This window comes from Paraburkholderia sp. MM5496-R1 (assembly GCF_050436205.1).
Lineage (GTDB): Bacteria > Pseudomonadota > Gammaproteobacteria > Burkholderiales > Burkholderiaceae > Paraburkholderia > Paraburkholderia tuberum.
Window position 1 is genome coordinate 1,355,001 of sequence record NZ_JBNDLT010000003.1, and the last position, 57,671, is coordinate 1,412,671.

A 57,671-nucleotide genomic window follows, 5' to 3' on the forward strand; every position below is an offset into this window, starting at 1 on the left:
TCGGAGCCTCTGCGAAGGGGTGACGGCGTACCTTTTGTATAATGGGTCAGCGACTTACATTCAGTGGCGAGCTTAACCGATTAGGGCAGGCGTAGCGAAAGCGAGTCCGAACAGGGCGTCCAGTCGCTGGGTGTAGACCCGAAACCAGGTGATCTATCCATGGCCAGGTTGAAGGCACGGTAACACGTGCTGGAGGACCGAACCCACTAACGTTGAAAAGTTAGGGGATGAGCTGTGGATAGGGGTGAAAGGCTAAACAAACCTGGAAATAGCTGGTTCTCTCCGAAAACTATTTAGGTAGTGCCTCGTGTATCACCTTCGGGGGTAGAGCACTGTCATGGTTGTGGGGTCCATTGCGGATTACTACGCCATAGCAAACTCCGAATACCGAAGAGTGCAATCACGGGAGACAGACATCGGGTGCTAACGTCCGGTGTCAAGAGGGAAACAACCCAGACCGCCAGCTAAGGTCCCCAAATATGGCTAAGTGGGAAACGAAGTGGGAAGGCTAAAACAGTCAGGAGGTTGGCTTAGAAGCAGCCACCCTTTAAAGAAAGCGTAATAGCTCACTGATCGAGTCGTCCTGCGCGGAAGATGTAACGGGGCTAAGCCATATACCGAAGCTGCGGATGCACAGTAATGTGCATGGTAGGAGAGCGTTCCGTAAGCCTGCGAAGGTGCACTGGAAAGTGTGCTGGAGGTATCGGAAGTGCGAATGCTGACATGAGTAGCGATAAAGGGGGTGAAAGGCCCCCTCGCCGTAAGCCCAAGGTTTCCTACGCAACGTTCATCGGCGTAGGGTGAGTCGGCCCCTAAGGCGAGGCAGAAATGCGTAGCTGATGGGAAGCAGATTAATATTTCTGCACCATTGTGAAATGCGATGGGGGGACGGATCGCGGAAGGTTGTCCGGGTGTTGGAAGTCCCGGTCCTTGCATTGGAGAAGGCGCTTTGGCAAATCCGGGCGCAGAATTCAAGGGTGCGAGGCGAGCCACTTCGGTGGCGAAGCAACTGGAAGGGGTTCCAGGAAAAGCCTCTAAGCTTCAGTTTCACAGTGACCGTACCGCAAACCGACACAGGTGGGCGAGATGAGTATTCTAAGGCGCTTGAGAGAACTCGGGAGAAGGAACTCGGCAAATTGGTACCGTAACTTCGGGATAAGGTACGCCCTCATAGCCTGACTGGCCTGCGCCAGAAGGGTGAAAGGGTTGCAATAAACTGGTGGCTGCGACTGTTTAATAAAAACACAGCACTCTGCAAACACGAAAGTGGACGTATAGGGTGTGACGCCTGCCCGGTGCCGGAAGATTAAATGATGGGGTGCAAGCTCCTGATTGAAGTCCCGGTAAACGGCGGCCGTAACTATAACGGTCCTAAGGTAGCGAAATTCCTTGTCGGGTAAGTTCCGACCTGCACGAATGGCGTAACGATGGCCACACTGTCTCCTCCCGAGACTCAGCGAAGTTGAAGTGTTTGTGATGATGCAATCTCCCCGCGGCTAGACGGAAAGACCCCATGAACCTTTACTGCAGCTTTGCATTGGACTTTGAACCGGTCTGTGTAGGATAGGTGGGAGGCTATGAAGTTGGGACGCCAGTCTCAATGGAGCCGTCCTTGAAATACCACCCTGATCTGTTTGAGGTTCTAACCTTGGCCCGTGATCCGGGTCGGGGACAGTGCATGGTAGGCAGTTTGACTGGGGCGGTCTCCTCCCAAAGTGTAACGGAGGAGTACGAAGGTACGCTAGGTACGGTCGGAAATCGTGCTGATAGTGCAATGGCATAAGCGTGCTTGACTGTGAGACTGACAAGTCGAACAGGTGCGAAAGCAGGTCATAGTGATCCGGTGGTTCTGTATGGAAGGGCCATCGCTCAACGGATAAAAGGTACTCTGGGGATAACAGGCTGATACCGCCCAAGAGTTCATATCGACGGCGGTGTTTGGCACCTCGATGTCGGCTCATCTCATCCTGGGGCTGTAGCCGGTCCCAAGGGTATGGCTGTTCGCCATTTAAAGAGGTACGTGAGCTGGGTTTAAAACGTCGTGAGACAGTTTGGTCCCTATCTGCCGTGGGCGCTGGATATTTGAAGGGGGCTGCTCCTAGTACGAGAGGACCGGAGTGGACGAACCTCTGGTGTACCGGTTGTCACGCCAGTGGCATCGCCGGGTAGCTATGTTCGGAAGAGATAACCGCTGAAAGCATCTAAGCGGGAAACTCGCCTTAAGATGAGATATCCCCGGGGCTTCGAGCCCCTTGAAGGGTCGTTCAAGACCAGGACGTTGATAGGTCAGGTGTGCACGTACAGTAATGTACTGAGCTAACTGATACTAATTGCCCGTAAGGCTTGATCCTATAACAGGTGTGTCTCGACCCGCGTGAGTGCTTCAGCACTTACGCGGGTCCGATCCCCGAAGGGGATTTGTGTGACCTCCCGCGGGAGCTCACAGAAACGCACGGTTGGGATTCAGTGTTGTGCCAGAAACAACACAACCCCCCACACTCGAATCCTTTACGCTTCTTCCCGATTGGCTGTGGCGCAACCGGTTGACTTCAACCCTGCGACGCAGCAACCCGTCATGCCTGATGACCATAGCGAGTCGGTCCCACCCCTTCCCATCCCGAACAGGACCGTGAAACGACTCCACGCCGATGATAGTGCGGATTGCCCGTGTGAAAGTAGGTAATCGTCAGGCTCCCCCCCAGTCAGAAACCCCACCCGCCGCGGTGGGGTTTTTGCGTTTACGCGGCCGTCATCGGCAGAGATGACGTTTCGGAGACAATCCAGCCGCCACAATTCGACAATACGACGCCGGAAAGTGCGCGCGTCAACTCTCTTTCAATTGTTCGCGCTATGCTCACGTATTCCTTTCGGAAGCGCTGGCATCGAACGACCTATGAAATCAGATCTGGCAATGCAAACCTACGGCGCGGATTCGTCGGGTATGGTCTGCGGTTTCCGGTTTTCGCCGACGCTCGCCGGGCGGCCGATCGACGCGGACGAAGTCATCGACTGGTACCGCGAGCGCGAGGATGCCGGCACTAGCGCGACGGACGCTGGCGAGTTTCTATGGCTTCACTTCAATCTCGCGCATAGCGCGAGCGAGCGCTGGATGCGCACGCAACTCGATCTGCCCGAAACCTTTTTCGACGCCTTGCGCGAAGGCTCGCATTCGACGCGGATCGAGCATGCGGACGGCGCACTGCGCGCGGTCGTCAACGACGTCATGTTCAACCTCGAATTCCTCCCGTCAGAAATCGCGACGCTGTGGATCTACGCACATAAGCGGCTCATCGTGACGGCGCGGCTGAAGCCGCTGCGCTCGGTCGACCGTTTGCGCGCGTCGGTGCGCGAAGGTGAAATATTCAGGTCACCTGCCGAACTGCTAGTTCATCTGATGCGCGACCAGGCCGACCTGCTCGTGCAGATCGTCCGCCGAACCAGTGCCGACGTCGATCGAATCGAGGATCGCTTTCTGTCGCAACGGCCGACGCAAAACCGCCTGGACCTCGGCGCGATGCGTCGCACGCTGACACGCCTGCAACGCATGCTGGCACCCGAACCGGGCGCGATTTTCCGCTTGCTGGCGAGGCCGCCTCGCTGGCTTCATGCGGAAGACGTGCAAGATCTGCGTGAATCGACGGAGGAGTTCTCGGTCGTGCTTTCGGACGTAGCGGGATTGATCGAGCGGGTCAGATTGCTGCAGGAAGAAATCACCTCGCGCCTCGAGGAGCAGAACAACCGGACGCTATTTACGCTGACGCTAGTCACGGTACTGGTGATGCCGATCAATATCGTCGCCGGTTTCTTCGGCATGAACGTCGGTGGCATTCCGCTCGCCGAGAACAAGCATGGCTTCTGGCTGATGGTGGTGCTGGTCGCCGGCTTTACCGGGCTGACGGGCTGGTGGGCGTTTCGCCGCAGGAGGGAGCGCTAGAAGGCGCGGCAAATTTGGCCCGCATTTTACGAGGCCAAACCCGCCGGCGTGATCGAAGCCCGAACATGCCCGTCTTCGAATACGCTTCGCAGCGGTTCAAAGAGGGCAAGTACTCGTCGATTAATCGAGTGCGTTATTCGAGCGCGGCAGCCGGCCCAAAGAACTCGTAACGGCTCTGCGATTCCGGCACGCCGATCGCCTTCAGCCCTTTCTTGATCGCCTTCATGAACGCGACGGGCCCGAGGAAATACACGTCGACATCGCGCGTTTCCGGCAACCACTTCTTCAGATTCGCTTCGTCGACGTAACCGAGCGCGTGCGCTTCGGCATCGCCATCACGGCGCTCCTCGTAGCAATAGAAGCGCTTCAATTGCGGATGGCGTGCGGCCAATGCATCGATTGCGCCGCGGAATGCATGCACGCCACCATGACGGGCCGCGTGAATGAAATGCACCGTACGATTGGTCTTCAGCGCGGACTCCAGCATCGCCATCGTCGGCGTAATGCCAACACCGCCGCTGATCAGCACCAACGGCTTGTCGCCAGGTTGCAGCGTAAATTCGCCGGACGGCGCGAACAGATCGAGCGAGTCGTTTTCCTTGATCTGCTCGTGCAGATACTTCGACACGGTGCCATTCGGTTCACGCTTCACGCTGATGCGATATTCGCGGCCATCGCTCATTGCGGACAGCGAATAGTTGCGACGCACTTCTTCGCCGTCGATCACCAGACGCACGCCAATGTACTGACCCGGCTGAAACGCGAGCAATTCGCCGCCGTCATCGGGACGCAGATAGAACGACGTGATCTCGTCGCTTTCACGCATTTTGCGCGCGACGCGGAACAACCGCGTGCCGCGCCAGCCGCCGGGCGCTGCTGCGCTTTCGGCGTAGATCTTCTCTTCGAGGCCGATCAGCAGATCGGCGAGTTGTTGATACGCGGCGGCCCACGCTTCGATCACGGCGTCGGTTGCGACGTCCGCGCCGAGTACTTCGCGAATCGCGCGCAGCAGACACTTGCCGACGATCGGATAGTGCTCAGGCTGCACGTTCAGCGACACGTGCTTGTTGATGATCTGCGCGACGAGCCCGCCCAACTGCTCGAGCTGATCGATATAGCGCGCATACATCAGCACGCCGTTGGCCAACGCGCGCGGTTGCGCGCCGCTTGCCTGATTGGCTTGATTGAACATCGGGCGCACTTCCGGATGCTCGCTGAGCATCAGATTGTAGAAGTGCGTGGTGAGCGCCTCGCCGCCGCTTTCCAGGAGCGGCACGGTTGCTTTGATGATGGCGCGGTGTTCGGCGGATAGCATGTTTTTAAGTCCTGGTGAGAGTCTGAGTGAGCGTCTGCCTATCAGCGAATGTCACAGCCGGTTTCGGCAGACTGCGTCTACTACCCACGATTCGTGCCAGGTATAAAATGCATTTAGATCAACGATCTGGCAATTAAGATGGTTCATTCGACCCTAGTCGAAAAGACTCAATCCGCAGTCGATCTGACTACAGGGGCGGTCCTCGATGTTCTTACCCCGCTGATTCTCGACCTGTCGCGCGAGCTGTCCGAGCGCGAGCGTTATCGGCGGCTGCTCAGCGCGCTGCGCTCGCTATTTCCGGGCGACGCGGCGGCTCTGCTACGCCTCGAAGGCGATACGCTGGTGCCGCTCGCCATCGACGGCTTGAGCAGCGATACGCTCGGGCGGCGTTTTCGCGTCGCCGAGCATCCGCGCTTTCAGGAGCTGCTGGCCCAGCCAGGGCCGACGCGCTTCGCCGCCGACTCCGATCTGCCCGATCCCTACGATGGCCTCGTGCAAGGCATGGCGCCCGGGCACCTCGAAGTGCACGACTGTCTGGGGTGCCCGCTGTTCATCCGCGGCGAGCCTTGGGGCTTGCTCACGCTCGACGCACTCGACCCGGCGCGCTTCGACACACTCGACATGGCCTCGCTGCAGGCGTTTCTCGGCCTCGCGGCCGCGACCGTGAGCGTCGTCGAACGCATCGACGCGTTGGCGCGCAATGGCGAGGAGGCGCAGCGCCGCGCGGAAGCGTATCGGCTGGCGAGCAGCGAGAGCCGGCACGAGCTGATCGGCAGCAGCGACGCGCATCGCCGCATGATCAAGGAGATCGAGGTAGTGGCCGCCAGCGATCTGACCGTGCTCGTCACCGGCGAGACCGGCGTCGGCAAGGAACTTGTCGCCAATGCGATCCACGCGCTGTCGCCGCGAGCGAACAAGCCGCTGATCAGCCTGAACTGCGCGGCGTTGCCCGATACGCTCGTCGAGAGCGAACTGTTTGGGCACGTGCGCGGCGCGTTTTCGGGAGCCTCGGCGGATCGACGCGGCAAGTTCGAACTCGCGGACGGCGGCACCATTTTCCTCGACGAAGTCGGTGAGTTGCCCCTCGCGGTGCAGGCAAAGCTGTTGCGCGTGCTGCAGAACGGCCAGTTGCAGCGCATCGGCTCGGACCACGAACACAGAGTCGACGTGCGGCTCATCGCCGCAACCAATCGCGACCTCGCCGAAGAAGTGCGCGCGGGCCGCTTTCGCGCCGACCTCTATCATCGCCTCAGCGTGTATCCGCTGCGCGTGCCGTCGTTGCGCGAGCGTGGCCGCGACGTGCTACTGCTGGCGGGCTTCTTCCTCGAAGACAATCGCTCCCGGCTCGGTTTGCTGAGCCTGCGTCTTGCGGCTGACGCGCAGGCCGCATTGCTGCACTACACATGGCCCGGCAATGTGCGCGAACTGGAGCATCTGATCGGACGCAGTGCGCTGAAGGCGTTGGCGGCCAATCGTGAGCGCCGCCGTATTCTGACGTTGACGGCCGCGGACTTCGCGTTGTCGGACGCACAAGATCATGAAGCCAACCAAATCGCCACGCAGAGCGAGGAAAGCGAGACGAAAGACTTTCGCAGCGCGGTCACCGAGTTCGAACGCAATCTCGTTCTCGAAGCGCTGATCCGCAACAGGCAGAACTGGGCAGCGGTCGCGCGCGAGCTGGGGCTGGACCGGGCGAATCTGAATCGGCTGGCTAAACGGCTCGGGCTCAAATGAGCGAACAGGCGCAGCGGTGCCGTCGCGGCCCGGCACTAAGGTCAAGCCACATCGAATCGCCCATCGAGCCGACAACAGATCGTCAGCGCCCCTCGCTGGGCTCAACGTCTTAACGAAAAACAAAGGCCCGCTTCGGAAAATCGAACTTCGCGGAACGCAGCGCGTCGGTCATAGTGGGTCCTAACGAGGACCAACACACTGAATCTGGAGACTTTGTCATGTCCGCTGCCCCAGAGAAACTCGACGATTGGCTCAACAAGCAGGCGGTGGCCGAAGACGACATCACCGCGTTTCCATTGAAGGCGCTTGCCGCCACGCTCGATCGCGAGGAAAGCGGTAACACCGTGCCGCCGTTGTGGCACTGGCTGTACTTTCTGCCGATCACGCCGCTCTCCGAAGTCGGCCCCGACGGACATCCGAAGCGTGGCGGTTTTCTGCCGCCCGTGCCACTGCCGCGCCGCATGTGGGCTGGCGGCCGGCTCACGTTTCATGCGCCGCTGAAGATCGGCGAGCATGCGCGGCGCACGTCGACGATCGCCAATATCGAGGACAAGACCGGCCGCTCGGGCCGCCTCGTGTTCGTCACCGTGCAACATACGATCGAAGTCGATGGCGAGTTGAAGCTCGAAGAGGAGCACGACATCGTCTATCGCGACGCGCCCCAGGAGGGCGCGCGGCCGCAACAGCCGGCGCCCGCGCCCGAAGACGAAACATGGCGCCGCACGATCGACGCCGATGCCGTGATGCTGTTGCGCTACTCGGCGCTGACTTTCAACGGCCATCGCATTCACTACGACCATCCTTATGTCACGCAGGTCGAAGGCTATCCGGGCCTCGTCGTGCATGGCCCGCTGATCGCGACGCTGCTGGTCGATCTCGTGCGCCGAGAACTGCCGCAAGCGACGCTGCAAAGCTTCGCGTTTCGCGCGCTTCGCCCCACGTTCGCGGACCAGCCGTTCACGGTATGCGGCAAGCCCGCCGCCGACGGCAAGACCATCGACCTGTGGGCGAAGGACCACGAAGGTTATCTGACCATGCGCGCGACCGCCGCGCTCGCCTGAATTCCGCGAGACCCGACTATGCAAACCACGCAACACGATTCGTTCCAGGACATTCGCGAGGCCGTGCGCGATCTGTGTCAGCAGTTTTCCGGCGAGTACTTTCGCAAGATCGACGAGGCGCGCGGCTATCCGGAACAGTTCGTCGACGCGCTGACGAAGGCCGGCTGGCTCGCCGCGCTGATTCCGCAGGACTTCGGCGGCTCGGGGCTCGGGCTCACGGAAGCGTCGGTGATCATGGAGGAGATCAATCGCGCGGGCGGCAACTCGGGCGCGTGCCACGGGCAGATGTACAACATGGGCACGCTGCTGCGGCACGGTTCGGAAGAACAGAAGCGCAGGTATCTGCCGAAGATCGCGAACGGCGACCTGCGTTTGCAATCGATGGGCGTGACCGAGCCGACCACCGGCACCGATACGACGAAGATCAAGACGACCGCAGAGCGGCGCGGTGACCGTTACGTGATCAACGGTCAGAAGGTGTGGATCTCGCGCGTGCAACACTCGGACCTGATGATTCTGCTCGCACGCACCACTTCGCTCGCGGACGTGAAGAGGAAATCAGAGGGCATGTCGATCTTCATCGTCGATCTGCGCGAGGCGATCGGTCATGGCCTGACCGTGCAGCCGATTCTGAACATGGTCAATCACGAGACCAACGAGCTCTTTTTCGACAACCTCGAAATTCCCGCCGAGAATCTGATCGGCGAGGAAGGGCAAGGCTTCAAATACATTCTCGATGGCCTGAACGCGGAGCGCACGCTGATCGCCGCGGAATGCATCGGCGACGGTTACTGGTTTGTCGATAAAGTCACCGAATACGCGAAGGAGCGCGTCGTGTTCGGCCGGCCGATCGGACAGAACCAGGGCGTGCAGTTTCCGATCGCGCGCTCGTTCATCAACGTCGAGGCAGCGAGCCTGATGCGCTTCGAAGCGGCACGTCGTTTCGACGCACATCAACCGTGCGGTGCGCAGGCGAATATGGCGAAGCTGCTCGCGGCGGATGCGTCGTGGGAGGCGGCCAATGCGTGCCTGCAATTTCACGGCGGCTTCGGCTTCGCGTGCGAGTACGACGTCGAGCGCAAGTTTCGTGAAACGCGTCTGTATCAAGTCGCGCCGATATCGACCAATCTGATTCTCTCGTACGTGGCCGAGCATATCCTCGGGCTGCCGCGTTCGTTCTGACCCGCTGGCGGACATCATGAGACCACTCGACGGTATCAAGGTCATCACGCTCGAACACGCGATTGCCGCGCCGTTCTGCACGCGTCAACTGGCCGATCTCGGGGCGCGCGTGATCAAGATCGAACGGCCCGGCGTCGGCGATTTCGCGCGCGGCTATGACGAACGTGTGCATGGGCTGTCGTCGCACTTCGTGTGGACCAATCGCTCGAAGGAGAGTCTTTCGCTCGACCTGAAGCAGCCCGCGGCGGCCGGGATTCTCGATGCGTTGGTTGCCGATGCCGACGTGCTCGTGCAGAACGTCGCGCCAGGCGCGGCCGAACGGCTTGGCCTCGGCTACGACACATTGAGCCACAAGTATCCGAAGTTGATCGTCTGCGATATTTCCGGCTACGGCGCGGACGGTCCGTATCGCGACAAGAAGGCGTACGACCTGCTGATTCAAAGCGAGTCCGGCTTCCTGTCGATCACCGGTTCGCCCGGCGCGCCAGCGAAAGCGGGCTGTTCGATCGCCGATATCGCGGCGGGCATGTACGCGTATTCGAACATCCTGAGCGCGCTGTTGCAGCGTGGGCGCACAGGGCGCGGTTGCCGCATCGATGTATCGATGCTCGAGAGCATGGTCGAGTGGATGGGTTATCCGCTCTACTACGCGATCGACGGTCAGTCGCAGCCCGCGCTTGCGGGCGCAGCGCATGCAACGATCTATCCTTATGGCCCGTTTCCCGCTGGCGACGGCAAGACGGTCATGCTTGGCCTGCAGAACGAACGCGAATGGAAGCTGTTCTGCGAGCGCGTGCTCGAACAGCCTGAACTGGCAACCGACGAACGCTTCGCATCGAACTCGAAACGCACTGCGGCGCGCGACGCCCTGCGCGAGGTGATCGTCGCGGCGTTCGCGAAGCAGAGCGCGGCGCACGTGATCGATCGACTCGATGAGGCAGGCATCGCGAACGCGCAGATGAATACGCTCGCCGACGTGTGGGCGCATCCGCAACTGAAGGCGCGGGAGCGCTGGCAGGAAGTCGGCACGGCAACGGGGACGATACCCGCATTGCGGCCGCCCGGTCTGCCTTCCGACCTCGAGCCGCGAATGGACCCTGTGCCCACGCTTGGTCAACATACGGAAGCAATTCTGCGTGAGCTTGGCTACGACAATGGGCGTATCGACGCGCTGCGCGCGGCGGGCACGATCTGATTCGGTAACGACCCCATGAACGACCATCCCAGTCTCACGCTTGCCACTTTCGCCGCGCAACTCGACTTCGACCACATTCCGCACGAGGTCGTCGAGCGTACCGTCAACCTGTACGTCGATTGGCTCGGCTCGGCGCTGGCCGGCAAAGGCGCGCGCCCGGTCGAGACGATCGCGCGGTTCGCACGCGCGGCAGCCGGGGCGACGAACGAGGGCCTCTGCGAGGTGCTGATCGACCGCGGTCGAACCACGCCGTATTTCGCCGCGATGATCAACGGCGCCGCATCGCATTTCGCCGAACAGGACGATGTGCACAATGGCTCGGTGTTTCATCCGGCGACCGTGGTGTTTCCCGTTGCGCTTGCGTTGGCACAGGCAAAGCGAGCGTCGGGGCGCGACTTCATCGCGGCGGCGGTGGCGGGATACGAGGTCGGCATTCGCATCGGCGAATTTCTCGGGCGCTCGCACTACAAGGTGTTTCACACCACGGGCACGGTCGGCACGGTCGCGGCCGCGGCAACGGCAGGACGCTTGCTGGGTTTGTTGCCGTCCCAAATGCTCGATGCGTTCGGCTCGGCGGGCACGCAGGCGAGCGGCCTATGGGAATTTCTGCGCGACGCCGCCGACTCGAAGCAACTGCACACCGCGATGGCCGCCGCGAACGGCCTGATGGCCGCGCAACTCGCCGCCGACGGCTTCAAGGGCGCGACGCACATTCTCGAAGGCGCCCAGGGCATGGCCGCGGGCATGTCGAGCGACGCCGATCCGGCGCGCCTCGTCGATCGGCTTGGCAGCCGCTGGGCGACCGCGGAGACGTCGTTCAAGTATCACGCGGCGTGCCGCCATACGCATCCGGCCGCCGATGCGCTGCTCGCCGTCGTGCAGACGCATCGTTTCGCGCCGCGCGACATCGCGAAGGTCGTCGCGCACGTGCATCAAGGCGCGATCGATGTGCTCGGTCCCGTGGTCGCGCCGCGCACCGTACATCAGGCGAAGTTCAACATGGGCACAGTGCTCGGGCTGGTCGCGCATCACGGCTATGCCGGCGTGACCGAATTCGAGCAGGGTTTCGACGCGAGCGAGATCGCCGCGTTTCGCGACAAGGTCACAATGGCGCTCGACGCTGAAGTCGACGCCGCCTATCCCGCACGCTGGATCGGCAAGGTCACGGTGACGACGACCGACGGCCGCGTGTTCGATGGGCGTGTCGATGAGCCGAAGGGCGATCCAGGCAATACCTTGTCGCGCGACGAGATTGCGACGAAGCTGCATCGGCTGGCGGCGTTTTCGGGTGCGGCTAGCGAAGAGGAGGCGGCGCAACTGCTTCGCCGCGCATGGCATATTGCCGAAGAGAAGCAGATTGGCTCGGTATTCGATGCAACTTCGCGCACGATGGTGGCGGCATGAGCGCGTTGCCCCGGTCGTATCTGTTCGTGCCTGGGAATCGGCCTGAGCGGTTTGACAAGGCCTATGCGGCCGGCGCGGATGCGGTGATTCTCGATCTGGAAGACGCGGTGCAGCCGGATCAGAAGGTGCCGGCGCGTGCGGCGGTTGTGGCCGCGGTGTCGGCTAACGCATCGCGGGCCGCCTGGGTGCGCATCAATGGCTCGGATACGCCATGGTTTCCAGATGACGTTGCGGCGCTCGTTGGGCAGACCGGCGTGGCCGGAATCGTGCTGCCGAAGGCTGAGACGCGCGAACAGATCAACGCGGTGCTGGCGAACGCGCATCCGGCGTTGAGCGTGCTGCCGATTGTCGAGACTGCGCGCGGGTTCGCGAATCTTGCGGAGCTATGCAGCGCGCCGCGCGTGCTGCGTATCGTCTTCGGTACGCTGGATTTTCAGATCGATCTCGGCATCGATGGGGATGGCGAGGAGTTGCATCTGTTTCGCTCGCAGATCGTGCTTGCGTCGAGGCTGGCTGGCATTGGTGCGCCGGTGGATGGCGTGTCGACGACCATTACCGATGCTGATGCGGTGCAAGCTGATGCGCGGCGCGGCCGGCGGTTCGGTTTCGGCGGCAAGCTTTGCATTCATCCGAAGCAGATCGAGCCGGTGCATCGCGCGTATGCATGGAGTGACGCCGAGGTGGAGTGGGCGCAACGGGTGCTTGCGGCTGTCGAGGCGAGCCATGGCGCCGCGGTTGCCGTGGATGGAAGGATGGTCGATATGCCGGTGATTCTGCGGGCGCGGAGGGTTGTGGGCGATTCCGAAAGCTTCTGACAATGCCGTTTTCCGTCGCCCCTTGTCGAGGGAGCGAGCGCGCTCAGGGCATCCGGTTGAGCATCTGCCGGTCTTCTCGCAGCGTTGTCGATAAAGAAGATCTGTTCCTCTCAGCACGTCAAAAAATACCCTCCCGATGAGTACTATTCAAAATCCAGTTCTGCGCGGCTTCAACCCGGATCCTTGTGTGTGCCGTGGCACGGATGCGTGGTATATCGCGGTTTCAACGTTTGAATGGTATCCGGGCGTTCTCATTTACGAATCAAAAGATTTCGTCAACTGGGAACTCAAGGCCACGCCTCTCGACAGACTATCGCAATTGAACCTGATCGGAGAGCAGCCGTCCGCAGGCATATGGGCGCCAGCCCTCTCCTATCACGACGGTCTTTATTGGCTCGTCTATACCGACACCAAGGCATGGAAAGGCGAGCAGAAGATCTCCCCGCTTCGTGACATGCACAACTATCTCGTAACCGCTCCGGACATCACCGGACCCTGGTCGGAGCCCGTGCATCTCGTGTCCGGTGGATACGATCCATCCCTGTTCCACGACGAATCTGGCAAAAAGTGGCTCGCCTATATCCGGCGCGATTTCAGAGGTATCTACGAAGACCTGTTCGTCGGAATCGTTCTGCGGGAATACTCGGTGCAGGAGGAAAAGCTGATCGGCGAAGAGCACGTCATCTATAAAGGCGCCAACCTCAAGACCGATTACTTCATGAAATGTCAGATCTACGAGGCTCCGCATTTGCTGAAGAAGGGAGACTGGTACTACCTGATCACAGCGGAGGGAGGCACAGGCTATACACATGCAACGTGTGTATCCAGGTCCCGCGACATTTTCGGTCCATACGAGCTTCATCCTGATACGCCGATGCTCACGTCGCGCGACGCGAATGGACGGATTCAGCGGACCGGCCACGGCAATCTGGTCGAGGGTCCGAACGGCCAGTGGTACATGACGTACCTCGGATCGAGACCAATCGATGCGCACACGAAGCGCTCGCCGCTAGGCCGTGAAACCTGTGTCGCACCTATCGAATGGCATGCCGACTGGCCCCGCCTCGCCAGTGGCGGAGTGGTTCCCGCCGAATCTTTTGCGATCGGCTCGGATATCGAGCAAAGGCTCGACAGCAGTTGGACGATCGATTTCGGACAACGTGCCGCGCTGCCCCTGGAACTGCAGAGTCTGCGCATCCCCATCGGCGACGACTGGTGCAATCTTCACGAACGTCCGGGCTATCTGCGGATAAGGGGGCAAGAGTCGCCGACTTCGCGGTTCCATCAAAGCTTGTTGGCCTGTCGCATCCGTGACTGGCAGTTCGAAGTCGAAACCGCGCTGGAATTTTCACCCAGGTCATATCTGCACATGGCTGGGCTCATGGCGCGTTACGACGAGAACACCTTCTTCTATCTGTTCGTCACGCGCGACGACGACGGCACAAAAATCCTGTCCTACATGGAAATGGATGCCGGCAGCTTCGCCTACAGCAATCGACTGGCGACGCTGCCCGAGGCCACCGGGATCGAACTGCGGATTCGCGTCGTGGACGCGAAACTGCGCTTCTTCTATCGCTTGACGCACGGTGACTGGAAGGACCTTGAACTGGAAAAGGATTTCACGAAACTCAGCGATGAATATGCAACCCCCATCGGCTTCACGGGGGCATTCGCGGGTATCACCGTCAACGACATGCTTGGCTTTCGCGAGCCTGCCGATTTCAAGTCGTTCTCGTACCGCCAATTGATCGGCTAAAGCTCGGATTTCGTGTCATCGCTGTCATTTAATAATAAGGAAGATCTCATGCGCTTTCGTTGGAGACATCGCTACCTCGTGCTGTTTATTTTGTTCGCAATCTATCTGCTCTGTTACATGGACAGAATGATCATGGCAGCGGCTATTCCATTCATTGCGTCCGAGTTTCATCTGTCCGCGATGGAAATGGGTGGAATCCTGAGCGCGTTCTTCTTTAGCTACGCGCTATGTCAGATCCCGGCTGGCCTGCTTGCAGACAGATTCGGTCCGCGGCTGATGACGACGATCGGCATCACATGGTGGACGATTTTCACCGCGCTTACCGGACTGTGCAATTCGCTCGGCTTGATGCTGGTGGTGCGGGTCGCGTTTGGCATCGGCGAAGCGCTTTTTCCTCCCGCCGCGTTCAAGGCACTGTCGGCGTGGTTCCCAAAGCGCGAAGTGGGACGGGCAACCGGGCTGATGATGACCACTAATGCGCTGGGACCCGCATTGGCGCCGCTGTTCGTGGCGGCCGTGATGGCCGCGTGGGGATGGCGCGCGATTTTCACGAGTCTGTTCATACCCGGTGTCGCGATGGCCGTATTCGGCTGGATCTATATCAGAAACAGCCCGAAAGACAGCAAGCACGTTTCGAAGATCGAATTGGAGGAAATCGGTACCAGCGAAAAGTCTTTGTCTGCCTCTGCCGGCAAAGCGGATTTTGCTGGTTTGGTGAAAACGCCGCTGGTCTGGTGGTGCTTCGTCACCTTGTTCGTTTTCAGCATCGCCTCGTGGGGCATCATGAGCTGGTTCCCGACGTATCTGCTGAAAGCGCGCGGCCTTTCGACGGCCAGAATGGGCATTATGGCGTCGGTGCCATTTCTCGTCGGCACGATTGCCTATTGCATCACGGGCTTTCTTTCCGACAAGTTCTTCCGCAATCGTCGCGAATTGCTTGTCGTCCTCGGCTGCGTCGTGGCCGCCATCTTTGCCTATCTGACGGCCCATGCGGAGACCGCGGAAACGGCGGTATTCTTTCAGACGATCGGCTACTTCTTCTCAACCATGGCCGGCTGTTCGCTCTACACCATCCCGAACGTCGCGCTGCCGAACAAGGTCGTCGGGTCGGCAATCGGCTTTGTCAATGCGGCGGGTCAGCTGGCAGGATTTCTTTCCCCGCTGATCGTCGGTTACATCCTGACCAGGACGAATGACGACTTCAATGTCGTATTCCACCTCTTCGTCGGCTGCTTCTTGTTGGCTTCGGTTTCCGCCTGGTTCATCAATACGAGGACGGACCTCAGCGACTCTGTCACGCGCAGCGCCGGCGCAGAAGTGCCCGTGCAGAACCGGACAGCGGGATAAATGGCGCGACGGGGCTTGAGCCGGCGATAATTCCGGCTCAGTCACCGGCTTTGGGCAACGACTCGATCAGTTCATGGATGCGCATCCTGAACTCGAAATCGAGTTCATCGCGCGCGACCATTTCGACGATCTCGTTCTCGAGGGCTTTGACCTCGCGCTGCGGTTCGGCGCTGCCGCCTTTCGGGTATGCAAATCGCTTCTTTACCATTCCCTTAATCAAACCGGAACACTCACCTCCAAAAAGCCCAATTCCCAGCCCACGTCACCTGTCGCACTCTTGAAGCCAACGGCCCTGCACGATCCGACAACGGCCGTTCAGCGCTCTGCCCCGAGCCGCCACATCGAACGAAGGCGGTCTCGCAGAACTGTTCCGCGCTCGCGCCTCTCGCCCGCGCGCAGCCTAAAAAGACAGGAGACACAATTTGCCAGCCCCCATCAACTCCGGCGCACGCCTCGACCGCCTGCCGATCACCCGCTTCCACTGGAACATCCTCGGCCTGATCGGCGCGGGTGCTTTCCTCGACGCCTTCGACATCTATCTCGCCAACGGCGCGCTCGCGGCGATGGTCAAAACCGGCTTCACCGATCTCCGCCTCGGCTCGTTCTTCATCTCCGCGACCTTCATGGGCATGATGATCGGCGCGGGGCTGGCAGGCTATCTCGGCGACCGCTTCGGTCGACGCTATTCGTATCAGGCCAATCTCGCGATCTTCGGCATCGCGTCGCTCGCCGCCTGCTTCGCGCCGAACATCTACTGGCTGATTCTGCTGCGCTTCGTCATGGGCATTGGCCTTGGCGCCGAACTCGTGGTCGCGGCCGGCACGCTGTGTGAGTTCGTGCCACCCGCCACACGCGGCCGCTGGACCGCGCTGCTCGCGCTGATCATCAACTCCGGTCTGCTCGGCGCGACCGCAGTCGGCTATTGGGTAATTCCACATCTCGGTTGGCGCTACATGTTCGCGATCGCGGGGGTTGGCGCGATGGTCGTGTGGTTCCTGCGGCATCGGATGCCGGAGTCGCCGCGCTGGCTCGAAACGGTCGGCCGGCTCGAAGAGGCGGAGGCCACCGTCTCGGCAATCGAGCGACAGGTCGAGGCGCGCGTCGGCAAGCTGCCGCCGGTTTCGCGCGTGGTCAGTCACGAGGTGCCGGCCGCGCCGTTCTCGGCGCTGTTCGCGCGCGGCATGATCGGCCGCACGCTGGTCGCCGCGCTGACCTGCATGGCGATCAACATGTCGCTGTACGGTTTCGTCGCGTGGCTGCCGACGTTCTTCGTCAAGGAAGGCCTGACCATCGTGCAGTCGCTTGGCTTCGTGCTGCTGATGTCGTTCGGTGCGCCGGCCGGCGCTGTCGTCGGTTATCTCGTGACGGACCGCCTGGGGCGACGCAACGGCATCGTGCTGTTCTCGCTTGCAACGATCGTGCTCGGCTTCGTCTACGTGCAGATGCGCGCGCCAGTGCCGATCGCGGTCGTCGGTTTCGCGCTCGTCACGACGATCTACACGGTCTGCACGCTCGGCCTGTTCGGCTATATCCCCGAGCTATTTCCGACCGCGCATCGCTTGCGCGGCACCGGCGTGGCCGGCACGTGCGGCCGCGCGGCGTCGATGTCGACACCCTACGTCGCGCTGCTGCTCTACACGGAGTTCGGCGTGACGGGTGTGCTGACGATGGTCGGTGGCGTGCTGTTGTTGCTGAGTATCGCGATTCTCGCGCTGCGCATCGAAACGAGTCAGCAGACGCTCGAAGAGATTTCGCCCGATGCCGAGCTGATACCGCAAGCGGAGATGATGCGAGAGTCGGCTTGAGCCGTGCGCGCATCAAGGTGATCTGTCGATTCGGATCTTTCCCCGGCTAAATTTTCACTTCACCCGGTTAAGATGAAAGTTTGCTTTGCGCATGCTTCGCTAGCAGCTTTCATCATGCACTTCGATTTCGTCGATTTACGCCTGCTCCTGCATATCGCCGACACGCGCAACCTCGCGCGTGCGGCGGAGCGTTCGCACCTGTCGGCGCCGGCCGCCAGCAACCGGGTCAAGAATCTCGAGGAGCAACTCGGCATCAAGCTGCTCTATCGAACCAGCCAGGGCGTGACGCCGACACCCGCGGGCGAAGCCTTCGTGCATCACGCGCGGCTCGTGCTCGAACGCGTCGAGCATCTGGCCGGCGACATGCAGGAGTATGGCGAGGGCATCAAGGGCCACGTGCGCATCTGGGCCAACACGACCGCGATCAGCGAGTTTCTGCCGGCCGTGCTGAGCCGTTTCCTGCGCGATCACCCGGACGTGAACATCGATCTGCGCGAAGTGCTGAGCGGCGAGATCGTCAAGGGCGTCGCCGACAGCGCGACCGATATCGGCATCGTCGCGGGCAATGTGCATGCCGAGCATCTGCAGATGCTGCCATATCGCGACGATCGGCTCGTGCTGGTTACGTCGTGCGAGCATCCGTTCGCGAGACAAGCGTCGGTCGATTTTTCGCAGGTGCTGAACGCGAACTTCGTGAGCCTGCCGACGTCGAGCGCGATTCACGCGTTCATCACGAGTGCCGCCGATGCGCTCGGCGCGCGTCTCAAACTTCGCATCCAGGTCGGCAACTTCGAGGCCGCGTGCCGGATGATCGAGGCGGGTGTCGGAATCGGCATCGTGCCGGAGTCGGTCGCGCTGCGGCACAGAAAGACGATGCAGATCGCGATCGTCGGCCTGAACGATCCGTGGGCCGTGCGCAAGCTGAAGATCTGCGTGCGCAGTCTGAAGGACTTGCCGCCGTTCGCGCGTGTGCTGGTCGACCGGTTGATGGCGGTGCTGGAGGAGGATGGCGGGTCAGATGCTTGACGCGCGGGCGTAACACCCGCCCGAAGTCTGACGAAGTTTCCTTCTGGAAACATCGCGCCCCCTTTTGTCAACCGGTATTTCGTTCCCAACCATCTTCTTGCCGTCACAAAAACCGGCGTGTATAGTTTCCGAACTTACTCTTGTTTCGTATCGGAAATTAAAGGGGTTCACATGGACGCGTCCACTATCCTCGCGGATCTCGGCATTGCCCAAGCCGCGCAAGCCGGCGATATCGCCGTTCATTCGCCGATCACCGGCGAGCTCATCGGCCGTGTGGCCAGCCAGACGGCGGTCGAGGTCGACGCGGCGCTCGCCCGGGCCAAAGACGCGTTTGCCGTGTGGCGTAACGTGCCGGCGCCGCGCCGCGGCGAGCTGGTGCGGCTGCTCGGCAATCGGCTGCGTGAACAGAAGCAGGCGCTCGGCAGCCTCGTCTCGCTGGAGACGGGCAAGATCCTGCAGGAAGGCATGGGCGAAGTGCAGGAAATGATCGACATCTGCGATTTCGCGGTCGGTCTGTCGCGTCAGCTGTACGGTTTGACGATCGCGTCCGAGCGCCCGGGTCATCGGATGGCGGAGTCGTGGCATCCGCTCGGCACCTGCGTCGTGATCTCGGCGTTCAATTTCCCGGTGGCGGTCTGGTCATGGAATGCGGCGCTCGCGCTGGTGTGTGGCAACGCGGTGATCTGGAAGCCGTCGGAAAAGACGCCGCTCTCGGCGCTGGCTGTGAACAGGATTCTCGAAGACGCGCTGAAGGAATTCGGCGACGCGCCAGCCGGCCTGGCCGCATTGATCAACGGCGGGCGCGACGTGGGCGAAAAGCTCGTGGCCGATCCGCGCGCGTCGATCGTCAGCGCGACGGGCAGCACGGAAATGGGTCGCAAGGTTGGCGTCGAAGTGGCGAAGCGCTTCGGCCGCTCGCTGCTCGAACTCGGTGGCAACAACGCCGGCATCGTCACGCAGACGGCCGACCATGAACTCGCGATGCGCGGCATCCTGTTCTCGGCGGTCGGCACGGCCGGTCAGCGCTGCACGTCGCTGCGGCGTCTGTTCGTGCACGACAGCGTGTACGAGAAGACCGTCGAGCGTCTGAAGCAGTTGTATAGCCGCGTGCCGATCGGCAATCCGCTCGAAAAGGGCACGCTGATGGGGCCGCTGATCGACCGTCAATCGTTCGACCGCATGCAGGAAGCGCTGCAGCAGGCGAAGGCCGAGGGCGGCAACGTGTTCGGCGGCGAGCGAGTCGAAGTGAAGGGTTATGAGGGCGGCTACTACGTGCGTCCGGCCATCGTCGAGATGCCGTCGCAAACGTCGGTCGTGCTGAAGGAAACGTTCGCGCCAATTCTGTACGTGCTGCGCTATGCCGATTTCGCCGATGCGGTCGAGGCGAACAACGCAGCGCATCACGGCTTGTCGTCGTGCGTGTTCACGAGCGACCTGCGCGAAGCGGAACGCTTCGTGTCCGCGTCGGGCAGCGACTGCGGCATCGCGAACGTCAACATCGGACCGAGCGGTGCGGAGATCGGCGGTGCGTTTGGCGGCGAAAAGGAAACGGGCGGCGGGCGCGAGTCGGGTTCGGATGCGTGGAAGGCTTATATGCGTCGCGCGACCAATACCGTGAACTACTCGTCGGCGTTGCCGCTTGCGCAGGGTATCGACTTCAATCTCGACTGAGCGCGCAAGTGTGACGTCGTAAACGTTGGCGGCGCATCGCGTTGATGCCGGTGCGCCGCCGTCGCCGTCCGGCGCGCCACGGCCGCGCATTCCAGATAGCAATCCGTTTGCGCCGCCCGGCGTTCCGGAGCGGCCACGTTACTCGTGGAGTAAGACGTGAGTTCGAAAGTCGTGATCGTCGGCGGTGGGGTGATCGGCAGTTCGATTGCGTATTTCTTGCGGCTGTCCGATCCGACAGTCGGCGTCACGGTAATCGAGCGCGACCCGACCTATGCGCGTTCGTCGTCGGCCTTGTCGGCGGCGTCGATCCGGCAGCAGTTTTCTACGCCGCTTTCCATTCAGATGTCGCTGTTCGGCATCGAGTTTCTTCGCTCGATCGGCGAGCGGCTCGAAGTCGACGGCACCCGGCCCTCGATCGATCTGCACGAAGGCGGCTACCTGTTTCTCGCGACACCTGCCGGTGAAGCGACGCTGCGCGAGAATCACGCGCTGCAAAAAAGCCTCGGTGCAGATATCAGCCTGCTCGACACGCATGGCTTGCAAACGCGCTTCCCTTGGCTCAATACCGACGACCTCGTTGCCGGCGCTTATGGCGAAAGCGGCGAGGGCTGGTTCGACGGCTACGGTTTAGTACAGGCGCTGCGCAAGAAAGCGCAGGCGCTCGGCGCGCGCTATGTCGCGGCAGACGTCACCGCGCTGCATCGCGAGGGCAATCGCGTCACGCAGGTACAAACCGCGGACGGTGAGACCTATGCTTGCGACGTCGTCGTCAACGCGGCCGGCGCATGGTCGCGCAAGGTCGCACAGATGGCCGGCATCGATCTGCCCGTCTATGCGCGGCGGCGCAGTATCTTCAACGTCACGTCGCCGGCAAAGCTTGAACGCTGTCCGCTGCTGATCGATCCGAGCGGCGTGTACTTCCGGCCTGAAGGCAATTCGTATATCTGCGGCACGTCGCCGTCGGCCGATAACGATCCCGACGATCTACCGCTCGATGAAGTCGATCACGTGCTATTCGACGACGTGATCTGGCCGACGCTCGCCAATCGCGTGCCGCAATTCGAGGCGCTGCGCGTGCAGAACTGCTGGTCCGGCTATTACGAATACAACGTGCTCGATCAGAACGCGATCATTGGCCATCACCCGGATATCGATAACTGCATTTTCGCGAACGGCTTCAGCGGCCACGGTTTGCAGCAAGGGCCGGCAACCGGACGCGGCATCAGCGAATTGATTCTGCATGGCCGCTATGCGACGCTCGATCTCAGTTCACTAAGCTTTACGCGCGTGCTCGAAAACCGGCCGATCATCGAAAAGAACGTGGTGTAGCGCCTTATATGGCTCGATGCGTGGTCGCCAAGCAGACCGTCGATCTATGCAGCGCGCCCTGGACCTAGGCGATTGCCGCCGAGTACCTCGCGAGCGGCAGGTTGGAGCGGCATCTGCCGCGCATTGTCGATGCGTATTCCGTCAAATGCCGCGCGCTATGCGATGCGCTCGACACGCATCTCGCGCGGCACATCGCATTTCATCGTCCGGCCGGCGGCATGTTCGTGTGGGCGCGTCTGAACGCGGCACGCGATGCGTCCGACTATCTGCGCGCGTGCATCGAACAGAACGTGATGTTCGTGCCGGGTGTGGAGGAGATTGAAACCGGCGTGCACCGAATGAACCGCGCGCTCGAGCAGTACTTCGACGAGCAATAAAATCCTGATTGCATCAACACAATCAGTGGAATGCGGCAGATTACCGCGGCGAGCATCTAATGTGCAGCCGGGTTTTTTTATCCAAATGCCAAAAATTGTGGTGCTTTAACAGAATTCACCGCATTCCTGATTAATCGCGAATCGCGTTGAGTTCGAATACGCAATCGTTTTCGTCCGCGCGTGCCTTCTATGAGACCGATCGTGGCAAGCCGCAGATGAAACCGCTCGGGATTGCCACGTCGAACGGCGCGTACGCGCGAGTGGACCCTCCAATGATTGCCCCCAATGAAATCGTTATTGCACGTCTTAATCTCAAGATTATGCAATTCGAATAAATTCGGGCGTTGCCAAATCTTGTAATGGAAGTGGTCGATTTATATGCGGAAATGCCATTTATAAAGATAAGAAACCGTGTAATTATCGTGCTTGCCGGCCGGCTTCCGTTTTGCGTGATTCCCGGAATGTCTGAAAGACAGGTTTTACACGGGTTCGCGCCATACGAGTCGGCTTTCGCACGGGAAAGCATCGTCGCCCGTCGCGTTCGCCCATGCATGCCGCATATGAGTGCCGCAGGAGAATGCGTGAGTGGGCCACAAAAACGTTAAATGAGGAAAAGGGGGCAACGCAATGAATTCACTCGACGAGAAGCGGCCGCTGCTGATCTACGACGGCACGCTCGGCGACCTCTACGGCATCTTTTTCAGAAACCTTGTGCTGCAAATCGTGACGCTCGGTATTTACCGCTTCTGGGCGACCACGAACAACCGCCGATATGTCTGGTCGCGCATGCGGTTTCAGGACGAGCGCTTCGAGTACACGGGCACCGGGGGCGAGCTATTCAAGGGCTTTCTGTTCGCGATCGTGGTCGTGTTCAGCGCGGTGTTCGCGGCTGGCGCGCTAAGCGTGGTCTTGCGCATGCTGACGAAAAGCGCGGCACTCGGTTCGCTGCCTGTCATCGCGTTGTATCTGCTGATCGTCGTGCTCGCGGCGGGTGCGTTTTTCGGCGCGCAGCGCTATCGGCTGAGCCGGACGCAGTGGTGCGGTATTCGCGGCGGCATGACCGGCTCGGCGCTTGGCTTCGGCGTGCGCGCGTTGCTGTACGCGCTGTTGTGCGTTGTCACGCTTGGCCAGATGATGCCGTGGACATCGATGCGTCTAATGGAGTGCCGCATCAACGCGAGCAGCTTCGGTAGCCTGGCGTTTCGCTTCAAGGGGCGCGCGTGGGTCGTCTACGGTCTGTTCCTCGTTACGTTCGTCGGCGTGGTCGTGTTGTTCGCGGTGCTGTTCATGGTGTTTCTGAAGGGCGCTCTCGCATCGATGCATGTCGGCCAGGTGCCGGGGGCGAGTACGGCGCCGTCGCGGGCCGCGCTCGGATCGCTGTTTTTGTTTTATGCGCTGTTCTCCATCGGCACGATGCTGATCCGCGGCTTCTATGTCGCCGCGCTGACGCGCCACGTGATGGGCAATACGTCGCTCGGCTCGCAATTGCATTTCGGCAGTAACGTCAGCGTGGCGCGTCTGCTCAGTTTGCAGTGCGGCAACCTTGCGATCATCGTGTTCACGCTCGGCCTTGGGGCGCCAATCGTGCTGCATCGGCTGATGCGGTTTGCCGTCGACACGCTGCAGGTTTCCGGCTACCTGGATCCGCATATGCTGGGGCAAAGCACCGTGGCGGCGCCGCTGACTGGCGAGGGCATGCTGAATCTGCTCGATCATGGTGGCGCCTTCTGAGATTGGACTCGCGTTGAGAGCGCGGCAATGGGCGGGGGCGCACGATGTGCGGCAAGTAATGGGACACGCGACTCATCTCGGGCGCGAGCGCGAAACGCAGTACGCTCAATGAGTTAGCGCAGTCATGCGCAGGTTGCCCACAAGCTTGTTCCCAAAATCTGTGGACAACAGGGGGGAAGCGAAGCGGAGAATTCGCGCCTGAAGAATTGTGGAAAGGTACAGCACAAAAGCAAACAGCGGGACTCACCGTCGACCGGTTCATCCCGCTGCTTGTGTATGACGATGTGGGCGGCTTGCCGTGCAGCGCGCACGGCAAGCGTGGCAAACGCTTATCGGTCGAGGAACGACTTCAGACGGTCCGCGCGGCTCGGATGCATGAGCTTGCGCATCGCCTTGCTCTCGATCTGGCGGATCCGCTCGCGGGTCACGTCGAACTGCTTGCCCACTTCTTCAAGCGTGTGATCCGACTTAGTGTTGATGCCGTAGCGCATGCGCAGCACCTTCGCTTCGCGCGGGGACAGCGAGTCGAGCGCGTCGTCGATCGCGGCACGCAGGTCGGCCTGCATCGCGGCATCCGCCGGCGACGATACGCCAGCGTCTTCGATCATGTCGCCCAGCGTCGCATCGCCGTCGTCGCCGACCGGCGTTTCGAGCGATACGGGTTGCTTCGCGATCTTCAGAATGCCGCGCACCTTCTCTTCCGACAGTTCCATGCGTTCCGCGAGCACCGCAGGATGCGCTTCCTGGCCGGTCTGCTGCAGGATCTCGCGCGAAATGCGGTTCAGCTTGTTGATCGTTTCGATCATGTGCACCGGCACGCGGATCGTGCGCGCCTGATCGGCGAGCGAACGAGTGACGGCCTGACGGACCCACCAGGTCGCGTACGTCGAAAACTTCCAGCCACGACGGTATTCGAACTTGTCCACGGCCTTCATCAGACCGATGTTGCCTTCCTGGATCAGGTCGAGGAACAGCATGCCGCGGTTCACGTACTTCTTCGCGATCGAGATCACGAGACGCAGGTTCGCCTCGATCATCTCGCTCTTGGCCTTGCGCATCTTCGATTCGGCCGCGACCATCTGGCGGTTGATTTCTTTCAGATGCTTGAGCGGCAGCGACACCGTCGCTTCGATGTCGATCAGCTTCTGCTGTTCGGACTGGATGGCCGGCAGGTGACGCTCGAGCGCCGCACCATAGGTCGACGCGCCGGTGCGCGCGGCACGCTCGGTCCAGCCGAGGTCGGCCTCGCTGCCCGCGAACGTTTCGATGAACTTCTCGCGCGGCATGCCGGCCTTCGAGACGACGATCTGCAAAATGTTGCGCTCGATCGCGCGCACTTGCGCGACCTGGCGCTGCACGTCGCCGCACAGACGGTCGATCGTGCGTGCGGTGAAGCGGATCTTCGCGAGGTGCTGCTGAATGTCTTCGCGTGCGCGCAGATAGGCCTTCGACGTGACGTCGCCGCGCGCGTGCGACGCGTTCATCTGGTCGTACAGAATGCCGACCTGGGCGAAGATTTCGAGGCAGTCGCTCGTGAGCTGCTTCAGGCGAGCTTCGTCCGCCGCCGACGAATCTTCCGGACCGACGTCGTCGTCTTCTTCGTCTTCGCTGTCTCCGTCGGCGTCGCTGTCTTCATCGGCATCCGTGTCGGCGCTCGCGACTTCTTCCGCGGCGGCCGTCTCTTCATTCAGGCCGTCGACGAGTTCGTCGATGCGCAGCTCGCCGTCGACAACCTGCTGCGCGCTCGCGAGGATCGCGGAGATCGCGAGCGGGCACGCGGCGATCGCTTGCACCATTTCGTGCAGGCCGTCTTCGATGCGCTTCGCAATCGCGATTTCGCCTGCGCGGGTGAGCAGCTCGGTCGCGCCCATTTCGCGCATGTACATACGCACGGGGTCGGTGGTGCGGCCGAACTCGGAGTCGACGGTCGACAGCGCGACTTCGGTTTCCTCGTCCGCCTGGTCGTCCGACACCACGGCGGGGGAATTCGAGTTGAGCAGCAGCGTTTCCGCGTCCGGGGCCTGCTCGTAGACCTGCACGCCCATGTCGCTGAACGCGCTGACGATGCTGTCGATCGCGGCGGTTGCGGTGAAGTTGTCGGGCAGGTGGTCGTTGATCTGCGCGTGGGTCAGGTAGCCTTGCTCTTTACCCAGCTGGATCAGTGCGCGCATCAGGCGCTGGCGTTCTTCGGCTTGTTGCGGCAGCAGCTCGGCTGCCACGGGAATCGCTTTGCCGGCGCCCTTGCCTTTGGCCGAACGGCCGGACGGAACTTTGGCAGTGAAGGCGGTGTCGTGTTGCGAATCTTCGCGATCGAAAGGGTTCACGTAATTTCCTCTAGAGGCTTCGCTATGAGACGCAAGACGCTACCGTCAGGCGTTTCGAGCAGGGCTCAGCATCACCTGATGTGACTCAACGCGGTTGTTGGGCTGTGCTCTGGGGAGCAAAAAAGATGAGCCCGCTCGAAGCGGGCCGATGGACATGCGAAATTTTGCGCGGCTCGCATTATATACGAGCTTGGGGGTTCGCGCTCATGGGTGCACATCAAATCATCGTCGCTGTTGTCGCAGGCATTGCGTGAGGCTACGCAGGTGCATAGTCCGTGGCCATACGCGCGACCTAACCTAGATAGGGGCGAGTTGCTCCTTGCGCAAGGGGGCTCCATGTCGTTTTCCTGTATATGGAGTCGTATCCTCGCATGCTGTCCCCAAAAGAAATTCGCAGAAGGGTATTGACGTGTTGTCGACCGCTCTCCATAATCTCGTTTCTCTGCTGCAGACGCAGCGACGCAAACGAAGCGGTGCCGGGTAGTGGTGGTTCAGGCGCGGCGGGTTTGGCGGACCGATCTTTAAAAACTAACAGTCGATAAGTGTGGGCGCTTGATGCGGAATGCGGCGGCGGATTCTCCGGAGTCTGCTGTCAGGCAGAAGTATCAGAAGCCTCACACAGTATTAGAGGAAGGTTTGTCTGTCGAAAGACGGATCAATCATCGTCAGTACGTTGAGTGAGCGACCGGGTTCGAGAGAGCCCGAACACAGTAACAGGTTTGAACTGAAGAGTTTGATCCTGGCTCAGATTGAACGCTGGCGGCATGCCTTACACATGCAAGTCGAACGGCAGCACGGACTTCGGTCTGGTGGCGAGTGGCGAACGGGTGAGTAATACATCGGAACGTGTCCTGGAGTGGGGGATAGCCCGGCGAAAGCCGGATTAATACCGCATACGCTCGGGAGAGGAAAGCGGGGGATCTTTCGGGACCTCGCGCTCAAGGGGCGGCCGATGGCAGATTAGGTAGTTGGTGGGGTAAAGGCCTACCAAGCCGACGATCTGTAGCTGGTCTGAGAGGACGACCAGCCACACTGGGACTGAGACACGGCCCAGACTCCTACGGGAGGCAGCAGTGGGGAATTTTGGACAATGGGCGCAAGCCTGATCCAGCAATGCCGCGTGTGTGAAGAAGGCCTTCGGGTTGTAAAGCACTTTTGTCCGGAAAGAAAACCTTGTGGCTAATATCCGTGAGGGATGACGGTACCGGAAGAATAAGCACCGGCTAACTACGTGCCAGCAGCCGCGGTAATACGTAGGGTGCGAGCGTTAATCGGAATTACTGGGCGTAAAGCGTGCGCAGGCGGTGCTGTAAGACCGATGTGAAATCCCCGGGCTTAACCTGGGAACTGCATTGGTGACTGCAGCGCTGGAGTATGGCAGAGGGGGGTGGAATTCCACGTGTAGCAGTGAAATGCGTAGAGATGTGGAGGAACACCGATGGCGAAGGCAGCCCCCTGGGCCAATACTGACGCTCATGCACGAAAGCGTGGGGAGCAAACAGGATTAGATACCCTGGTAGTCCACGCCCTAAACGATGTCAACTGGTTGTCGGGCCTTCATTGGCTTGGTAACGTAGCTAACGCGTGAAGTTGACCGCCTGGGGAGTACGGTCGCAAGATTAAAACTCAAAGGAATTGACGGGGACCCGCACAAGCGGTGGATGATGTGGATTAATTCGATGCAACGCGAAAAACCTTACCTACCCTTGACATGTATGGAATCCTGCCGAGAGGCGGGAGTGCCCGAAAGGGAGCCATAACACAGGTGCTGCATGGCTGTCGTCAGCTCGTGTCGTGAGATGTTGGGTTAAGTCCCGCAACGAGCGCAACCCTTGTCCCTAGTTGCTACGCAAGAGCACTCCAGGGAGACTGCCGGTGACAAACCGGAGGAAGGTGGGGATGACGTCAAGTCCTCATGGCCCTTATGGGTAGGGCTTCACACGTCATACAATGGTCGGAACAGAGGGTTGCCAAGCCGCGAGGTGGAGCCAATCCCAGAAAACCGATCGTAGTCCGGATCGCACTCTGCAACTCGGGTGCGTGAAGCTGGAATCGCTAGTAATCGCGGATCAGCATGCCGCGGTGAATACGTTCCCGGGTCTTGTACACACCGCCCGTCACACCATGGGAGTGGGTTTTACCAGAAGTGGCTAGTCTAACCGCAAGGAGGACGGTCACCACGGTAGGATTCATGACTGGGGTGAAGTCGTAACAAGGTAGCCGTATCGGAAGGTGCGGCTGGATCACCTCCTTTCCAGAGCTGTGCATTCCCTGCACTCAAGTGCTCACGCTTATCGGCTGTGGTTAGAAGAAACGCAGACAGGCTCAGGGGTCTGTAGCTCAGCCGGTTAGAGCACCGTCTTGATAAGGCGGGGGTCGATGGTTCGAATCCATCCAGACCCACCAGTGTCTTGTCTGGTGAGCTGAAGGGCTGGGGCCGCTGGACTATCTGTGGGACTGGGGGATTAGCTCAGCTGGGAGAGCACCTGCTTTGCAAGCAGGGGGTCGTCGGTTCGATCCCGTCATCCTCCACCAATCCTCAATGCGCAGGGTTCTGCATGAAGGCAGAGCGTTGCGCATTGGCGATTGAGCCAGTCAGAGCGGTATGAGGCACAGGCTTCATACCGGCTGCCGTTCTTTAACAATCAGGAAGAAGTAGTAAAGAGATTCACGAAAGCATACCTGGAGATGGGTGTGTGAGTAGGTGAATCAGGGTTGTGATTGTATCGATGTATTTTAAAGGTGATCGAGAGATCGCTTTGGAATACGGCGCAACACGAATACTCAACCTGTAGCGAGTGCGTCTATCCCCTCCGGGGATGGGACCCACGTAAGCGCTAAAGCGCTAACGTGGGTCGACACAGAGACACACCCGTTATAGGGTCAAGCGAACAAGTGCATGTGGTGGATGCCTTGGCGATCACAGGCGATGAAGGACGCGGTAGCCTGCGAAAAGCTCCGGGGAGCTGGCAAACGAGCATTGATCCGGAGATGTCCGAATGGGGAAACCCACTCCTAATGGAGTATCCGTAGCTGAATCCATAGGCTACGTGAGGCGAACGCGGTGAACTGAAACATCTAAGTAACCGCAGGAAAAGAAATCAACCGAGATTCCCAGAGTAGTGGCGAGCGAAATGGGATCAGCCGGTACACGTTATCTGTATTGTTAGTCGAACGCTCTGGAAAGTGCGGCCATAGCAGGTGATAGCCCTGTAGACGAAAACAGCATGGAAGAACTGGGTGTACGAGAAGTAGGGCGGGACACGTGAAATCCTGTCTGAAGATGGGGGGACCATCCTCCAAGGCTAAATACTCGTGATCGACCGATAGTGAACCAGTACCGTGAGGGAAAGGCGAAAAGAACCCCGGGAGGGGAGTGAAACAGATCCTGAAACCGCATGCATACAAACAGTCGGAGCCTCTGCGAAGGGGTGACGGCGTACCTTTTGTATAATGGGTCAGCGACTTACATTCAGTGGCGAGCTTAACCGATTAGGGCAGGCGTAGCGAAAGCGAGTCCGAACAGGGCGTCCAGTCGCTGGGTGTAGACCCGAAACCAGGTGATCTATCCATGGCCAGGTTGAAGGCACGGTAACACGTGCTGGAGGACCGAACCCACTAACGTTGAAAAGTTAGGGGATGAGCTGTGGATAGGGGTGAAAGGCTAAACAAACCTGGAAATAGCTGGTTCTCTCCGAAAACTATTTAGGTAGTGCCTCGTGTATCACCTTCGGGGGTAGAGCACTGTCATGGTTGTGGGGTCCATTGCGGATTACTACGCCATAGCAAACTCCGAATACCGAAGAGTGCAATCACGGGAGACAGACATCGGGTGCTAACGTCCGGTGTCAAGAGGGAAACAACCCAGACCGCCAGCTAAGGTCCCCAAATATGGCTAAGTGGGAAACGAAGTGGGAAGGCTAAAACAGTCAGGAGGTTGGCTTAGAAGCAGCCACCCTTTAAAGAAAGCGTAATAGCTCACTGATCGAGTCGTCCTGCGCGGAAGATGTAACGGGGCTAAGCCATATACCGAAGCTGCGGATGCACAGTAATGTGCATGGTAGGAGAGCGTTCCGTAAGCCTGCGAAGGTGCACTGGAAAGTGTGCTGGAGGTATCGGAAGTGCGAATGCTGACATGAGTAGCGATAAAGGGGGTGAAAGGCCCCCTCGCCGTAAGCCCAAGGTTTCCTACGCAACGTTCATCGGCGTAGGGTGAGTCGGCCCCTAAGGCGAGGCAGAAATGCGTAGCTGATGGGAAGCAGATTAATATTTCTGCACCATTGTGAAATGCGATGGGGGGACGGATCGCGGAAGGTTGTCCGGGTGTTGGAAGTCCCGGTCCTTGCATTGGAGAAGGCGCTTTGGCAAATCCGGGCGCAGAATTCAAGGGTGCGAGGCGAGCCACTTCGGTGGCGAAGCAACTGGAAGGGGTTCCAGGAAAAGCCTCTAAGCTTCAGTTTCACAGTGACCGTACCGCAAACCGACACAGGTGGGCGAGATGAGTATTCTAAGGCGCTTGAGAGAACTCGGGAGAAGGAACTCGGCAAATTGGTACCGTAACTTCGGGATAAGGTACGCCCTCATAGCCTGACTGGCCTGCGCCAGAAGGGTGAAAGGGTTGCAATAAACTGGTGGCTGCGACTGTTTAATAAAAACACAGCACTCTGCAAACACGAAAGTGGACGTATAGGGTGTGACGCCTGCCCGGTGCCGGAAGATTAAATGATGGGGTGCAAGCTCCTGATTGAAGTCCCGGTAAACGGCGGCCGTAACTATAACGGTCCTAAGGTAGCGAAATTCCTTGTCGGGTAAGTTCCGACCTGCACGAATGGCGTAACGATGGCCACACTGTCTCCTCCCGAGACTCAGCGAAGTTGAAGTGTTTGTGATGATGCAATCTCCCCGCGGCTAGACGGAAAGACCCCATGAACCTTTACTGTAGCTTTGCATTGGACTTTGAACCGGTCTGTGTAGGATAGGTGGGAGGCTATGAAGTTGGGACGCCAGTCTCAATGGAGCCGTCCTTGAAATACCACCCTGATCTGTTTGAGGTTCTAACCTTGGCCCGTGATCCGGGTCGGGGACAGTGCATGGTAGGCAGTTTGACTGGGGCGGTCTCCTCCCAAAGTGTAACGGAGGAGTACGAAGGTACGCTAGGTACGGTCGGAAATCGTGCTGATAGTGCAATGGCATAAGCGTGCTTGACTGTGAGACTGACAAGTCGAACAGGTGCGAAAGCAGGTCATAGTGATCCGGTGGTTCTGTATGGAAGGGCCATCGCTCAACGGATAAAAGGTACTCTGGGGATAACAGGCTGATACCGCCCAAGAGTTCATATCGACGGCGGTGTTTGGCACCTCGATGTCGGCTCATCTCATCCTGGGGCTGTAGCCGGTCCCAAGGGTATGGCTGTTCGCCATTTAAAGAGGTACGTGAGCTGGGTTTAAAACGTCGTGAGACAGTTTGGTCCCTATCTGCCGTGGGCGCTGGATATTTGAAGGGGGCTGCTCCTAGTACGAGAGGACCGGAGTGGACGAACCTCTGGTGTACCGGTTGTCACGCCAGTGGCATCGCCGGGTAGCTATGTTCGGAAGAGATAACCGCTGAAAGCATCTAAGCGGGAAACTCGCCTTAAGATGAGATATCCCCGGGGCTTCGAGCCCCTTGAAGGGTCGTTCAAGACCAGGACGTTGATAGGTCAGGTGTGCACGTACAGTAATGTACTGAGCTAACTGATACTAATTGCCCGTAAGGCTTGATCCTATAACAGGTGTGTCTCGACCCGCGTGAGTGCTTCAGCACTTACGCGGGTCCGATCCCCGAAGGGGATTTGTGTGACCTCCCGCGGGAGCTCACAGAAACGCACGGTTGGGATTCAGTGTTGTGCCAGAAACAACACAACCCCCCACACTCGAATCCTTTACGCTTCTTCCCGATTGGCTGTGGCGCAACCGGTTGACTCCAGCCCTGCGACGCAGCAACCCGTCATGCCTGATGACCATAGCGAGTCGGCCCCACCCCTTCCCATCCCGAACAGGACCGTGAAACGACTCCACGCCGATGATAGTGCGGATTGCCCGTGTGAAAGTAGGTAATCGTCAGGCTCCCCCCCAGTCAGAAACCCCACCCGCCGCGGTGGGGTTTTTGCGTTTACGCGGCCGACTTTGCGCGCTTCACTACTTTCCGATCCGCAACGCATCCGCGTAACCCGGCGACTTCCGACGCGGTCGTCCAAAATCCATGTCCTTCCGGCTCGGCCGGCCAGCACCTCCTCCAAACACGCTAAGCCCGCTTACGCGCCGGCGCTCGATCGGATCCCCCTGCGATAAAGCAGTCGAGTCTTTCGCTGGCCTCCGTAATCGCCCAAAGCGGAGCGCGATGCAGCTGCCGATCGTAGCTCGTTGCGATCGATGCAAAGAGCGCGAATCCCGCTTCGTCAAGTTTCCATTCGTTGCGTTCCCGACCTGCGTCGAACATCATCGCCGAGGCGCGGTCCGCGGCGTGGAGCTCTTCGTGGCTCATCGAGCCAAAGCCGGCATCAGCGAGGTAGCTGGTCAACAGCATGATCTGCGTGACCGTCTGCGCATCGCTCTTCGTACCGAGGCCACGGCGCAGTGCGTCGAGCGACAGATGAACTCGCAACGCGAGATCGTCGGCGATCTGGCGCGCGATGGGCAACAGCATGGCTTTGGCATGCCGCGCGCGGGCGGCGCCAGTGTTGCGGAAAGGAATTGGTTGTGCCATGGAGATCCGAGGGGTTTGCCTGAGCACATGCAATAACGGCGCGCTTCGCAAAAGGTTGAGCCTTCATTGCGTTTTAGCCGCTTCCTTCGACGAAAACGTTTGCTGGCGGCCACTTGCGCGCAGATTGCCGGCACGTCGCGGCGTCCGTCGTCGAGCGAATTGGCACCTGCATCGCCCGCGATGCGCCGTTCACTCCCCACGAACCCAGCGGCTTTGCTTTCTATGCTTGCCCACGGAAAGGCGTCGCGCCGCATTGCCACCTCGCGCGCGTCCGGCCATCTACCTCGGCGAAACCTCTCTATCATGACGATTGGAACAACCTCGGCCAGCAAGCCGGAACGGAGCAAGTCCCGCCGGCAAGCGCCATCCAGCTGTCTTCGACCCGAGGATGCATCGATGCAGACTCATTCATCCAACGTTGTCTCGACGCCCGCCGATTTGCGGATCGACGGCGCGCGGCTGTGGGACTGTCTCATGCAGCTCGCGCGGATCGGCGCGACCGACAAACGCGGTGTCTGCCGTCCAGCACTGACCGAACTCGACCGTGAGGCACGCGATCAGTTCATCGCGTGGACGAAGGAGATCGGCCGCACGGTGCCGGTCGACGCGATCGGCAATATTTTCGCGCGGAGGACGGGGCTGCGTGACGATCTGCCGCCCATAATGACGGGCAGCCATCTCGACACGCAGCCGACCGGCGGCAAATTCGACGGCAATTATGGTGTGCTGGCACGGCTGGAGGTGCTGCGCCCGCTGGCCGAGGCCAACGTGCAGACCATCGCGCTGCTCGAGGTTGCCATGTGGACCAACGAGGAGGGCTCACGATTCTTGCCGGTGATAATGGGCTCCGGCGTGTTCGCCGGCGCATTCACGCTCGAGCACGCGCTAGCGCAACGCGATCGCGACGGCGTAGCGGTGCGCCACGCGCTAGCGGCGATCGGCTATGCCGGCGAGCATCGCAAGTCGCACGCTGTCGGCGCATATTTCGAGGTGCATATCGAACAGGAGTCCGTGCTCGAAGCGCACGACAAGGTCATCGGCGTCGTGCAGGGAGCGCTCGGGCAGCGCTGGTACGACCTGACCGCGCACGGCATGGAAGCGCACGCGGGGCCGATGGCGCTGCGCCGCGACGCGCTGCTCGTCGCCGCGGATCCGATCCATGCGGTGAACCGTATCGCACTCCATCACGCGCCGCATGGCCGTAGCACGGTCGGCTGGCTCGACGTGCATTCAAACTCGCGCAACGTCATTTCGGGCCGCGTGAAATTCAGCGTCGACCTGCGCGCAGCCGATGACGCATCGCTCACTGCGATGGACCTCGCATGGCGTGCAGCGTGCGCGCAGGCGGGCAGCAATGGGGGCAACGCCGCCATCAACGCCGCCGCCACCCGCGCGAGCAGCAGCTTGGACGCCCCCATCACTATCGACATCGAGAAGGTCGTCTACTTCCCGCCGCAGCGATTCGCCGCGCAATGGATCGCCGAGGTCAGACAGAGCGCGGAGCGGCACGGTGTGTCGTCGATGGACGTGGTCAGCGGCGCGGGCCACGACGCCGCCTATCGCGCGCGCGGCGCACCCAGCGCGATGATCTTCGTTCCCTGCAAGGACGGCATTAGCCACAACGAAATCGAGGACGCGCGCGCCGATCATCTGAAAGCCGGCTGCAATATGCTGCAGCAGGTGATGCCGAGCGCGGCGTCGAGAACGGGGAGCATGCGCGCATGAAGGTCCTGATCGCACGAATGAACCACGAGACCAACACGTTCTCGCCAGTAGAGACCCCGCTGGCCGCATTCGGCCGCAACGGTCCGAGCTACGGCCGCGCCGCGTTCGACGAAAACAAGGGCATGCAAACCGCGATGGCCGCGTTCATCGACGCCGCCGAGCGCGTGGATGCCGAAATCGTGACGCCGATCTCCGCCATGGCGAATCCGAGCGGGCCGGTCGACGCCGCCGCCTACGATACGATCTGCGACGCGATCGTGGCAGCCGCTACGGGCTGCGACGCGGTGATGCTCGATCTGCACGGCGCGATGGTCGCCGAGAACTCGACCGACGGTGAAGGCGATCTGCTCGGGCGCGTGCGTGCGTCGCTGCCGCACGCGCCGATCGCGGTCGCGCTCGATCTGCATGGCAACGTCACGCAAAAAATGATCGACAACGCCGACGTCATCGTCAGCTTCAAGACCTATCCGCACGTCGACATGTACGAGACTGGCGCACATGCAGCGCGCTTGCTGTTCGACATGATCGAGGGCCACGCGAAGCCGGTGATCGCGTGGCGTCAGCCGCCGCTGCTCACGCACACGCTGCGCAGCGCGAGCGTTGACGGCGCGATGAAACGCGCGCTCGATGCCGCGCGCGCCGCCGAGGCCGACGGCATGCTCGCGGTGTCGGTGCTGGCGGGCTTCTCGCTCGCCGATATCGAAGCGCCATGCATTAGCGTCGTCGTCGTGGGCAATGGCGAGCGCGCGGATGCGGAGGCGGTCGCCGAGCGCATCGCGCGGCAGATCTGGGACGAGCGCGACGATTTTGTCTATCGCAGCGCGCCGCTTGCCGAATCGGTCGCGCGGGCGGCGTCGCTGGCACGCGCCGCCGATAAACCGGTGCTAATGCTCGATCACGGCGACAACTGCATGTCGGGCGGCACGTGCGACACGATGGATTTGCTCGAGGAAGCGTTGAGGCAGGGCCTCGAAGGCATCGTCAGCGGGCCGTTGTGCGATCCGCAGGCGGTCGCGGCCCTGGCGGCCTCGGGCGTCGGTAGCAGGGTCACGCTCGCGATCGGCAACAAGCTCACAAACGATGCATTGCCTTCGCGTTCGCCGCTTGCCCTGACCGGCGTCGTGCGCGCGCTGACCGACGGCGAATACGTGATCAGCGGCCCGACCTACACCGGCCAGCGCGCGTACATGGGGCGCGCGGCAGTGCTCGACACCGGCACGGTGAAACTCGTCGTGACCGAACGAACGCATGAGCCGTGGGATCTCGGCGTGTTCGAGAGCGTCGGCATCGATCCGCGCCGCGCGCGTTTTCTGCTGCTCAAATCACGCATGTATTGCCGGCCGGTTTTCGTGCCGATCGCGGAGGCACTCGTCGAATGCGATAGCCGCGGCGTCACGAGTTCGGACTATGGTCTGTTCAGCTTCGAGCACGTGAAGCGGCCGGTTTATCCATTGGACCCTCACACCGAATGGACCGCGACGAACTGATCGACATGCATGCGTTTCGATAAGTCGCGGCAAGGGCTTGTGCAGTCCGCATTGAGTCTCTATAATTCGCGCCTCTAAAGGCTCGTAGCTCAGTTGGTTAGAGCACCACCTTGACATGGTGGGGGTCGTTGGTTCGAATCCAATCGAGCCTACCAACGCATCTGTGACGTAGACGAAAGCGGTTCCGCTTTCGTCTACGGTCCTGTCAAATCGATCCAGTCGTTCCCTCAGTTTCGCCGTTCGGCATCACGTCCCCTTCGTTGTTGTTGTCCGCTCGTGGCTCGAGGCTCGTGCACATTCACGCGCGCTCTCGCCGTTGCGTCGTCGTTCGACAATGCGCGGTACAGTTAGACCTTCCGCTTTCGCCGCCGACCCGACTACCGTTCCCATCGCATCTTCGATCATGCGATGCCGGCAGCATCCAACGGAGCTGACGCAATGAAGAAGCTCATCAACGATGTGTCCACCGTGGTCCCCGAGATGCTCGACGGGCTCATCGCGCTCAATCCCCAACTCTCGCTATTGCAAGGCGGCACGATCGTCTTGCGCGCCGATGCCCAGGCCGTGGCCGCGCGCGGCGAGGTCGCGCTGATCTCGGGCGGCGGCTCGGGCCACGAGCCCGCGCACGGCGGCTATGTGGGCCACGGCATGCTGAGCGCGGCGGTAGCCGGCGAGATCTTCACCTCGCCCTCCACCGACGCCGTGCTCGACGCGATACGCGCGGTGGTCGGCCCCGCGGGCGCGTTGCTGATCGTCAAGAACTACACGGGCGACCGCTTCAACTTCGGCCTCGCGGCTGAAATCGCGCGCGCCGAGGGCATCCTCGTTGAGATGATGATCGTCGCCGACGACGTCGCGCTGAGCGCGAGCGGCGATCACGCGGGCCGTCGCGGACTCGCGGGCACAGTGTTGGTTCACAAGATCGCGGGCGCGGCGGCCGCGCGCGGTTTGCCGTTGGCCGAGGTCGCACGGCTCGCTCGGGAAGCGGCCGCGTCGCTCGGCACGATGGGCGTCGCGCTGACGCCGTGCACGGTGCCGGCCGCGGGCAAGCCGGGCTTCGCGCTGGGCGATGGCGAAATCGAATGGGGCCTCGGCATTCATGGCGAAGCCGGCGTGGCGCGCGGCGCGCTGGAGCCGGCCGACGCGATCGTCGGCAAGCTGCTTGCAAAGATCGTCGACGATCTCGCGTTGCAGGCGGGCGAGCGCGTCGCGCTGCTCGTCAACAATCTGGGTGGCACGCCGCCGAGCGAACTCAACGTGGTGGCTGGTGCCGCGCTGCGCGAGCTTGCCGGGCGCGGCATCGCAGTCGCGCGCGCGTGGGCCGGCACGTTCCTGAGCGCGCTCGAAATGGCCGGCGTCTCGCTGACGCTGCTGCGTATCGATGACGAACGGCTGAGCCTGCTCGACGCCGCCTCACAGACGAGCGCATGGCCTGCGCTGAGCGGCCGCGTCGCGCAGGTCGCGGTGCGTGCGGCGCCACCCGCGCCGCAAAGCGCGAGCGGCGCGACGCTCGCGCGTGACGCGACGCTGCGGCGCGCGCTCGAAGCGGTCTGCGAGTGCCTGCTGGCAGCCGAGCCGACATTGACCGAAATGGACCAGCGCGTCGGCGACGGCGACCTCGGCATCAGCCTTGCGCGCGGCGCACGCGCGGTGCAGCTCGAGCTCGATTCCTACGCGTGCGCAACCACGCCGGGCGCGGTATTGCGCGGCATGTCGGCGACGCTGCGGCGCGTGGTGGGCGGCACGTCGGGTCCGCTGTACGCGGTGATGCTGCTGCGCGCGGCGGCCGCGCTCGAACAGTCGGGCGGGACCACCGCACGGCAATGGGCGACGGCGTTCAGCGCCGGTGTCGATGGGTTGATGGAACTGGGGGGCGCGCGGCCGGGCGATCGGACGATGGTCGATGCGCTGAGGCCCGCTGCCGACGCGCTGCATGACGCGCTCGCTCAGGGAGCGTCGACGGATGCCGCATTGCAGGCCACCGTCGATGCGGCATGCGACGGCACGTCTCGTACCGCATCGATGCATCCGCGGCGCGGGCGTTCGAGCTATGTCGGCGAGCGCGCGCTCGGTCATATGGACCCGGGCGCGCATGCGGTCGCGTTGTGGCTCGCGGCGATTCGCGACGCGCTTCCCGGTTAGGCGCAGGCGGACGCGAACGATACGGCGAACGCAAGGGACGAGCGCACTTTCGCAGCAGGGAAAAACTACGCCGCCGTCACGGCCGCAGGAGATCGAATCCCGCGAACGCCACGACGCCGCTCAGTGCGATCAGCGCCACCGAGTGCTGTCCAAGGTACAGCAGCCCGGCAGCGGACCAACACGTGACAGCGAATGCGGCAATACGTTTCATGCTTCCTTCTTCTACGACTCGAACTCAAAAACCGACTCAGAAGCCCAGCGTAACGGCCAGCAGTCCACTGACGACACCGCCCACCACCACTGCACAGGTCACCACCGTCAGCACGCGCCGCGGAAACGACCGCGCGAGCATCGCGAGCGACGGCACGCTGACGAGCGGCAGCGTCATCAGCAGCGCGCCGGCGGGGCCGGCGGCCATGCCGAACGACAGCATAGCCTGAATGATCGGCACTTCACCCGCGGTCGGAATCACGAACAGCGTGCCGGCGATCGACAGCGCGATGATCCACAGCAGGCTGTTGTCGACGTCCGGGCCGATGTGCGGAAACAGCCACGCGCGCGCCGCGCCGAGAATCAGCACGAGCGCGATGTATTCGGGCACGAGCCGCAGCGTCATGCGCCCCAGAATCGTGATCCAGCGCGAGAACGCGGTGCCTGGATCGTCGGCGCTGACCAGTTGCGCGACGGCCTCTCGCGACGCTTGCGCTTCCTGTGGCGTGACCATGCGATTCACGACGTAGCCAAGGCCGAGCACCATCACGATGCCGAGCGCGAGGCGCAGGCCCATCCACTGCCAGCCGAGCACGAAGCCCATGAAGATCAGCGTAGCGGGATTCAGCGCGGTATTACCGAGCCAAAAAGCAATCGCCGCGCCCGGCGCCGCTTCACGCGCGCGCAGGCCCGCGACGACCGGCGCCGCGCAGCAGGTGCACATCATGCCCGGCAACGACATCAGGCCGCCTTTGACGACGCTGTTGAAGTCGGCACGGCCGAGAGCGCGCGCGACCCATTGCGGTGGAATCAGCGCCTGTACCGCGGAGCCGAGCAGCAGGCCGAGCACCATCGCCTGCCAGATTGCCTTGCCGTAAGCGAGCGCGAAGTCGATCGCGGCCTGCCATGAGGCCGCCGGCGCGCTCGCGGACGTGCCCATCAGGATCGACTTGCCGATCGAATGCTGGCTCGCGGCGACGAACGCGCGGTTGTAGTACGGAAACCACTTCACATAGAAGAGGCCGACGACGGCGATCAGCAGGAACACGATCCAGCCAAGCGTGACGCGGGGTTGCCGAAGGGTTGATTGCATGATGGTTGTTGAATGTCGTTGTGGATCAACCGACGACTAGCGTGCGGGTATCGAGCTGCGCGAGCAGCGTTTTCGCCTGCTCGACGATGTCGGCGTCGTTCGGGCGGAAATCGAGTTGCAGCGAGTTGGGCAACTGCTCGAAATGCTGGCCGCTGCTGCGCGCGTATGCGGGATCGTAGTGCCGTTCGATCAGTTCGCGCGCGAGCTCGGCGCGCCGGTTCTCGTCGACGAGCCGCAGCCAGCCCGTGACCCGCTCGCGGCTGTGCAGACCGATCAACCGTTCCAGCTGTCCCTTGAAGTAATCGGGATGCTCGAACAGATGCGCGTAATCCTGCAAAAGAAACGCCGCGCGGTCCTCGCTGCTCGAGCGCACCTCGACGCACGCGCCGCGATGAAACGTTTCGAGCAGCGCGAGCGGCAGCGTGACGGAGCCGATGCGCCGGCTTTCCGCCTCGACGAACACCGGCCGGTTCACGTCGAAGTCGCGCAGCGCGGTGACGAGCAGCGTGTCGAAACGCTTTTGCGACGGCTGCGCCACGCCCGCATACGCGCCGAGCAGCGAGCCGCGATGCGCGGCGAGCGCCTCGAGGTCGAGCGTTTGCGCGCCGGCCTCATGCAGCGCCGACAGCAGCCGGGTCTTGCCGCTGCCGGTCGGGCCCACGAGCGCGATATAGCTGAAACGACGCGGCAGGGTTTCGAGCCTCTCCAGCGTGGCGCGCCGGTAGCTCTTGTAGCCGCCGTCGAGCTGCCGCGCCGACCAGCCGATCATGTTGAACAGCGTCGTGACCGAGCCCGAACGCTTGCCGCCGCGCCAGCAGTAGATCAGCGGGCGCCAGTTGCGCTGCCGGTCGGCGAACGTGGTTTCCAGATGATGCGCGATGTTGCGCGCGACCAACGCCGCGCCGAGCCGCGTGCCCTCGAACGGCGACACCTGCGTGTAGGTCGTGCCGACCAGCACGCGTTCCTCGTTGCTCAGCACTGGCGCGTTGGTCGCGCCCGGAATATGGTCTTCCTCGAACTCTAGCGGAGTGCGAACGTCGACGATTTCATCGAAATCGCCGGCTTTGTCGAGGCTGACTAGAAGACTTTTCAAGGGAGTAGGGACAAAACGGACCGCGGGAAGACCGAAATTATCGCATGGGCGGCTCGTTCGGGCCGGTTATATGCGTCCTTCCCGGGTTCTCCAGTGACGTCCTTCGGCCGCCTACCTCAGATGACTTCGACCCGCGCTTCCCCGCTCACCAGCTCGCCGATCACCCGTGCGTCGGCAAAGCCATCGGCGCGGAACAGCGCGAGCACTTCGTCTAACGCTTCGGGCGAGCACGACACCAGCAGGCCGCCCGACGTCTGCGGATCGGTCAACAACGCGCGGCCGGCGGACGGCAAGGTGGCGGGCAGCACCACGTCGTGGCCGTAGGCATCCCAGTTGCGGCCCGATGCGCCGGTGAAAATGCCTGCTTGCGCGAGGCTCGCGACGTTCGGCAGCCACGGCAGGTCCGCGTAGCGCACACGCGCGGTCAGCTTCGAGCCGCGTGCGAGTTCCAGCGTGTGGCCGAGCAGGCCGAAGCCGGTGATGTCGGTCAGCGCATGCACGCCGTCGAGCCGCGCCAGCTCGGCGCCCGGCCGGTTCAGCTTGGTGGTCGCGCCGATCATTGCCGCGTAGCCGGCCTCGTCGAGCCGGTCTTTCTTCAATGCCGCGGACAGAATCCCGACGCCGAGCGGTTTGCCGAGGATCAGCACGTCGCCGGCCTGGCCGCCCGCGTTGCGCTTGACGCGCTTCGGATCGACGATGCCCAGCGCGACGAGGCCGTAAATCGGCTCGACGGAATCGATCGAATGGCCGCCCGCGAGCGGGATGCCTGCTTCCGCGCAGACCGATTCGCCGCCTTTCAGCACGGCCGCGATCACGTCGTGCGGCAGCACGTTGATCGGCATGCCGACGATCGCGAGTGCCATGATCGGCTTGCCGCCCATCGCGTAGACGTCGGAGATCGCGTTGGTCGCGGCGATGCGGCCGAAGTCGAATGGATCGTCGACGATCGGCATGAAGAAATCGGTGGTCGCGACGATCGCCTGGTCTTCGTTGAGCTTGTAGACGGCGGCGTCGTCGGCGGTGTCGTTGCCGACCAGCAGGTCGGGGAAGAATGGCAGCGGCGCGCTGCGCTTGAGCAGATCGGCGAGCAGGCCGGGCGCGATCTTGCAGCCGCAGCCGCCGCCGTGCGACAGGCTCGTCAGGCGGGGCGACTGGCTTGCTTGGACTTGGGTCATGGGGGCGAGAGTTGGGGTTCGTCGAATGACCGCATTATGAGGGTTGTTTTCACCCTGTGCAGCGTCGGCACGGGCACAAACCGGCTCTATGCCGAACCCGTTTCGACCCCCGTTTTGCCGAGCGATAAACGGCCCCTTTCAAGTGACTTTCGCATGCCCCATCTACCGGGGTGGCGAATGCACTATGCTGCATGTCGCGAAACGGCATCTATAATCAATTTTGTCCCCAAAAGAGCCGAGGCCATGCAATGACGCAAATGACTCGGCGACAATTCCTGAAGGTCTCTGCCACGACACTTGCCGGATCGAGCCTGGCCCTGATGGGCTTCTCGCCGACACCCGCGCTGGCCGAAGTCCGTCAGTACAAATTGTCGCGTGCGACTGAAACCCGCAACACCTGCCCCTACTGTTCGGTGGGCTGCGGCATCCTGATGTACGGTCTTGGCGACGAGGCCAAGAATGTGAAGACGAGCATCTTCCACATCGAGGGCGACCCCGACCATCCGGTCAATCGCGGCACGCTGTGCCCGAAGGGCGCGAGCCTGATCGACTTCATCCATAGCTCGAGCCGTCTGCGCTATCCCGAGTACCGCGCGGCCGGGGCGAGCGAGTGGAAGCGCATCTCGTGGGAAGACGCGCTAGACCGCATCGCGAAGCTGATGAAGGAAGACCGCGACGCGAACTTCGTCGAGACGACCGCGGACGGCAAGAAGGTCAACCGCTGGCTGACTACCGGCATGCTCGCGGCATCGGCCGGCAGCAACGAGGTGGGTTATCTGACGCACAAGACTATTCGCAGTCTTGGCATGCTCGGATTCGACAATCAGGCGCGTGTCTGACATGGCCCGACGGTGGCAGGTCTTGCCCCGACGTTTGGCCGTGGAGCGATGACGAACCATTGGGTCGACATCAGAAACGCGGACGTGATTCTCGTGATGGGCGGCAATGCGGCCGAGGCACACCCATGCGGTTTCAAATGGGTCACCGAAGCCAAGGCGCACCGCAAGGCGCGTCTGATCGTGGTCGACCCGCGCTTTACGCGTACGGCGTCGGTCGCGGACTACTTCGTGCAGATCCGCACCGGTACGGACATTGCGTTCCTCGGCGGGGTGATCAACTACCTGCTGACGAACGACAAGATCCAGCACGAGTACGTGAAGAACTACACGGACGTGCCGTTCATCGTGCGCGAGGATTTCGCGTTCAAGGACGGCCTGTTTTCCGGCTACCACGCCGACACGCGCAGCTACGACAAGGCCTCGTGGGACTACGTGCGCGGCGACGACGGCTTCGCCAAGGTCGATCCGACGCTGCAGGACCCGCGCTGCGTCTATCAGCTGATGAAGCAACACTACTCGCGCTACACGCCCGAGCAGGTCGAGAAAATCTGCGGCGTGCCGAAGGAGAAGTTCCAGCACGTGTGCGAGATGCTTGCGTCGACGTCGGTGCCGAACCGCGCGGCCACGATCATGTACGCGCTCGGCTGGACGCATCACTCGGTCGGCTCGCAGATCATCCGCACCGGCGCGATGGTGCAACTGCTGCTCGGCAACATCGGCATCGCGGGCGGCGGAATGAACGCGCTGCGCGGCCATTCGAACATCCAGGGCCTGACGGATCTCGGCCTGATGTCGAACCTGCTGCCGGGCTACATGACGCTGCCCATGGAAGCGGAGCAGGACTTCGACGCCTACATCGCGAAGCGCGCCAAACAGCCGCTGCGGCCGAACCAGCTAAGCTACTGGCGCAACTATCGCGCGTTCCACGTGAGCTTCATGAAATCGTGGTGGGGCGACAAGGCGACCGCCGACAACAACTTCGCTTTCGACTATCTGCCGAAGCTCGACAAGTCCTACGACCTGCTGCAGGTCTTCGAGCTGATGAATCAGGGCAAAATGACCGGCTACATCGCGCAGGGCTTCAATCCGCTTGCCGCCGCGCCGTTCAAGGCGAAGAACGGCGCGGCGCTGGCCAAGCTGAAGTGGCTCGTGATCATGGATCCGCTCGCGACCGAAACGTCGGAGTTCTGGAAGAACTACGGCCCGTTAAACGACGTCGACAGCGGCTCGATCCAGACAGAGGTGTTTCGTCTACCGACCACCTGCTTCGCCGAGGAACGCGGCTCGCTCGTTAGTTCGAGCCGGGTGCTGCAGTGGCATTGGCAGGGCGCGGACGGTCCCGGCGAAGCGAAGAGCGACCTCGATATCATGGCCGGGCTGTGGCTGCGTATTCGCGACGCTTATCGCAAGGACGGCGGCAAGTATCCCGATCCGATCCTGAACATGAGCTGGCCGTATGCGAACCCGGAAAGCCCGACGCCCGAAGAACTCGCGATGGAGTACAACGGCAAGGCGCTCGCGGACGTCACCGATCCGAAGGACACGACCAAGGTGCTCGCGAAGAAGGGCGAGCAGCTCGCGAGTTTCGCGCTGCTGCGCGACGACGGCTCGACCTCGAGCGGCTGCTGGATCTTCTGCGGCGCGTGGACCCAGGCGGGCAACCAGATGGGCCGCCGCGACAACTCGGACCCGACCGGCATCGGCAACACGCTGAACTGGGCCTGGGCATGGCCGGTGAACCGGCGGGTTCTGTACAACCGCGCGTCGTGCGATCTCAGCGGCAAGCCGTTCGATCCGACGCGCAAGCTGATCGCGTGGAACGGCAGCAGGTGGTCGGGCGCCGACATTCCGGACTTCAAGGTCGACGAGCCGCCCGAAGACGGCATGAATCCGTTCATCATGAATCCGGAAGGCGTGGCTTGCTTCTTCGCGCGCGAAGCTTTGGTGGAAGGGCCATTCCCCGAGCACTACGAGCCGTTCGAAACGCCGCTCGGCTACAACCCGCTGCATCCGGACAACAAGTTGGTCGTCAGCAATCCTGCGGCGCGCGTGTTCCCGGACGACAAGGCCACGTTCGGCACGCACGAGAACTTCCCGCATACGGCGACCACCTATCGTCTGACCGAGCATTTCCACTACTGGACCAAACACGCGCGTCTGAACGCGATCATCCAGCCCGAGCAGTTCGTCGAGATTGGCGAAGACCTCGCGAAGGAGATCGGCGTGGTAGCCGGCGACCGGGTCAAGGTGAGCTCGAACCGCGGGCACCTGGTGGCCGTCGCGGTCGTGACGAAGCGGATCAAACCGCTGATGATCGAGGGCAAGAAGGTGCAGACCGTCGGGCTGCCGCTCCATTGGGGCTTCAAAGGGATCGCGAGGCCGGGCTATCTCATCAATACGCTGACGCCCCCGGTGGGCGACGGGAATTCGCAGACACCGGAATTCAAGTCGTTCCTCGTCAAGGTCGAAAAGGCATAAGGAAAAGAGATGGCACTGCAATCACTGGACATCAGACGCGTTTCGGCCACCACCACGCAGCCGCCGGTGATTCGCGAGCCGGCCACGGGCACGGTCGCGAAGCTCATCGACGTGTCGAAGTGCATCGGCTGCAAGGCGTGTCAGACGGCCTGCATGGAGTGGAACGATCTGCGGGACGAGATCGGCGTGAACGTGGGCGTCTACGACAACCCGCCCGATCTCACCGAGCATTCGTGGACCGTCATGCGGTTTGCCGAGTACGAGAATTCCGCCGGCGATATCGAATGGCTGATCCGCAAGGACGGCTGCATGCACTGCGAGGACCCGGGCTGCCTGAAGGCCTGTCCGGCGCCGGGCGCGATCGTGCAGTACACGAACGGCATCGTGGATTTCCACCAGGAGAACTGCATCGGCTGCGGCTTCTGCATCGCCGGCTGCCCGTTCGACATCCCGCGTATGTCGAAGAAGGATCACCGCGTGTACAAGTGCACGCTGTGTTCGGATCGTGTGGCGGTCGGCCAGGAGCCGGCGTGCGTGAAGACCTGCCCGACCGGCGCGATCATGTTCGGCACCAAGGAGGACATGAAGCAGCAGGCCGAGGACCGCATCGTCGATCTGAAGGAGCGCGGTTTTCAGAACGCTGGCCTGTATAACCCGGACAAGGTCGGCGGCACGCATGTGATGTACGTGTTGCACCACGCCGACCGGCCGTCGCTGTATCACGGCCTGCCGGACGATCCGCGCATCAGTCCGCTGGTCTCGTTGTGGAAGGGCATCGCCAAGCCGATCGGGCTCGCCATTATGGGGATCGCCGCGCTCGCGGGCTTCTTCCACTACACGCGCGTCGGCCCGAACGAGGTGTCCGAGGCCGACGAAGCCGCAGCCGTCAAGGAAGCCGAAGAAGCACGCCGTTCGCGGGAGGGTAGGCAATGAACCACTCTGAGCACACCGACTTCACGGACGTAAAGGGCAACCGACTGATCGTGCGCTATACGCCGAACGAGCGCACGAATCATTGGATCACCGCGATCTGTTTCATCCTGCTTGCGCTGTCCGGTCTCGCGCTGTTCCATCCGTCGATGGCGTTTCTGTACGCGGTACTCGGCGGCGGGCAGTGGACGCGGATTCTGCACCCGTTCATCGGCTGCGTGATGTTCATCTCGTTCCTGATTCTTGCGTTGCGCTTCTGGCATCACAACTATCTGGACCAGGCGGATATCCAGTGGATGAAGCAGATCGGCGACGTGCTGAACAATCGCGAGGAACGCCTGCCCGCAATCGGCAGGTACAACGCCGGGCAGAAGCTGCTGTTCTTCGTGATGGTGATCTGTATGCTGCTGCTGTTGCTGAGCGGCATCGTGATCTGGCGGCGCTACTTTTCGTTCTATTTCCCGATTGGTGTGATCCGGCTCTCGGCGCTCGTGCATGCCGTGACGGCATTCCTGCTGATCGTCGGCATCATCGTGCATATCTATGCGGCGCTGTGGGTCAAGGGCTCCATAGGTGCGATGACGCGCGGCACCGTTACCTATGGCTGGGCGCGTAAGCATCATCCAAACTGGTTCAGGGAAATCATCGGCAAGTAAATACGCTCCATAGACGCTGCTCCGATGCGGACTCTAATGCACTGGACGCAGCGCCCCTCGCACCGGGCCGCCGCGCCTCGTCGATGACGGGCGGCGGCCTTTCAGTTTTCAGAGGTCGATATCTTGACTCAACGCATTCTCGAAGCCGCCGACATCGAGTCGCTCGATCCCTCGGCAATACCCCGCATCCGCATGCCCGAGCGGCTCGCGGTGTTCGCGCCGCGCGCCGCGCGCCTGCGTCAGCTCGCCTCGCGCGGCAATCCGATCGCCGGCTACCTGCGGCTGATGGCGGCGCTCGCCGATGCGCAGCAGGCGGTGCTCGCGCACTTCAAGGCCCAGCCACCGAGCCCCGAGCTGATCGCGAGCGCGCAGCAGTATTCGATGCCGCTGATTCCGGCGCTGTCCGGCGCGCGCGATCCGGCGTGGCGCGACGTGCTGCTACAACTGCTCGACAGGATCGAAGCGGCGGCTCCCCCGTTGACGCCGCCGCTCGTGGCGTTGTTCGCGCGCCTGCGCTCGCTCGACGTCGCCGCGCTCGAAGCGCAGGCCGACGCGATCTTCGCGCAGCGCTTCGCCGACGTCGAGCTGGCGAGCGCGCCGTTCATCATGGCCGCGCTGCAGGTCGTATGGACCGACCTCGCCGCCGACATCGACAAGCGCGCCGTACCGTACCTCGACACACCGGGCCTGTGCCCGGTGTGCGGCTCGCATCCGGTGGCGAGCACGCTGCGCATCGGCGGCGCGTACGACAACTATCGCTATCTGCAATGCGGATTGTGCGCGACCGAATGGCATATGGTCCGTAGCAAATGCTCGAACTGCGATTCGACGAAGGGCATCGCGTACCAGGTAGCCGGCTCGCCCGACGCCGACGCAGCCGCGCGCGAAGCCGAATCGAAAAACGCCGCGCTGAAGGCGGAGTCGTGCGACGAATGCCATACTTACCGCAAGATCGGCATCCAGGCGAAGGACTACGAGTTCGATCCATTCGCGGACGACCTCGCGAGCCTCACGCTCGATCTGCTGATGGGCGCGGAAGGTTACCGGCGCGCGTCGCCGCATCCATGGCTGTGGCCGGAGCAGACGGCCGGCGCGGCCGAACCGGAGGGCGACGAGTCGGCCTGACGGCGACCTGACCGGAGCCAAGTTCAAAACGACATAAGGATTGCTCGTGAGCGATGTGAGCAGCTCGGCATTGCGCGCGCTGATGGCGCGCGTGCCGTCGGTGGACAAGGTGTTGGCGTCGGAAGAGTTCGTGCCGCTCATCGGCGCATACGGCCGCACCCAGGTACTCAACGCGCTGCGCGACGCGCTCGATGCGTGGCGCATCAGCGCGCAATCGGGCGATGCGGCGGCCAACCCGGCGGTGAGCGCGCTCGATACCGCGCAGCTGCATGCGACGGTCGCCGCGGCGCTGCTCGCGCGTAACGCGTCGCGGCTGCGCAGCGTGTTCAATCTGACCGGCACCGTGTTGCACACGAACCTCGGCCGCGCGCTGCTGCCCGATGAGTCGGTGCGCGCGGTGATGAGCGCGCTCACGCAACCGGCCAACCTCGAGTTCGATCTCGCCACCGGCACGCGCGGCGACCGCGACGATCTGATCGACGATCTGATCTGCGAGCTGACCGGAGCCGAAGCGGCGACCATCGTCAACAACAACGCCGCCGCGGTGCTGCTCACGCTCTCCGCGCTCGCGGCGAAGAAGGAAGTGGTGGTGTCGCGCGGCGAACTCGTCGAAATCGGCGGCGCGTTTCGCATTCCCGACATCATGAGCCGCGCGGGCGCGAAGCTGCGCGAAGTCGGCACGACGAACCGCACCCATCTGAAGGACTATGAACAGGCGATCAACGCGCGTACCGCGCTGCTGATGAAAATCCACGCGAGCAACTATGCGATCAGTGGCTTCACGAAGGAAGTCGGCATCGAAGAGATCGCGCCGCTCGCGCACGCGCGCGGGCTTGCGGTCGCCGTCGATCTCGGCAGCGGCACGCTCGTCGATCTCGCCGAATGGGGCTTGCCGCGCGAGCCGACGGTGCGCGAGACCGTCGCGGCCGGCGCCGATCTGGTCACGTTCAGCGGCGACAAGCTGCTCGGCGGCCCGCAGGCCGGGTTGATCGTCGGGCGGCGCGATCTGATCGCGAAGATCAAGAAGCATCCGCTGAAGCGCGCACTGCGGGTGGGCAAGCTGACACTCGCGGCGTTGGAGCCTGTGCTCCAGCTGTATCGCGCGCCGGAGAAGTTGACGGAGCGGCTGACCACGCTACGGCTCCTCACGCGGCCCGCCGAAGATATTCACGGCGCCGCGCAGCGCGTGTTACCGGCGCTACAGCAGGCGATCAACGCGCGCTACAGCGTGGCCGCGGAGCCGATGTTCAGCCAGATCGGCAGCGGCGCATTGCCCGTCGACGTGCTGCCGAGCTATGGCCTCGTCATCAGGATGAGCGACGGCAAGCGCGGCGGCCGTCATCTGCTCGCGCTCGAAAAGCAGTTGCGCGAGATGGCGCGGCCGGTGCTCGGCCGGATCGCGGACGACGCGTTGCGGCTCGATCTGCGCTGCCTCGAAGCCGCCGACGAAGCGCAATTGATCGCACAGCTGATCGCGCAACCGAAAAGCAACTGAAGGACGGGCACGCATGATCGTCGGTACTGCTGGGCATATCGACCACGGCAAAACGAGCCTCGTGAAGGCACTCACCGGCGTCGACACGGACCGGCTCAAGGAAGAAAAAGCGCGCGGCATTTCGATCGAGCTCGGCTACGCGTACGTGCCGCTCGACAATGGCGACGTGCTCGGTCTGATCGACGTGCCGGGCCACGAAAAGCTCGTGCATACGATGACCGCGGGCGCGAGCGGCATCGACTTCGCGCTGCTCGTAATCGCCGCCGATGACGGCGTGATGCCGCAAACGCGCGAACATCTGGCGATCGTCGAACTGCTCGGCATCCGGCGCGGCGCAATCGCGTTGACGAAAGTGGATCGCGTCGACGACGAGCGCCTGCGCGAAGTGCGCGATGAAGTGAGTGTGTTCGTCGCTGGCAGCGTGCTGCGCGACGCGCCGGTATTCGATACCTGCGCGACGCGCGCGGGCGATGCGGGCGTCGCCGCGCTGAACGCGCATCTGCGCGAGCAGGCCGCCGCATGGCGCATGAAGCGCGACGACGGCCTGTTCCGCCTCGCCGTCGATCGCGTGTTCACGCTCGCGGGGCAGGGCACGATCGTCACCGGGACCGTGGTGGCGGGCAGCGTGAGCGTCGGCGACACGATGCTGCTCGCGCCGAAAAACGAATCGGTGCGCGTGCGCAGCATCCACGCGCAGAATCGCCCCGCCGAAACCGGTCGCGCCGGCCAGCGTTGCGCGCTGAATCTGGCGGGCATCGAGAAGAGTGCGATCGAGCGCGGCGACTGGATCGTCGATCCGCGACTGTCGCAAGCGAGCGAGCGCATCGACGTCGCGTTGACGCTGCTCGCCGACGCGCCGCACGCGCTCGAACATTGGGAGCCGCTGCACGTGCATCTCGGCACGCAGCATCAGGTTGCGCATGTCGCGCTGCTCGAAGGCGACACGCTCGCGCCCGGTCAGCGCGCGCGCGTGCAACTCGTGTTCGAGCTGCCGCTGTGCACGGTGCCGGGCGATCGCTTCGTCGTGCGTAACGCTCAGGCCAATCGCACGGTGGGCGGCGGGCACGTGCTCGATGCGTTCGCTCCGGCGCGCAAGCGGCGCTCGCCGGAGCGCTTCGGCTGGCTCGACGCGATGCAGTCGCTGCTCGACACCGGCTCACTCGACGCGCTGTTCGCGCGCGCGCCGCACGGTTTGTCGCGGGCGTTGCTGGAGCGCCTCACTGGGATGCCGGCAGCCGCGCTCGCGTTGCCCACCGCGACACGCACGATCGAACTGCCGGGCCATGACGCGCTGCTGGTCGCGGACGCGACATGGCACACGCTCGAGGGGCGCCTGACGAGTGCGCTCGCGCAATATCACGAGCGCTCGCCCGACGAACTCGGCCCGGACGTGTCGCGCTTGCGGCGCATCGCGGCGCCACTGGTCGACGACGCGCTGTGGCGCGCGCTGGTCGACGATGCGGCGGCGCGTGGCGAGCTCGTCAGACTCGGACCGTGGCTGCATTTGCCTGGCCACGCCGTGACGCTCGACGCCGCCGATCAGGCGCTTGCCGCGACGCTGCTGCCCGAGATCGAGGCGGGGCGTTTCGATCCGCCGTGGGTGCGCGAGCTCGCGAACGCGCACGGTGTGCCGGAGGAGCGCGTGCGTCAGTTGCTGCGCAAGCTCGCGCGTCAGGGCGAGCTGTTCCAGGTCGTGCATGACCTGTTCTACCACCAGCAGGTGATTCGCGAACTTGCGTCGATCGCGGCGGCGGAGGCGCACAAGAACGGCGGCACCGTGGCGGCCGCGCCGTTTCGCGACGCGACCGGGCTCGGCCGAAAACGCGCGATCCAGCTTTTGGAGTTCTTCGACCGGGTTGGGTATACTCGCTTCCACCGTGGCCTGCACCTCGTGCGCACGGATAGCCGCTGGCTCGATCTGCCCTGATCTGGCTGGCGGTCTGTTTCTATCGGGCTCGCGTCATTCAATCACCGTAGGAAGGCATTCGTATCCGGTGGTGCGGCTGGGCTTCAAACCCAGTTGGGGGCGTCAGACGCTCTCGGGTCGGTTCGACTCCGGCTGCCTTCCGCCCCATAGGCCTTCCCGGGCATTCCGATATCTTCCGAAAACGTCCTCTAGGCGGCTGATTTTAAAGCGGTTTATGGGTAACGGCGTGCTTGCTGATTCCGGTAAGGTCCCACACAATTTACACACGAAGTATGGGTAGGAAGATGGGTAAGTGGGTAGGAGGGAATCATGTCAGGACGACAGTTGCACCGGCTCAGCGCACTGCGGATCGCGAAGGAGGTGGCCCCGGGCCATTACGCCGACGGCGGTGGTCTCTACATGCAGATCGCGGACAGTGGCGCGCGTTCGTGGGTGTTCCGGTTCAGGCTTGACGGCCGCCTGAGGGAGATGGGCCTCGGTCCGGTTTCGCGAGTCTCGCTTGGCGAGGCGAGGAAACTGGCCGCCAGCTACCGCGAGATGGTCAGGGACCAGATTGATCCCATCCTCGCGCGGCGCGAGCAGCAGCGCCGACGGTTGCTCGATATCTCGGCGGATGCCAACGTGACGTTCCGTGAGGCAGCCGAAGCGTTCATCTGCGCGCGGGAGCCCGAGTGGCGAAACCGCAAGCATGTCCAACAGTGGGGTAATACGCTCAAGAGGTACGCATACCCGGTGATCGGCGAGGTCCGGGTGCGCGATATCGACACCGCGATGATCGTGCGGATTCTCCAGCCGATCTGGACGAAAAAGGCGGAAACCGCGCGCCGGGTGCGCGGCCGTATCAAGGCCATCCTCGACGCCGAGACTATCATGGGCCACCGCACCGGCAGCAACCCGGCACGGTCGGCTCGCCGACAGGCGAAGGTCGACCCTGAACCGACGTTCGACATGGCGAGCCATCTACGGCTCTTCCCCAAGGTAGAGCAGACGTTCACGGTGTACGAGTCAAGCACGCTTGGCCAAGGCTGCTATTTGCGTAGTCGCTCGTCAGGAGCGACTGGATGACCTGACGATCATCCAGCGCCAATGCATCAGAATGTGGAACTGCCGAAGGTACTACAACGCCCTCAATAAAAACAAACCAAACCTCTACGACTGACGTCGACCGCCTGATCGCCACCCTCGAGGCTTGCCTCGCGGAGCTCGCCTGATCGTCCGCGCTGCGCTACCGATCGAGATTCGATAGCATCGCCGGCAGGTAGCGCGCACCCGCCGTCTTGTGCTGCGAGAGGAAAGCGCGAATGCTTTCCAGCTCGGCGGCCGTGAGCGTCACTGAAGCCGCCCCAAGGTTTTCCTCGAGGTACCTGCGCCGCTTGGTGCCCGGGATCGGCACCAGATCGTTGCCTTGATGAAGCAGCCATGCGAGGGCAATCTGGCCCGGCGTCACGGACTTGTCCTTCGCCAGCGCCTTGACGAAGTCGGCGAGTTTGATGTTCGCGTCGAAATTGCTGCCCTGAATGCGCGGATCGTTGGCAGCACGCCAGTCATCGGCGGGCAACTCTTCCGCCCGCTTCGCCGTGCCGGTCAGAAACCCGCGGCCAAGCGGACTATATGGCACAAAACCAATGCCGAGTTCACGAAGCGCCGGCAAGACCTTGTCTTCGACACCGCGCTCGAACAGCGAATATTCACTCTGCAAGGCGGAAACCGGTTGCACCGCGTGCGCCCGCCGGATGGTATCGACGCTCGCTTCGGACAAGCCAAAAAAGCGCACCTTGCCGGCCGCGATCGCGTCCTTCACCGTGCCCGCAACATCTTCGATCGGCACATCGGGATCGACCCGATGCTGATACAGTAAATCGATGTGATCGGTCTGCAAGCGCTTTAGCGAAGCATCAATCACTGCCTTGATGTGCTCGGGGCGGCTATTGAGGCCGCGCACACCATTTTCAAAGGCAAAACCGAACTTGGTCGCGATCGTGACCTCGTGCCGGCGCCCCTTCAACGCACGGCCGAGCAGTTCTTCGTTGGTGAACGGGCCATAGATTTCCGCAGTATCGAGAAACGTACAACCCAGTTCGATCGCCCGATGGATCGTTGCGACCGATTCCTCGTCGTCCGGCGTGCCGTATGCAAAGGACATGCCCATGCAGCCCAGCGCGATCTCCGACACCACAAGTCCTTCACGTCCAAGCTTCCGAGTCTTAAGCATGCTGCTCCTCCATCGAAAAGTGCTCCGTTTACGATGGCACATGCAGGAAGGGGATGTTAGTCAGATCCTCTTGATTCGTTGCCTGATTGTTCCGGACAGGCGCGCAATGAGAGTCGTAACTTCTTCTCGACCAAGACAGACCTTAAACCCAGCCGGTGTTTAGCCTATCGACTCCGGCAGCGCACTCAAGCCGTGTGTTAACCGCGCGCGATTACATGCCGGCGTGCCTGCCTTGATCTCGGGGTAATCGTTCGATCAATGGCTACGAGTTACATGATGGCCGGCCGGCGAGCCTCCGATGTCCGGCTCCGAGCCGACATCCGAATGTCCGCCACGGCGCGCGGTCGAAGGGCTGAAGACGGCCGAACCCAGAAATTCGGGTTCCGGCCGAGACTAACGGAGCGCGCCAGCGCCACGAATTCGGGATTTCGCCGAATCCGAGCAGGCCCGCGGAGTGGCCGCTCGCCCCCGCTCCAATCAGAGGTTCGACGCGCAGCCATTATTCGACTAGGCTTATCAGAAGCCCCATGCTGCACAAACGCGTTGAAAACCGCCAAGAAAGATTCGATTCAAACACCTGTTTGCAGGGTATCTCACGATAGGCTACCGACCATGGACGACATCTCTCCGCAGGCCTTCGTCGATGCCGCGATAGCCTATCAGAAGACGGCCGCGGTGAAAGCCGCCGTCGAGCTCGATCTGTTCACCGCGATAGCGGACGAGCACGGCGACGTTAAGCGTATAGCCGAGCGGGTAAAGGCCGCCGAGCGCGGTGTGCGCATACTCTGCGACTTTCTGACCGTGCACGGGTTTCTGCAGAAGGAAACGGGACAGTACCGATTGACGCCGTCGACCACCGCATTCCTGACGACTTCCTCGCCGGCCTGGATGGGGAGCATCGTGGATTTCCTGGCGGCTCCTGAAATGACGGCACTGTGGCTGGACGACCCCGCCGCGTTCGTTCGCAACGGAGGAGCCGTGGGGCTGGGCAACATCGCGCCCGAGCATCCCGTCTGGGTGAAGTTTGCGCGTGCGATGGCACCGTTCGTGACACAAACCGCACAGAGCATCGCGCAACACGTGAGTGCGCGGCCTCAGGCACCGAAGCGCGTGCTGGACATTGCAGCCGGGCATGGGCTGTTCGGAATCGCGATCGCCGAAGCGATCCCCGGCGCGGAAATCGTGGCGACCGACTGGCAACCGGTTCTCGAGGTCGCGACGCAGAACGCCGCAGCGGCCGGTGTCAGTTCGCGTTACCGCACGGTCGCCGGCAGTGCGTTCGAAGTCGATTGGGGTACGAATTTCGATCTGGCGCTGATCACGAACTTCCTGCACCACTTCGATCCGCCAACCTGCGTGGAATTACTCTCGAAAGTCCGCAGGAGCCTCAGTCCCGCAGGGCGAGCGCTCGCGGTGGAATTTGTTCCCGACGAGGATCGCGTGTCGCCGCCGTTCGCCGCCGCGTTTTCCTTTATGATGCTTGCGTCCACGCCGCAAGGCGACGCGTACACCGCGCGCGAACTCGAGCAAATGGGCCGCGAAGCCGGCTTTTCCAACGTAACGGTGACGCCGCTGCCACCTTCGCCGCAAGCCCTCGTTGCATTCGAGTAGCGCACATCCCTCGCGCTCCTGGCACCGCATTTCGTAATGGAGACGGCGTTCAGACGATGTCGATGGCGACGTCGATGTTGTAGGTTGCGCTGCCGGCCGACCTGACGGTCGACGCCGAGGTGGATCTCGGCACGGGCGCGGGCGGCTATCTTTCGCCGTCGCGGACGCCCGACGACGTACGCGTCTTGCTGGTGTACAAAACCTTGTCGATCTTGCTCATCCTGCGGGTCGATGCCGCTCGCAGCCTCGTCGATACCGGGGAACTCTCACTTGCGGTGATCGCCAGAGAGACCGGATTTGGCGATACCGAAAGAATGCGCAGAGCATTCGTCAGGACGCTCGGGCACCCCCTCATTGCTTCATGGGATTTTCAGGAAGGGTTCCGCACCTTGTCCACGGCTCAGTCCCTGCACATGGTCGCCGCGCGATTGGTAGCGAACTTGTACTCGGCGATCCGTCAGCGTTAGGTTGGTAAGAGAGCCTGTTCTTGACGCGACAAGGCGGACCGCAAGGCTTCATTGGCGGTGCTGCGGCCTGGCTCCGCGGCATGCAGCGCCTGCTATTTCCACTTCGATCCGAGCATCTCCAACCCGGCTTTCTGCAGGTCTTCCGGTAGCAGCACAACGCGAAACTCGCAGTCGGCGTTGAACGTGAGAAACCACGGCTCAGCAAATGCGGGAGTCTGCGATGGCTCATCAGGGTTGATGACGAGGATGGCTCCGCGTCCTCCGCTTTGCTCCGTAAAATAGGCTGCTTCCGGTTTCATCGCTTCAGGTATCTTTGCCATCACTTCCTCGATGGTGCCATCGCGCACAAAAGCATTGAATGGCTCGTGGGGAATCCGTATGTTGAGAAGCATGCGCATGGTCATTCTCCTTGCCTAAGGCCCTGAAAGAACTCTTCAAGCATAAGAGATCTCCGATGTTGCTTTCGTGGGCTCGGCAATATTCCCGCGTGTGGGTGCGGAACGGTACTGAGCATCGGAAACCAGTGAATTGACGCGGAGCGGCAACAATTGGCGACGGCAGCCATTCGCAACGGGCGCAACGTGTGCCAATCTCACCCTTCTGCGAATCCAACAAATTCGCGTCGCAAATCCGGCAAGTCCAATTTATTCGGTTCCGCGTCATCAAAGGTTTGACCGAATTCGTTCGCAAGTCTCTGAGCACTAGGCAGGCCGTTATGGGGCTGAGCGGCGAATCGCCTGAGCGCGAGACGAAGACTGCAAGCGTCCGCGCGTACGGCGCGCAGAACACCTTTCGCCGTAGGTTTTATGCGGCCACGGAGAGCGCGGCGTCCTGCCGGAGTGGCACGACGTTCGACGGGATATCCATCAGGAGTTCCAGGCGTGCGCCGAGCAGGCGCCATGCGTCCGCCTGTTCCTGCTGCCGGACCGCCCGTTGATAGGTGCGTTTGATCTTGTTCTGTTCGAGGTGGTTCAGGCACTTCTCGATCACGTGGCCATGAACGCCGAGCTCGCCCATCAGCGTCGTGCCCGTTCGGCGCAGATCGTGAGGGGTCCACCGTCCGCCTGGCAAGATGAGCGCGTCGATGTGCTGGCTGCGGTGCTGCAACGGCGTGCCGCTTGCCGCGCCTTGGCGGTCATAGATCTGCTTCGTAATGGACTTGGAACACACTGGCCCGTCGTGCCGGGCGGCCGGGAAGAGCCAGACTTCATCGCCGCCGAGTTCGAGCAGCGCCCGCATGTGGGTCTTGGCAAACTCGCTTAGGTAGATCGTGTGCTCCTTCGCGTTTTTCGAGTGGTCCGCCGGAATGATTCAGGTGCCCGCTGCCAGATCGATGTCGGCACGGCGCGCGCGGGTCAGTTCGCCGATCCGCGTGAGCGTCGCGAGCATGACCCATACAGCGTGCTGCGTCGACTTGAGCAGATTGGCGTCGGCGAGTCTGGCTGACAACGCGCGGATTTCGGCCTCCGACAGCACACGTTCGCGTTCCTCCTCCTGACCACCAACGTGTTTCTTTTCGATGCCGGTCGTCGGATCGGCCGCCACAATCTCGCGCACCAGTGCAAAGCCGAACATCTGCCTCAGTTCGGCGAGCAGCCGGTTGGCCAGACGCGCGGCACCGCGCGCCTTGACGGTATCCAGCACGGACATGATGTCGGCCCGTCGGATGCTGTCAGCGTGACAGTCACCCACCTTTCCCGGCCTTTGCGGCGTCTGTTGCACCGAGCGCCCGCAGCTCTTTGAACTGGATGCTGTCAGTGACGTTGGCGCGATCCTTTGCGCGGCGCCACATCGAATGAAGCCCGGTCTTCGAATACGCCCCGCCTTTCTGCGTGGGGAACAGGTATGGGCTGGTGATCAAGTACTTCTTCTTGATCGCCTTCGCGCGATCGATCACCGTGCGGATCTGCAGCGTGATCTCAACGTCCAGCACCTTGCCACTCGTGCCGGCCGTCTTTGACGGCTTGAATCGGATCGTGTTGTCGGTGATCTGCGTCTCGAGCAACATGCGAATGTCGATTGCCCGCTGGCGGAAAATGCCACACTGGACAACAGATCTGACAGGCCCAAACATCAAGATCGGCAACCACGTCGCCTTCAGACTTCGTGAGTGGCATGCTGTCTCCCGGCAACGTCGACACGGTCACCTGCGTATGACTGGCTCCCGGTACATCGCCGACTCGAACACTCACTTCCTGGATGCCATCGAGGTATCCAAACGTATGAATGCGCTATGCCAACGGAGGATTGCAGCGA

At 62.0% G+C, this 57,671-nt stretch carries 39 protein-coding genes, 4 tRNA genes, 5 rRNA genes and 1 pseudogene (1 of these 49 only partly in view); 36 read left to right on the plus strand and 13 right to left on the minus strand.

Annotation, left to right across the window (positions count from 1 at the left end):
- From OKW38_RS32545 to OKW38_RS32555, 3 genes are all read left to right on the plus strand, one after another.
- Window positions 1-2,351 (plus strand): 23S ribosomal RNA (locus OKW38_RS32545) (it extends 531 nt beyond the left edge of the window).
- Between the two features lie 227 nt (window positions 2,352-2,578).
- A 5S ribosomal RNA gene (gene rrf / locus OKW38_RS32550) occupies window positions 2,579-2,692 on the plus strand.
- A 201-nt stretch (window positions 2,693-2,893) separates the two neighbouring features.
- Window positions 2,894-3,934, plus strand: a complete 1,041-nt coding sequence (locus OKW38_RS32555; RefSeq protein WP_429364924.1) for a transporter — start codon at window positions 2,894-2,896, stop codon at window positions 3,932-3,934.
- A gap of 133 nt (window positions 3,935-4,067) precedes the next feature.
- Here OKW38_RS32555 and hmpA read toward each other — a convergent pair whose 3' ends face one another.
- On the minus strand, window positions 4,068-5,249 hold the full coding sequence (gene hmpA, locus OKW38_RS32560) for an NO-inducible flavohemoprotein (protein WP_429364925.1): 1,182 nt from the start codon (window positions 5,247-5,249) through the stop codon (window positions 4,068-4,070).
- Window positions 5,250-5,387: 138 nt separating this feature from the next.
- On the opposite strand from hmpA, the gene norR reads away from it, so the two are divergent.
- The 8 genes from norR to OKW38_RS32600 all read left to right on the plus strand — a co-directional run bounded on the left by norR (window position 5,388) and on the right by OKW38_RS32600 (window position 15,743).
- Complete coding sequence (gene norR / locus OKW38_RS32565; RefSeq protein ID WP_429364926.1) at window positions 5,388-6,983, plus strand: nitric oxide reductase transcriptional regulator NorR; 1,596 nt, start codon at window positions 5,388-5,390, stop codon at window positions 6,981-6,983.
- 218 nt (window positions 6,984-7,201) lie between these two features.
- Window positions 7,202-8,044, plus strand: coding sequence for an FAS1-like dehydratase domain-containing protein (locus OKW38_RS32570; protein ID WP_429352610.1), 843 nt, complete (start codon window positions 7,202-7,204; stop codon window positions 8,042-8,044).
- Between the two features lie 18 nt (window positions 8,045-8,062).
- Window positions 8,063-9,226, plus strand: coding sequence for an acyl-CoA dehydrogenase family protein (locus OKW38_RS32575; RefSeq protein WP_429364927.1), 1,164 nt, complete (start codon window positions 8,063-8,065; stop codon window positions 9,224-9,226).
- 16 nt (window positions 9,227-9,242) lie between these two features.
- Entirely contained in the window at window positions 9,243-10,421 is a 1,179-nt protein-coding gene (locus tag OKW38_RS32580; protein WP_429364928.1) for a CaiB/BaiF CoA transferase family protein, read from the plus strand.
- A 15-nt stretch (window positions 10,422-10,436) separates the two neighbouring features.
- Window positions 10,437-11,825 (plus strand): MmgE/PrpD family protein, encoded by a 1,389-nt coding sequence (locus OKW38_RS32585; RefSeq protein WP_429364929.1) that lies wholly within the window; start codon window positions 10,437-10,439, stop codon window positions 11,823-11,825.
- Window positions 11,822-12,640, plus strand: coding sequence for an HpcH/HpaI aldolase/citrate lyase family protein (locus OKW38_RS32590; protein ID WP_184074312.1), 819 nt, complete (start codon window positions 11,822-11,824; stop codon window positions 12,638-12,640). The genes OKW38_RS32585 and OKW38_RS32590 overlap by 4 nt, the downstream gene beginning before the upstream one ends.
- A 136-nt stretch (window positions 12,641-12,776) precedes the next feature.
- On the plus strand, window positions 12,777-14,396 hold the full coding sequence (locus tag OKW38_RS32595) for a glycoside hydrolase family 43 protein (protein WP_429364930.1): 1,620 nt from the start codon (window positions 12,777-12,779) through the stop codon (window positions 14,394-14,396).
- A 48-nt stretch (window positions 14,397-14,444) separates the two neighbouring features.
- Window positions 14,445-15,743, plus strand: a complete 1,299-nt coding sequence (locus OKW38_RS32600) for an MFS transporter (RefSeq protein ID WP_429364931.1) — start codon at window positions 14,445-14,447, stop codon at window positions 15,741-15,743.
- 37 nt (window positions 15,744-15,780) lie between these two features.
- Here OKW38_RS32600 and OKW38_RS32605 read toward each other — a convergent pair whose 3' ends face one another.
- Window positions 15,781-15,951, minus strand: coding sequence for a hypothetical protein (locus tag OKW38_RS32605; RefSeq protein WP_184068939.1), 171 nt, complete (start codon window positions 15,949-15,951; stop codon window positions 15,781-15,783).
- Between the two features lie 214 nt (window positions 15,952-16,165).
- On the opposite strand from OKW38_RS32605, the gene OKW38_RS32610 reads away from it, so the two are divergent.
- The 6 genes and pseudogenes from OKW38_RS32610 to OKW38_RS32635 all read left to right on the plus strand — a co-directional run bounded on the left by OKW38_RS32610 (window position 16,166) and on the right by OKW38_RS32635 (window position 23,682).
- Window positions 16,166-17,548 carry an MFS transporter gene (locus tag OKW38_RS32610; protein ID WP_429292065.1) on the plus strand — a complete coding sequence of 461 codons (1,383 nt, stop codon included), beginning with the start codon at window positions 16,166-16,168 and terminating at the stop codon, window positions 17,546-17,548.
- Between the two features lie 114 nt (window positions 17,549-17,662).
- On the plus strand, window positions 17,663-18,574 hold the full coding sequence (locus tag OKW38_RS32615; RefSeq protein WP_090808514.1) for a LysR family transcriptional regulator: 912 nt from the start codon (window positions 17,663-17,665) through the stop codon (window positions 18,572-18,574).
- 171 nt (window positions 18,575-18,745) lie between these two features.
- Window positions 18,746-20,245, plus strand: a complete 1,500-nt coding sequence (gene amaB / locus OKW38_RS32620) for an L-piperidine-6-carboxylate dehydrogenase (RefSeq protein ID WP_429364932.1) — start codon at window positions 18,746-18,748, stop codon at window positions 20,243-20,245.
- A 156-nt stretch (window positions 20,246-20,401) separates the two neighbouring features.
- Window positions 20,402-21,574 (plus strand): NAD(P)/FAD-dependent oxidoreductase, encoded by a 1,173-nt coding sequence (locus OKW38_RS32625; protein ID WP_429364933.1) that lies wholly within the window; start codon window positions 20,402-20,404, stop codon window positions 21,572-21,574.
- Window positions 21,574-21,951 (plus strand): annotated as a pseudogene (locus OKW38_RS32630) (PLP-dependent aminotransferase family protein); the annotation flags it as partial. The gene OKW38_RS32625 and the pseudogene OKW38_RS32630, both read left to right, overlap by 1 nt.
- A 627-nt stretch (window positions 21,952-22,578) precedes the next feature.
- Window positions 22,579-23,682 (plus strand): YjgN family protein, encoded by a 1,104-nt coding sequence (locus OKW38_RS32635; RefSeq protein WP_429364934.1) that lies wholly within the window; start codon window positions 22,579-22,581, stop codon window positions 23,680-23,682.
- A 329-nt stretch (window positions 23,683-24,011) separates the two neighbouring features.
- On the opposite strand, the gene rpoD is transcribed toward OKW38_RS32635, so the two are convergent.
- A complete protein-coding gene (rpoD, locus tag OKW38_RS32640; protein WP_184068954.1) occupies window positions 24,012-26,006 on the minus strand; it encodes an RNA polymerase sigma factor RpoD in 1,995 nt (664 codons plus the stop codon).
- Between the two features lie 721 nt (window positions 26,007-26,727).
- Between rpoD and OKW38_RS32645 the strand changes: the two genes are divergently transcribed.
- From OKW38_RS32645 to rrf (OKW38_RS32665), 5 genes are all read left to right on the plus strand, one after another.
- A 16S ribosomal RNA gene (locus OKW38_RS32645) occupies window positions 26,728-28,260 on the plus strand.
- Between the two features lie 75 nt (window positions 28,261-28,335).
- Window positions 28,336-28,412: transfer RNA gene (locus tag OKW38_RS32650), tRNA-Ile, on the plus strand.
- 53 nt (window positions 28,413-28,465) lie between these two features.
- Window positions 28,466-28,541, plus strand: a tRNA-Ala gene (locus OKW38_RS32655).
- A 346-nt stretch (window positions 28,542-28,887) separates the two neighbouring features.
- Window positions 28,888-31,769, plus strand: a 23S ribosomal RNA gene (locus OKW38_RS32660).
- A gap of 227 nt (window positions 31,770-31,996) precedes the next feature.
- A 5S ribosomal RNA gene (gene rrf, locus OKW38_RS32665) occupies window positions 31,997-32,110 on the plus strand.
- Together the 16S, 23S and 5S rRNA genes with 2 tRNA genes alongside form the textbook arrangement of a ribosomal RNA operon.
- Window positions 32,111-32,288: 178 nt before the next feature.
- Here the strand turns inward: rrf (OKW38_RS32665) and OKW38_RS32670 are convergent.
- On the minus strand, window positions 32,289-32,750 hold the full coding sequence (locus OKW38_RS32670) for a hypothetical protein (protein ID WP_090808528.1): 462 nt from the start codon (window positions 32,748-32,750) through the stop codon (window positions 32,289-32,291).
- 396 nt (window positions 32,751-33,146) lie between these two features.
- Between OKW38_RS32670 and OKW38_RS32675 the strand changes: the two genes are divergently transcribed.
- The 4 genes from OKW38_RS32675 (at window position 33,147) to dhaL (ending at window position 38,104) form a co-directional block, all read left to right on the plus strand.
- The gene (locus OKW38_RS32675) at window positions 33,147-34,475 is read left to right on the plus strand and encodes a Zn-dependent hydrolase (protein WP_429364935.1); all 1,329 of its coding nucleotides are present in this window, start codon (window positions 33,147-33,149) and stop codon (window positions 34,473-34,475) included.
- Window positions 34,472-35,962, plus strand: a complete 1,491-nt coding sequence (locus tag OKW38_RS32680; protein ID WP_429364936.1) for a M81 family metallopeptidase — start codon at window positions 34,472-34,474, stop codon at window positions 35,960-35,962. The genes OKW38_RS32675 and OKW38_RS32680 overlap by 4 nt, the downstream gene beginning before the upstream one ends.
- A gap of 78 nt (window positions 35,963-36,040) precedes the next feature.
- A tRNA-Val gene (locus OKW38_RS32685) sits at window positions 36,041-36,117 on the plus strand.
- A gap of 283 nt (window positions 36,118-36,400) precedes the next feature.
- On the plus strand, window positions 36,401-38,104 hold the full coding sequence (gene dhaL, locus OKW38_RS32690; RefSeq protein WP_429364937.1) for a dihydroxyacetone kinase subunit DhaL: 1,704 nt from the start codon (window positions 36,401-36,403) through the stop codon (window positions 38,102-38,104).
- A 76-nt stretch (window positions 38,105-38,180) separates the two neighbouring features.
- Here the strand turns inward: dhaL and OKW38_RS32695 are convergent, their stop codons facing one another.
- The 4 genes from OKW38_RS32695 to selD form a co-directional block, all read right to left on the minus strand.
- The gene (locus OKW38_RS32695) at window positions 38,181-38,315 is read right to left on the minus strand and encodes a hypothetical protein (protein ID WP_143037237.1); all 135 of its coding nucleotides are present in this window, start codon (window positions 38,313-38,315) and stop codon (window positions 38,181-38,183) included.
- A gap of 36 nt (window positions 38,316-38,351) precedes the next feature.
- Window positions 38,352-39,407 carry a permease gene (locus OKW38_RS32700; protein WP_429364938.1) on the minus strand — a complete coding sequence of 352 codons (1,056 nt, stop codon included), beginning with the start codon at window positions 39,405-39,407 and terminating at the stop codon, window positions 38,352-38,354.
- Between the two features lie 25 nt (window positions 39,408-39,432).
- Window positions 39,433-40,500, minus strand: a complete 1,068-nt coding sequence (gene mnmH / locus OKW38_RS32705) for a tRNA 2-selenouridine(34) synthase MnmH (protein WP_429364939.1) — start codon at window positions 40,498-40,500, stop codon at window positions 39,433-39,435.
- A gap of 116 nt (window positions 40,501-40,616) precedes the next feature.
- Window positions 40,617-41,675, minus strand: a complete 1,059-nt coding sequence (gene selD, locus OKW38_RS32710) for a selenide, water dikinase SelD (protein WP_429333005.1) — start codon at window positions 41,673-41,675, stop codon at window positions 40,617-40,619.
- Window positions 41,676-41,923: 248 nt separating this feature from the next.
- Between selD and fdnG the strand changes: the two genes are divergently transcribed.
- The 8 genes from fdnG to OKW38_RS32750 all read left to right on the plus strand — a co-directional run bounded on the left by fdnG (window position 41,924) and on the right by OKW38_RS32750 (window position 52,190).
- Window positions 41,924-44,992 (plus strand): formate dehydrogenase-N subunit alpha, encoded by a 3,069-nt coding sequence (gene fdnG, locus OKW38_RS32715; protein WP_143037238.1) that lies wholly within the window; start codon window positions 41,924-41,926, stop codon window positions 44,990-44,992.
- Window positions 44,993-45,001: 9 nt separating this feature from the next.
- Window positions 45,002-45,925 (plus strand): formate dehydrogenase subunit beta, encoded by a 924-nt coding sequence (fdxH, locus tag OKW38_RS32720; RefSeq protein WP_090808548.1) that lies wholly within the window; start codon window positions 45,002-45,004, stop codon window positions 45,923-45,925.
- Complete coding sequence (locus OKW38_RS32725; RefSeq protein WP_429364940.1) at window positions 45,922-46,578, plus strand: formate dehydrogenase subunit gamma; 657 nt, start codon at window positions 45,922-45,924, stop codon at window positions 46,576-46,578. Before fdxH ends, OKW38_RS32725 begins: the two co-directional genes overlap by 4 nt.
- A 123-nt stretch (window positions 46,579-46,701) precedes the next feature.
- On the plus strand, window positions 46,702-47,703 hold the full coding sequence (gene fdhE / locus OKW38_RS32730) for a formate dehydrogenase accessory protein FdhE (protein ID WP_429364941.1): 1,002 nt from the start codon (window positions 46,702-46,704) through the stop codon (window positions 47,701-47,703).
- Between the two features lie 46 nt (window positions 47,704-47,749).
- Window positions 47,750-49,198 (plus strand): L-seryl-tRNA(Sec) selenium transferase, encoded by a 1,449-nt coding sequence (gene selA, locus OKW38_RS32735; RefSeq protein WP_429364942.1) that lies wholly within the window; start codon window positions 47,750-47,752, stop codon window positions 49,196-49,198.
- Window positions 49,199-49,211: 13 nt separating this feature from the next.
- A complete protein-coding gene (selB, locus tag OKW38_RS32740) occupies window positions 49,212-51,125 on the plus strand; it encodes a selenocysteine-specific translation elongation factor (RefSeq protein ID WP_429364943.1) in 1,914 nt (637 codons plus the stop codon).
- 49 nt (window positions 51,126-51,174) lie between these two features.
- Window positions 51,175-51,267: transfer RNA gene (locus tag OKW38_RS32745), tRNA-Sec, on the plus strand.
- Between the two features lie 167 nt (window positions 51,268-51,434).
- Window positions 51,435-52,190 carry a tyrosine-type recombinase/integrase gene (locus tag OKW38_RS32750; protein ID WP_429364944.1) on the plus strand — a complete coding sequence of 252 codons (756 nt, stop codon included), beginning with the start codon at window positions 51,435-51,437 and terminating at the stop codon, window positions 52,188-52,190.
- 160 nt (window positions 52,191-52,350) lie between these two features.
- Here the strand turns inward: OKW38_RS32750 and OKW38_RS32755 are convergent, their stop codons facing one another.
- Window positions 52,351-53,337, minus strand: a complete 987-nt coding sequence (locus OKW38_RS32755; RefSeq protein WP_429364945.1) for an aldo/keto reductase — start codon at window positions 53,335-53,337, stop codon at window positions 52,351-52,353.
- Between the two features lie 324 nt (window positions 53,338-53,661).
- Between OKW38_RS32755 and OKW38_RS32760 the strand changes: the two genes are divergently transcribed.
- Window positions 53,662-54,948, plus strand: a complete 1,287-nt coding sequence (locus OKW38_RS32760) for a methyltransferase (RefSeq protein WP_429364946.1) — start codon at window positions 53,662-53,664, stop codon at window positions 54,946-54,948.
- Window positions 54,949-55,067: 119 nt separating this feature from the next.
- Window positions 55,068-55,415: a hypothetical protein gene (locus OKW38_RS32765; RefSeq protein WP_176078868.1), complete on the plus strand. Its 348-nt coding sequence runs from the start codon at window positions 55,068-55,070 to the stop codon at window positions 55,413-55,415.
- Window positions 55,416-55,507: 92 nt separating this feature from the next.
- Here the strand turns inward: OKW38_RS32765 and OKW38_RS32770 are convergent, their stop codons facing one another.
- From OKW38_RS32770 to OKW38_RS32785, 4 genes are all read right to left on the minus strand, one after another.
- Entirely contained in the window at window positions 55,508-55,813 is a 306-nt protein-coding gene (locus tag OKW38_RS32770; protein WP_090810368.1) for a panthothenate synthetase, read from the minus strand.
- Between the two features lie 406 nt (window positions 55,814-56,219).
- Window positions 56,220-56,726, minus strand: coding sequence for a tyrosine-type recombinase/integrase (locus tag OKW38_RS32775; RefSeq protein WP_090808695.1), 507 nt, complete (start codon window positions 56,724-56,726; stop codon window positions 56,220-56,222).
- Window positions 56,727-57,065 (minus strand): hypothetical protein, encoded by a 339-nt coding sequence (locus OKW38_RS32780; protein WP_429334476.1) that lies wholly within the window; start codon window positions 57,063-57,065, stop codon window positions 56,727-56,729.
- Between the two features lie 34 nt (window positions 57,066-57,099).
- On the minus strand, window positions 57,100-57,423 hold the full coding sequence (locus OKW38_RS32785; protein ID WP_429364947.1) for a hypothetical protein: 324 nt from the start codon (window positions 57,421-57,423) through the stop codon (window positions 57,100-57,102).
- Window positions 57,424-57,671 lie beyond the last annotated feature (248 nt).

What these genes read in the sequence shown, in the direction of transcription:
- dhaL (WP_429364937.1), top strand. Translation starts at nt 36,401, where the DNA reads ATGAAGAAGCTCATCAACGATGTGTCCACCGTGGTCCCCGAGATGCTC.
- selB (WP_429364943.1), top strand. Translation starts at nt 49,212, where the DNA reads ATGATCGTCGGTACTGCTGGGCATATCGACCACGGCAAAACGAGCCTC.
- OKW38_RS32785 (WP_429364947.1), bottom strand. Translation starts at nt 57,423, where the DNA reads ATGTTGCTCGAGACGCAGATCACCGACAACACGATCCGATTCAAGCCG.
- OKW38_RS32695 (WP_143037237.1), bottom strand. Translation starts at nt 38,315, where the DNA reads ATGAAACGTATTGCCGCATTCGCTGTCACGTGTTGGTCCGCTGCCGGG.
- hmpA (WP_429364925.1), bottom strand. Translation starts at nt 5,249, where the DNA reads ATGCTATCCGCCGAACACCGCGCCATCATCAAAGCAACCGTGCCGCTC.
- OKW38_RS32770 (WP_090810368.1), bottom strand. Translation starts at nt 55,813, where the DNA reads ATGCGCATGCTTCTCAACATACGGATTCCCCACGAGCCATTCAATGCT.
- selD (WP_429333005.1), bottom strand. Translation starts at nt 41,675, where the DNA reads ATGACCCAAGTCCAAGCAAGCCAGTCGCCCCGCCTGACGAGCCTGTCG.
- OKW38_RS32555 (WP_429364924.1), top strand. Translation starts at nt 2,894, where the DNA reads ATGAAATCAGATCTGGCAATGCAAACCTACGGCGCGGATTCGTCGGGT.
- OKW38_RS32570 (WP_429352610.1), top strand. Translation starts at nt 7,202, where the DNA reads ATGTCCGCTGCCCCAGAGAAACTCGACGATTGGCTCAACAAGCAGGCG.
- fdxH (WP_090808548.1), top strand. Translation starts at nt 45,002, where the DNA reads ATGGCACTGCAATCACTGGACATCAGACGCGTTTCGGCCACCACCACG.
- OKW38_RS32780 (WP_429334476.1), bottom strand. Translation starts at nt 57,065, where the DNA reads ATGTCCGTGCTGGATACCGTCAAGGCGCGCGGTGCCGCGCGTCTGGCC.
- OKW38_RS32755 (WP_429364945.1), bottom strand. Translation starts at nt 53,337, where the DNA reads ATGCTTAAGACTCGGAAGCTTGGACGTGAAGGACTTGTGGTGTCGGAG.
- OKW38_RS32680 (WP_429364936.1), top strand. Translation starts at nt 34,472, where the DNA reads ATGAAGGTCCTGATCGCACGAATGAACCACGAGACCAACACGTTCTCG.
- OKW38_RS32615 (WP_090808514.1), top strand. Translation starts at nt 17,663, where the DNA reads ATGCACTTCGATTTCGTCGATTTACGCCTGCTCCTGCATATCGCCGAC.
- OKW38_RS32580 (WP_429364928.1), top strand. Translation starts at nt 9,243, where the DNA reads ATGAGACCACTCGACGGTATCAAGGTCATCACGCTCGAACACGCGATT.
- OKW38_RS32605 (WP_184068939.1), bottom strand. Translation starts at nt 15,951, where the DNA reads ATGGTAAAGAAGCGATTTGCATACCCGAAAGGCGGCAGCGCCGAACCG.
- OKW38_RS32590 (WP_184074312.1), top strand. Translation starts at nt 11,822, where the DNA reads ATGAGCGCGTTGCCCCGGTCGTATCTGTTCGTGCCTGGGAATCGGCCT.
- OKW38_RS32670 (WP_090808528.1), bottom strand. Translation starts at nt 32,750, where the DNA reads ATGGCACAACCAATTCCTTTCCGCAACACTGGCGCCGCCCGCGCGCGG.
- OKW38_RS32750 (WP_429364944.1), top strand. Translation starts at nt 51,435, where the DNA reads ATGTCAGGACGACAGTTGCACCGGCTCAGCGCACTGCGGATCGCGAAG.
- OKW38_RS32725 (WP_429364940.1), top strand. Translation starts at nt 45,922, where the DNA reads ATGAACCACTCTGAGCACACCGACTTCACGGACGTAAAGGGCAACCGA.
- OKW38_RS32700 (WP_429364938.1), bottom strand. Translation starts at nt 39,407, where the DNA reads ATGCAATCAACCCTTCGGCAACCCCGCGTCACGCTTGGCTGGATCGTG.
- amaB (WP_429364932.1), top strand. Translation starts at nt 18,746, where the DNA reads ATGGACGCGTCCACTATCCTCGCGGATCTCGGCATTGCCCAAGCCGCG.
- OKW38_RS32600 (WP_429364931.1), top strand. Translation starts at nt 14,445, where the DNA reads ATGCGCTTTCGTTGGAGACATCGCTACCTCGTGCTGTTTATTTTGTTC.
- OKW38_RS32595 (WP_429364930.1), top strand. Translation starts at nt 12,777, where the DNA reads ATGAGTACTATTCAAAATCCAGTTCTGCGCGGCTTCAACCCGGATCCT.
- OKW38_RS32635 (WP_429364934.1), top strand. Translation starts at nt 22,579, where the DNA reads ATGAATTCACTCGACGAGAAGCGGCCGCTGCTGATCTACGACGGCACG.
- OKW38_RS32675 (WP_429364935.1), top strand. Translation starts at nt 33,147, where the DNA reads ATGCAGACTCATTCATCCAACGTTGTCTCGACGCCCGCCGATTTGCGG.
- OKW38_RS32585 (WP_429364929.1), top strand. Translation starts at nt 10,437, where the DNA reads ATGAACGACCATCCCAGTCTCACGCTTGCCACTTTCGCCGCGCAACTC.
- norR (WP_429364926.1), top strand. Translation starts at nt 5,388, where the DNA reads ATGGTTCATTCGACCCTAGTCGAAAAGACTCAATCCGCAGTCGATCTG.
- OKW38_RS32575 (WP_429364927.1), top strand. Translation starts at nt 8,063, where the DNA reads ATGCAAACCACGCAACACGATTCGTTCCAGGACATTCGCGAGGCCGTG.
- OKW38_RS32760 (WP_429364946.1), top strand. Translation starts at nt 53,662, where the DNA reads ATGTCCGCCACGGCGCGCGGTCGAAGGGCTGAAGACGGCCGAACCCAG.